48 protein-coding genes (2 of these 48 running past the window's edge) are annotated in these 57,414 nt (G+C 73.9%); 21 read left to right on the top strand and 27 right to left on the bottom strand.

Annotated features, from left to right (window positions below):
- Positions 1-263 carry the final stretch of a GNAT family N-acetyltransferase gene (locus JK356_RS12650; protein WP_201867777.1) on the top strand. The gene continues 382 nt to the left of window position 1, outside the view, so the window shows 263 of its 645 coding nt (coding positions 383-645); its start codon lies beyond the left edge, outside the window; it ends in the stop codon at positions 261-263.
- A gap of 74 nt (positions 264-337) precedes the next feature.
- Here the strand turns inward: JK356_RS12650 and serC are convergent, their stop codons facing one another.
- The 6 genes from serC to JK356_RS12620 form a co-directional block, all read right to left on the bottom strand.
- On the bottom strand, positions 338-1,456 hold the full coding sequence (gene serC / locus JK356_RS12645; protein WP_201867776.1) for a phosphoserine transaminase: 1,119 nt from the start codon (positions 1,454-1,456) through the stop codon (positions 338-340).
- A gap of 37 nt (positions 1,457-1,493) precedes the next feature.
- A complete protein-coding gene (locus JK356_RS12640; protein ID WP_307815549.1) occupies positions 1,494-2,687 on the bottom strand; it encodes a cytochrome P450 in 1,194 nt (397 codons plus the stop codon).
- A 117-nt stretch (positions 2,688-2,804) separates the two neighbouring features.
- Positions 2,805-3,410, bottom strand: a complete 606-nt coding sequence (locus JK356_RS12635) for an ATP/GTP-binding protein (protein ID WP_201867775.1) — start codon at positions 3,408-3,410, stop codon at positions 2,805-2,807.
- On the bottom strand, positions 3,391-3,747 hold the full coding sequence (locus JK356_RS12630; protein ID WP_201867774.1) for a DUF742 domain-containing protein: 357 nt from the start codon (positions 3,745-3,747) through the stop codon (positions 3,391-3,393). The genes JK356_RS12635 and JK356_RS12630 overlap by 20 nt, the downstream gene beginning before the upstream one ends.
- Positions 3,744-4,202, bottom strand: a complete 459-nt coding sequence (locus JK356_RS12625) for a roadblock/LC7 domain-containing protein (protein WP_201867773.1) — start codon at positions 4,200-4,202, stop codon at positions 3,744-3,746. The genes JK356_RS12630 and JK356_RS12625 overlap by 4 nt, the downstream gene beginning before the upstream one ends.
- Positions 4,199-5,755, bottom strand: a complete 1,557-nt coding sequence (locus JK356_RS12620; RefSeq protein WP_201867772.1) for an ATP-binding protein — start codon at positions 5,753-5,755, stop codon at positions 4,199-4,201. Before JK356_RS12620 ends, JK356_RS12625 begins: the two co-directional genes overlap by 4 nt.
- Positions 5,756-5,981: 226 nt before the next feature.
- Between JK356_RS12620 and JK356_RS12615 the strand changes: the two genes are divergently transcribed.
- From JK356_RS12615 to JK356_RS12605, 3 genes are all read left to right on the top strand, one after another.
- The gene (locus JK356_RS12615; protein WP_201867771.1) at positions 5,982-8,855 is read left to right on the top strand and encodes an FAD-binding and (Fe-S)-binding domain-containing protein; all 2,874 of its coding nucleotides are present in this window, start codon (positions 5,982-5,984) and stop codon (positions 8,853-8,855) included.
- 139 nt (positions 8,856-8,994) lie between these two features.
- Positions 8,995-10,254, top strand: a complete 1,260-nt coding sequence (locus tag JK356_RS12610; RefSeq protein ID WP_201867770.1) for a glucarate dehydratase family protein — start codon at positions 8,995-8,997, stop codon at positions 10,252-10,254.
- 234 nt (positions 10,255-10,488) lie between these two features.
- Positions 10,489-12,036, top strand: a complete 1,548-nt coding sequence (locus JK356_RS12605; protein WP_201867769.1) for a sodium:solute symporter family protein — start codon at positions 10,489-10,491, stop codon at positions 12,034-12,036.
- An 85-nt stretch (positions 12,037-12,121) separates the two neighbouring features.
- Here JK356_RS12605 and JK356_RS12600 read toward each other — a convergent pair whose 3' ends face one another.
- Entirely contained in the window at positions 12,122-12,415 is a 294-nt protein-coding gene (locus tag JK356_RS12600) for a hypothetical protein (RefSeq protein WP_201867768.1), read from the bottom strand.
- Between the two features lie 189 nt (positions 12,416-12,604).
- A complete protein-coding gene (locus tag JK356_RS12595; protein WP_201867767.1) occupies positions 12,605-13,705 on the bottom strand; it encodes a citrate synthase 2 in 1,101 nt (366 codons plus the stop codon).
- A gap of 181 nt (positions 13,706-13,886) precedes the next feature.
- Between JK356_RS12595 and pdxH the strand changes: the two genes are divergently transcribed.
- Positions 13,887-14,537: a pyridoxamine 5'-phosphate oxidase gene (gene pdxH, locus JK356_RS12590; RefSeq protein ID WP_201867879.1), complete on the top strand. Its 651-nt coding sequence runs from the start codon at positions 13,887-13,889 to the stop codon at positions 14,535-14,537.
- Between the two features lie 374 nt (positions 14,538-14,911).
- On the opposite strand, the gene JK356_RS12585 is transcribed toward pdxH, so the two are convergent.
- Positions 14,912-15,634: an SIS domain-containing protein gene (locus JK356_RS12585; protein WP_201867766.1), complete on the bottom strand. Its 723-nt coding sequence runs from the start codon at positions 15,632-15,634 to the stop codon at positions 14,912-14,914.
- Positions 15,635-15,729: 95 nt separating this feature from the next.
- On the opposite strand from JK356_RS12585, the gene JK356_RS12580 reads away from it, so the two are divergent.
- Positions 15,730-16,422, top strand: coding sequence for a metal-dependent transcriptional regulator (locus tag JK356_RS12580; RefSeq protein WP_201867765.1), 693 nt, complete (start codon positions 15,730-15,732; stop codon positions 16,420-16,422).
- A 112-nt stretch (positions 16,423-16,534) separates the two neighbouring features.
- Here JK356_RS12580 and JK356_RS12575 read toward each other — a convergent pair whose 3' ends face one another.
- The 3 genes from JK356_RS12575 to JK356_RS12565 all read right to left on the bottom strand — a co-directional run bounded on the left by JK356_RS12575 (position 16,535) and on the right by JK356_RS12565 (position 19,776).
- Positions 16,535-18,160: a transporter gene (locus JK356_RS12575; protein WP_201867764.1), complete on the bottom strand. Its 1,626-nt coding sequence runs from the start codon at positions 18,158-18,160 to the stop codon at positions 16,535-16,537.
- On the bottom strand, positions 18,157-19,011 hold the full coding sequence (locus JK356_RS12570) for an ABC transporter ATP-binding protein (RefSeq protein ID WP_201867763.1): 855 nt from the start codon (positions 19,009-19,011) through the stop codon (positions 18,157-18,159). Before JK356_RS12570 ends, JK356_RS12575 begins: the two co-directional genes overlap by 4 nt.
- An 81-nt stretch (positions 19,012-19,092) precedes the next feature.
- On the bottom strand, positions 19,093-19,776 hold the full coding sequence (locus JK356_RS12565; protein ID WP_201867762.1) for a bifunctional DNA primase/polymerase: 684 nt from the start codon (positions 19,774-19,776) through the stop codon (positions 19,093-19,095).
- A gap of 165 nt (positions 19,777-19,941) precedes the next feature.
- On the opposite strand from JK356_RS12565, the gene JK356_RS12560 reads away from it, so the two are divergent.
- The 4 genes from JK356_RS12560 to purU all read left to right on the top strand — a co-directional run bounded on the left by JK356_RS12560 (position 19,942) and on the right by purU (position 24,410).
- On the top strand, positions 19,942-21,351 hold the full coding sequence (locus tag JK356_RS12560; RefSeq protein ID WP_201867761.1) for a transcriptional regulator: 1,410 nt from the start codon (positions 19,942-19,944) through the stop codon (positions 21,349-21,351).
- A gap of 393 nt (positions 21,352-21,744) precedes the next feature.
- On the top strand, positions 21,745-22,962 hold the full coding sequence (locus JK356_RS12555) for a hypothetical protein (RefSeq protein ID WP_201867760.1): 1,218 nt from the start codon (positions 21,745-21,747) through the stop codon (positions 22,960-22,962).
- 50 nt (positions 22,963-23,012) lie between these two features.
- Positions 23,013-23,459 (top strand): hypothetical protein, encoded by a 447-nt coding sequence (locus JK356_RS12550; RefSeq protein WP_201867759.1) that lies wholly within the window; start codon positions 23,013-23,015, stop codon positions 23,457-23,459.
- 39 nt (positions 23,460-23,498) lie between these two features.
- Positions 23,499-24,410 carry a formyltetrahydrofolate deformylase gene (gene purU, locus JK356_RS12545; protein ID WP_201867758.1) on the top strand — a complete coding sequence of 304 codons (912 nt, stop codon included), beginning with the start codon at positions 23,499-23,501 and terminating at the stop codon, positions 24,408-24,410.
- Between the two features lie 23 nt (positions 24,411-24,433).
- On the opposite strand, the gene JK356_RS12540 is transcribed toward purU, so the two are convergent.
- Positions 24,434-25,744: a zf-HC2 domain-containing protein gene (locus tag JK356_RS12540; RefSeq protein WP_201867757.1), complete on the bottom strand. Its 1,311-nt coding sequence runs from the start codon at positions 25,742-25,744 to the stop codon at positions 24,434-24,436.
- Positions 25,741-26,391 (bottom strand): sigma factor, encoded by a 651-nt coding sequence (locus JK356_RS12535; RefSeq protein ID WP_201867756.1) that lies wholly within the window; start codon positions 26,389-26,391, stop codon positions 25,741-25,743. The genes JK356_RS12540 and JK356_RS12535 overlap by 4 nt, the downstream gene beginning before the upstream one ends.
- 169 nt (positions 26,392-26,560) lie before the next feature.
- Here JK356_RS12535 and JK356_RS12530 point away from each other — a divergent pair, with 169 nt between their 5' ends.
- Both JK356_RS12530 and JK356_RS12525 read left to right on the top strand, forming a co-directional pair.
- The gene (locus tag JK356_RS12530) at positions 26,561-26,947 is read left to right on the top strand and encodes an STAS domain-containing protein (protein WP_201867755.1); all 387 of its coding nucleotides are present in this window, start codon (positions 26,561-26,563) and stop codon (positions 26,945-26,947) included.
- Between the two features lie 189 nt (positions 26,948-27,136).
- Positions 27,137-27,703, top strand: coding sequence for an ATP-binding protein (locus JK356_RS12525; protein ID WP_201867754.1), 567 nt, complete (start codon positions 27,137-27,139; stop codon positions 27,701-27,703).
- 104 nt (positions 27,704-27,807) lie between these two features.
- On the opposite strand, the gene JK356_RS12520 is transcribed toward JK356_RS12525, so the two are convergent.
- Together JK356_RS12520 and JK356_RS12515 are read right to left on the bottom strand one after the other, a co-directional pair.
- A complete protein-coding gene (locus JK356_RS12520) occupies positions 27,808-29,022 on the bottom strand; it encodes an NAD(P)/FAD-dependent oxidoreductase (protein ID WP_201867753.1) in 1,215 nt (404 codons plus the stop codon).
- A gap of 160 nt (positions 29,023-29,182) precedes the next feature.
- Complete coding sequence (locus JK356_RS12515; protein WP_201867752.1) at positions 29,183-29,845, bottom strand: TetR family transcriptional regulator; 663 nt, start codon at positions 29,843-29,845, stop codon at positions 29,183-29,185.
- A 252-nt stretch (positions 29,846-30,097) separates the two neighbouring features.
- Between JK356_RS12515 and JK356_RS12510 the strand changes: the two genes are divergently transcribed.
- Positions 30,098-32,755, top strand: a complete 2,658-nt coding sequence (locus JK356_RS12510; RefSeq protein ID WP_201867751.1) for a serine/threonine-protein kinase — start codon at positions 30,098-30,100, stop codon at positions 32,753-32,755.
- A gap of 18 nt (positions 32,756-32,773) precedes the next feature.
- On the opposite strand, the gene JK356_RS12505 is transcribed toward JK356_RS12510, so the two are convergent.
- The 5 genes from JK356_RS12505 to JK356_RS12485 form a co-directional block, all read right to left on the bottom strand.
- Entirely contained in the window at positions 32,774-33,847 is a 1,074-nt protein-coding gene (locus tag JK356_RS12505) for an ABC transporter ATP-binding protein (protein WP_201867750.1), read from the bottom strand.
- Positions 33,847-34,707 carry a carbohydrate ABC transporter permease gene (locus tag JK356_RS12500; protein ID WP_307815548.1) on the bottom strand — a complete coding sequence of 287 codons (861 nt, stop codon included), beginning with the start codon at positions 34,705-34,707 and terminating at the stop codon, positions 33,847-33,849. The genes JK356_RS12505 and JK356_RS12500 overlap by 1 nt, the downstream gene beginning before the upstream one ends.
- On the bottom strand, positions 34,704-35,648 hold the full coding sequence (locus tag JK356_RS12495; protein ID WP_201867749.1) for a carbohydrate ABC transporter permease: 945 nt from the start codon (positions 35,646-35,648) through the stop codon (positions 34,704-34,706). The genes JK356_RS12500 and JK356_RS12495 overlap by 4 nt, the downstream gene beginning before the upstream one ends.
- Positions 35,626-37,026, bottom strand: a complete 1,401-nt coding sequence (locus tag JK356_RS12490; protein ID WP_201867748.1) for an extracellular solute-binding protein — start codon at positions 37,024-37,026, stop codon at positions 35,626-35,628. Before JK356_RS12490 ends, JK356_RS12495 begins: the two co-directional genes overlap by 23 nt.
- Before the next feature lie 123 nt (positions 37,027-37,149).
- Positions 37,150-37,743: a hypothetical protein gene (locus JK356_RS12485; protein WP_201867747.1), complete on the bottom strand. Its 594-nt coding sequence runs from the start codon at positions 37,741-37,743 to the stop codon at positions 37,150-37,152.
- A 148-nt stretch (positions 37,744-37,891) separates the two neighbouring features.
- Here JK356_RS12485 and JK356_RS12480 point away from each other — a divergent pair, with 148 nt between their 5' ends.
- The 6 genes from JK356_RS12480 to JK356_RS12455 all read left to right on the top strand — a co-directional run bounded on the left by JK356_RS12480 (position 37,892) and on the right by JK356_RS12455 (position 44,370).
- Positions 37,892-39,688, top strand: a complete 1,797-nt coding sequence (locus JK356_RS12480; protein ID WP_201867746.1) for an endonuclease/exonuclease/phosphatase family protein — start codon at positions 37,892-37,894, stop codon at positions 39,686-39,688.
- Positions 39,689-39,793: 105 nt separating this feature from the next.
- Positions 39,794-39,997, top strand: a complete 204-nt coding sequence (locus JK356_RS12475; RefSeq protein ID WP_201867892.1) for a hypothetical protein — start codon at positions 39,794-39,796, stop codon at positions 39,995-39,997.
- Positions 39,998-40,138: 141 nt separating this feature from the next.
- Positions 40,139-40,876 carry a hypothetical protein gene (locus tag JK356_RS12470; protein ID WP_201867745.1) on the top strand — a complete coding sequence of 246 codons (738 nt, stop codon included), beginning with the start codon at positions 40,139-40,141 and terminating at the stop codon, positions 40,874-40,876.
- Positions 40,873-41,796: a hypothetical protein gene (locus JK356_RS12465; RefSeq protein ID WP_374100645.1), complete on the top strand. Its 924-nt coding sequence runs from the start codon at positions 40,873-40,875 to the stop codon at positions 41,794-41,796. Before JK356_RS12470 ends, JK356_RS12465 begins: the two co-directional genes overlap by 4 nt.
- The gene (locus tag JK356_RS12460; protein WP_307815547.1) at positions 41,793-42,839 is read left to right on the top strand and encodes a serine hydrolase domain-containing protein; all 1,047 of its coding nucleotides are present in this window, start codon (positions 41,793-41,795) and stop codon (positions 42,837-42,839) included. The genes JK356_RS12465 and JK356_RS12460 overlap by 4 nt, the downstream gene beginning before the upstream one ends.
- Before the next feature lie 340 nt (positions 42,840-43,179).
- Entirely contained in the window at positions 43,180-44,370 is a 1,191-nt protein-coding gene (locus tag JK356_RS12455) for an MFS transporter (protein ID WP_201867744.1), read from the top strand.
- A 527-nt stretch (positions 44,371-44,897) separates the two neighbouring features.
- On the opposite strand, the gene JK356_RS22215 is transcribed toward JK356_RS12455, so the two are convergent.
- From JK356_RS22215 to JK356_RS12435, 5 genes are all read right to left on the bottom strand, one after another.
- Complete coding sequence (locus JK356_RS22215; RefSeq protein WP_307815546.1) at positions 44,898-46,880, bottom strand: NB-ARC domain-containing protein; 1,983 nt, start codon at positions 46,878-46,880, stop codon at positions 44,898-44,900.
- Positions 46,768-47,343, bottom strand: coding sequence for a winged helix-turn-helix domain-containing protein (locus JK356_RS21845; protein ID WP_236671216.1), 576 nt, complete (start codon positions 47,341-47,343; stop codon positions 46,768-46,770). Before JK356_RS21845 ends, JK356_RS22215 begins: the two co-directional genes overlap by 113 nt.
- A gap of 768 nt (positions 47,344-48,111) precedes the next feature.
- On the bottom strand, positions 48,112-48,321 hold the full coding sequence (locus tag JK356_RS12445) for a hypothetical protein (RefSeq protein WP_201867743.1): 210 nt from the start codon (positions 48,319-48,321) through the stop codon (positions 48,112-48,114).
- A gap of 163 nt (positions 48,322-48,484) precedes the next feature.
- Positions 48,485-51,433, bottom strand: coding sequence for a BTAD domain-containing putative transcriptional regulator (locus JK356_RS12440; RefSeq protein ID WP_201867742.1), 2,949 nt, complete (start codon positions 51,431-51,433; stop codon positions 48,485-48,487).
- Between the two features lie 146 nt (positions 51,434-51,579).
- The gene (locus JK356_RS12435; RefSeq protein ID WP_201867875.1) at positions 51,580-53,103 is read right to left on the bottom strand and encodes a CehA/McbA family metallohydrolase; all 1,524 of its coding nucleotides are present in this window, start codon (positions 53,101-53,103) and stop codon (positions 51,580-51,582) included.
- 196 nt (positions 53,104-53,299) lie between these two features.
- On the opposite strand from JK356_RS12435, the gene JK356_RS12430 reads away from it, so the two are divergent.
- Positions 53,300-55,927 carry a bifunctional FO biosynthesis protein CofGH gene (locus JK356_RS12430; RefSeq protein ID WP_201867741.1) on the top strand — a complete coding sequence of 876 codons (2,628 nt, stop codon included), beginning with the start codon at positions 53,300-53,302 and terminating at the stop codon, positions 55,925-55,927.
- A complete protein-coding gene (locus JK356_RS12425; protein WP_201867740.1) occupies positions 55,924-57,042 on the top strand; it encodes an ADP-ribosylglycohydrolase family protein in 1,119 nt (372 codons plus the stop codon). Before JK356_RS12430 ends, JK356_RS12425 begins: the two co-directional genes overlap by 4 nt.
- A 41-nt stretch (positions 57,043-57,083) precedes the next feature.
- Here JK356_RS12425 and JK356_RS12420 read toward each other — a convergent pair whose 3' ends face one another.
- A protein-coding gene (locus JK356_RS12420) for a UvrD-helicase domain-containing protein (RefSeq protein WP_201867739.1) crosses the window boundary here: on the bottom strand, positions 57,084-57,414 show its 3' portion. 2,792 nt of this gene lie beyond the right edge of the window; 331 of the gene's 3,123 nt are visible here — the last part of the coding sequence; its start codon lies beyond the right edge, outside the window; its stop codon occupies positions 57,084-57,086.

Below are 57,414 nucleotides of genomic sequence, written 5' to 3'. Positions count from 1 at the left end.
TGCCGCACTGGTACCTGGCGCAGACCGTCGTCGTGCCCGAGTGGCGGGGCCGCGGCTACGGCGGCGCGCTGCTGCGCCACCAGCTCGCCCGCGCCGACGAGGAGAGCGCCGCCGCCTACCTGGAGGCCAGCAGCCCGCGCAACCAGGCGCTGTACGAGCGGCACGGCTTCCGTCCCCTCGGCGAGCCGGTCCGCGTCCCCGGCGGCGGCCTGACCGTGCAGCCGATGTGGCGCCAGGGCCGCTCGCCCCACGCGCTGCCCTGACCGGGCCGCCGCCGCAACGGCACGGAGCCGCACCCAGGCCGGGTGCGGCTCCGTACGCGCGGGCGGTGACGGCGTCAGAGGCGCTCGATCACGTAGTCCACGCAGGCGGTGAGGGCCTCGACGTCGTCGGGGTCGATGGAGGGGAACATCGCGACCCGCAGCTGGTTGCGGCCCAGTTTGCGGTACGGCTCGGTGTCGACGATGCCGTTGGCGCGCAGCGCCGCCGCGATGGCCTTGGCGTCCGTGCCCTCGGCGAAGTCGATCGTGCCGACGACCTGCGAGCGCTGCTCGGGGTCGGAGACGAACGGCGTGGCCAGCTCGTGCTTGTCCGCCCAGCCGTAGAGGCGGGACGCCGAGTCGGCGGTGCGCTTGACGGCCCACGACAGGCCGCCGTTGCCGTTGATCCAGTCCAGCTGCTCGGCCAGCAGGAAGAGCGTGGCCACGGCCGGGGTGTTGTACGTCTGGTTCTTCCGCGAGTTGTCGATCGCGGTCGGCAGTGAGAAGAACTCCGGGATGTGGCGGCCGGAGGAGGCGATCCGCTGGGCGCGCTCGATGGCGGCGGGGGAGAAGATGGCGATCCACAGCCCGCCGTCGGACGCGAAAGACTTCTGCGGCGCGAAGTAGTACACGTCGGTCTCGGTGATCTCCACCGGCAGCCCGCCCGCGCCGGAGGTGGCGTCCACCAGCACGAGCGAGCCCTCGTCGGCGCCGGTGATGCGGCGCAGCGGCATCGCCACGCCGGTCGAGGTTTCGTTGTGCGTGAGCGCGTAGGTGTCGGCGCCGTGCTGCGGGCGCGGCAGCGGGTGGGAGCCCGGCGGGGAGGCGATGACGGTGGGCTCGTCCAGCCACGGGGCCTTGGAGGCGGCCTTCGCGAACTTCGAGGAGAACTCCCCGAACGACAGGTGCTGCGACTTCGCCTCGATCAGCCCGTGCGTGGCGACGTCCCAGAAGGCGGTGGTGCCGCCGTTGCCGAGCACCACCTCGTAGTCCTCGGGCAGCGAGAACAGGTCACGCACGCCCTGACGGACCCTGCCGACCAGGTTCTTGACCGGGGCCTGGCGGTGGGAGGTGCCCATCAGGGAGCCGCCCGTGTCCGCCAGCGCCGCGAGCGCCTCGGTACGCACCTTGGAGGGGCCCGATCCGAACCGGCCGTCGGCGGGCTTGATGTCAGCGGGAATCTGGATATCGGCCACGAGCCGGAGCGTAGTCCTTCCGGGCCCTGTCGCGAAATCACCGGGGCGGGGAAAACGGCGGCGCCCCCGGGCCCGCCGCCGGACTTGGCGCGAACCGCACCGGCAGCGTAAGCAGCCCGCGCAGCCAGAGGGAGGGACGCCAGGTCAGGGCGGTGAGGGGAACGGCCGGCTCCGCGTCGGGCAGCCGGTCCAGCAGCACCTCCACGCCCGCCCGCGTGACCGTCTCGGCCAGCTCCTGCGCCGGGTAGGGGCAGCGGTGCTCGCCGTGCCCGAAGGCGAACGTGGCGCGGCTGCCGGCGGTGGGCACCGCGCCGTGGCGGCGCACCTGCGGGTCGTGGTGGGCGGCGCCGAGCGACAGCAGCACCATGTCGCCCGCCGGGATCGTGCGGCCGCCCAGGCGGGCGTCGCGCACGGCGAACCGCACCGGCCAGTTCTGCACCGGCCCGTCGTCCCACAGCACCTCGCCCATCGCCTCCGCCACGCCCTGGCGGGCCCCGGTGTGGCCAGCGCGCCAGGCGGGGGAGGCGGGCGAGGCGGCGAAACGGTCGTCGCTGAGCATCAGCCGCAGCGTGCCCGCGATCCAGTCGGCGAGGGGCTGGCAGCCGGTGAGGACGGCCGCCACCAGGTCGTTGCGGACCCGGCGCGGGGCGGGCCGGGAGGGGTGGGCCAGCATCGCGGCGGCCAGGCTGCCGGGCGGCGGCCCCGGCGGGGCGGTGACCAGGCGTTCCACGGCGGCCAGGACGCTTAAGGCGGCGTGGGCGGCGGAGCCCGCCGGGCCGGCCGGGCCGGCTGAGCCGGGCGGGGCGTCGAGCGTGAAGGAGGTGTACCGGGGAACGTCGCGCAGCAGCCCGGGCAGCTCCGCCTCGGTGAAGCCGCACAGCCCGGCGAGCAGCGCCACGGATAACGGGGCGGCGTACTCGGTGACGAGGTCCGCTTCGCCCCGGGCGCAGAAGAAGTCGATGAGCCGGTCGGCGAGCGCCTCGGCCCGGCGGCGGACGGCGAAGAGGTCGGCGGACTCCAGCGCCGCGCTGAGCACCTCGGCGCGCTGCTCGTGGGCGGCGCCGGCGGCGTGGAGCAGCGAGCCCTGGCCGTGGGCGATGGCCGCCAGCGGCGGCCAGCCGTCCGGCAGCGACTCGCGCAGCCGCCACAGCCGCCAGTCGCGGGTGAACAGCCCGGGGCTGCTGGTGACGCGGTGCACCTCCCGGTAGCCCAGCGCCAGCCAGGCGGGCACGCCCAGGTCGAGCGTGACGGGGGCGACGGGCCCGTAGCTGCCGCGCAGCCGCCCGTACAGCTGGCGCAGCCCGGCCGGGTCGCGCGCCAGCAGCGCGCCTCCCAGCCGGACGGGCGGTCACGCCCCGGCGCCCCGGACCAGTGACTGGAGGTGCTCGACGAGCCGGATGAGCACCTGTTTGCTCGACTCGCGGGAGCGGGCGTCGCAGTCGACCAGCGGCACGTCCTCGCCGATGTCGAGCGCCTCGCGGATGTCCTCGTGGGAGTGGCGGGGCCCGCCGAAGTCGTTGCGGGCCACGACGAAGGGCGTGCCGTGGTGCTCCAGCCGGTCGATGGCGTACCAGGAGTCGGCCAGGCGGCGGGTGTCGACGAGTACCACGGCGCCGAGCGTGCCCGAGAACAGCCGGTCCCACAGGAACCAGAAACGTTCCTGCCCCGGGGCGCCGAAGAGGTACAGCACCGTCTCGTCGTTGAGGCTGATGCGCCCGAAGTCGAACGCGACGGTGGTGGAGGTCTTGCCCTCCACGGCGGCCAGGTCGTCGATGCCCTGGCCGGCCTTGGTCATGACCTCTTCGGTGTTCAGCGGGCGGATGTCGCTGACGGAGCGGACCATGGTGGTCTTGCCGACGCCGAATCCGCCGACGATCACGATCTTCAGGCCGTTGCTGGCGCGGCCGCTCAGCGGCTGGCGCACGGCGGGCCGGTCAGAGGTTGCGGAGTCCAACGAGCACCTGTTCGAGGAGTTGGGGGTCGGGGAGCCGGGCCGCGTTGGCGGCGGTCTGCGGGTGGCGCGCGGTGATCATCCCCATGTCGAGGAGGTCGCTCAGCAGGATCTTCGTGATGCTCACGGGGAGTCCCAGCTCGGCGGCGATCTCGACGACAGCCGTGGGGTACCGGCACATCCGCAGGATCTTGACGTGCTCCGACTGCATGCCGGGGGACGGCTCGCTCTCGCTCACCACGAGAGTGACCAGGTCGAACGCGTTGGAGCCCGGGCGGCTGCGCCCTCCGGTGAGGGTGTACAGCCGGTCGGGACCGTCGTCAGGGTCGGGGTAGGTCATGCCCCACCGCCGTCCTCAGGCTGATGACGGGGCGGCGTGCTCAGGTGCTCGCCGAGCTGCTCGACAAGCTCGTTCATGTTGTGGCCGATGAGGCCGACGTCCGCGTCCTCGGACGCCACGATCGCCAGGTGGGCGCCGTCCCCGGCCTCCACGATGAAGAGGATGCCGCCGTAGAACTCGGTCATCGACTGGCGCACGCCGCCCGAGCCGTCGCCGAACTCCACGGACGCGCCGTGGGAGAGCGACTGGATGCCCGCTGAGATGGCCGCGAGCTGGTCGGCCTGGTCCTCCGACAGCTCCGGGCTGCGGCACAGCTTCAGGCCGTCCCGGGAGAGCACCAGGGCGTGACGGGCCCCCGGGGTGCGCTTGAGCAGGCTCTCCAGCAGCCAGCCGAGCTTGTCGTCCGCCCCACGGTCGGCGGCGTGTGGGTGTGCCCCCATGGATGGTGCGGTCATGCGGTGTCGTCCTCCGAATGGGAAGCCGAGGTGGCGGGTGTGTCAGGGCGTGAGGACGCCCTCGGGGTGTGCTCGGGGGTCTCGGCGGGCCCCTCGGCCGTGCCGGGCTTGCCGCGTACCGCCTGGCGGAACGCGCGCAGCCGCGACGCCGATTCCTCCGACGAACGGGAGGCCCGGGGCTTGGCCGGGGCGGGAACACCGCCCGGGTGTGCGTTCGCCAGGGTGCGTCCCCGGCGCCGCTTGGGCAGCCCGCTCGGCCCGTACTCCATGACTTCCCCCGTGTCGTCCCCCGTGGTCGCCGCGGCGAGCCCGCCGGTGCGGGTCGCCGCCGTGTCGCTGGCCGGAGCGTGCTCCGGCGTGGCCACCGGCCCCGCGCCGCCGGACGGCTCGGTCCCGCGGACCGCCCGGGTGCGGGCGGGGCGGGGCGCGAGATCGTCCGCGGGCTTGGGCCGGGTGATCAGTTCGTGCGGGATCATCATCAGCGCGCCCGTGCCGCCCCTGGCCGAGGGGCGGAAGGACACCTTCAGCCCGTGCTTGCGCGCGAGCTGGCCGACGACGGCGAGCCCCAGGCGCGTGCCGGACAGCGACGCCAGGTCCAGCGGCTCGTCGGTGGAGACGAGCCGCTCGGCGCGGCGCAGCGCCACCTCGCCCATGACCAGGCCGCTGTCCTCGACGGTGATGACGACGCCCGCGGGCACCTCCTCGACGTAGACGTGGACCTCGCTGGTCGGCGGCGAGAAGTTGGCGGCGTTGTCGAGGAGCTCGGCCAGGGCGTGCATGACGCCCTCGGCGGCGTGCCCGGCGACCGCGACGTTCACCGCGGAGTGGAGGCGGACCCGCTGGTAGCCGCCGATGCGGCCCATGGCGCCGCGGAGGATGGACTCCATCACGATCGGCTTGCCCCAGCGCCGCCCGGAGCGGGCGCCGGTGAGCACGGCGATGCTGTCGGCGAGGCGGCCGGCCTGGGCGGTGCGGTGGTCGAGGTGCAGCAGGTCGGCGAGCACGGTCTCGTCGGCGTGACGGTGCTCCATCTCGCGCAGGTCGGCGAGCATGCTGGTCGCCAGTGCCTGCATGCGGCCCGCGGCGTTGGCGCAGGCGGCCATGGCGGCGGCCTTGCCGCTCTCGCTGCGGCTGATCTCTTCGGCCAGCGTCGTCAGCACGCGCTTGCTGGCGGCGGTCTCGGGCCCGTCCTCGGGAGCGGGTGCGGCGGCGAGCGCCGCCGGGGCGCTGTCGCCCTGGCGCAGCCGGCTGACGACGGCGGGCACGATTTCGTTGGCGAGCCGCTCGTGCCGCCGCGTCATGTCGGCCATGCGCTCCCGCTCGCGGCGGCTCCGGCTGACGGCCGCGGTCGCGGTGACGACCGCGGCGCAGAGTGCGACGGCGGCGGCACCGGCCCCCCAGGCGGCCTCGGTCTCAAACGATTCAGGTGCGGCGTACACCGCGCCCAGCCAGCCGACGCCGGTGACGGCTAGGGAGACAAGGAGAGCGAGCAGCGACGGCCGGAGCGCGGAACGCTCCGCACGCCGGCGCTCTGGCGAAGTCTGCGCTGTCATGGGCTCGGTGACCTCGTAGACGGTGGGGGCCGATGAGTTGAAAGGGACACAGCTGGTCGCATGCTCAATTCGGGACCAACTATAGGCGAGTTGAGGGAGGGTAAGTTCCAGGCCGGACTCGCTGGTTTGGGGGATTGGTGGGTGGTGTGAGGGGAGCGTCTGGCTGATGTGACGCTTCTGTGCGTGGTGTGGCGACCGCGGCGTCCGGGTTGGGCAGGCTGGGGGCATGAACCAGGCAGAGCGCGGCGAGCGGGAACGGGCGGAACTGGCGGCGGCACTGCGGGGCGCGGTGCGCGGCGAGGTCGGGGCGGGCGCGGCCGACCGCGCGCTCGTCACGATGGACGCCTCCAACTACCGGCGGATTCCGGACGCGGTGGTCGCCCCGCGCGACGCGGAGGACGTGGCCGCCGCGCTGGCGGTGTGCCGGGAGCGCGGCGTGCCGGTGGTGGCGCGCGGCGGCGGCACCAGCATCGGCGGGCAGGCCACGGGCACCGGCGTGGTGCTGGACTTCACCCGCCACATGAACCGCGTGCTGGCCATCGACCCGGCGGCGGGCACGGCGGTCGTCGAGCCGGGCGTCGTCTGCGACCAGCTGCGCGCGGCCGCCGCGCCCCACGGGCTGACGTTCGGCCCCGATCCGTCCACGCACGGCCGCTGCACGCTCGGCGGCATGATCGGCAACAACTCCTGCGGCTCGCACTCCGTGGCCTGGGGCACCACCGCCGACAACGTCGAGGCGCTGACCGTCCTGACGTACGGCGGCGAGCGGGCCCGCCTGGCGCCCGGCGGGGAGGGCGTGCCGCGTGCGCTGCGCGAGGCCGGGCACGCGCTGGCGGACGGGCACCTCGCGCTGCTGCGGACCGGGTTCCCCGCGCTGCCGCGCCGCATCTCCGGCTACGCGCTGGACGCGCTGCTGCCGGAGCGCGGCCGCGACTGGGCCCGGGCGTTCACCGGCAGCGAGGGCACGCTCGGCGTCGTCACCGAGGCGACGGTGCGGCTGGTGCCGGTCCCGGCGGCGCGGGCGCTGGCCGTGCTCGGCTACGCGGACGAGAACGCGGCGGCTGAGGCGGCGGCCGGGCTGCTGCCGCACCGGCCGCTGACGGTCGAGGGCATGGCGGCGGACCTGGTGGCGGCTCCGGCGGCGCGGGCGGCGCTGCCGCGCGGCGGGGCCTGGCTGTTCGTGGAGACGGGCGGCGAGTCGCCGGCGGCGGCGCGGGCGGCGGCCGAGGCGCTGTGCCGGGCGGCGGAGGGCACGACGGGACACGCGGTGGTGGCGGACGCGGCCGGGCAGCGCGCGCTGTGGCGGATCAGGGAGGACGCCGCGGGCACGGCGACGCGGCTGCCGGACGGCGGCGAGGCGTGGCCCGGCTGGGAGGACTGCGCGGTGCCGCCCGCGCGGCTGGGTTCGTACCTGCGGGAGTTCCGGGCGCTGCTGCGGCAGCACGGCCTGCGGGGCGTGCCGTACGGGCACTTCGGCGACGGCTGCATTCACGTGCGGATCGACTTCGACCTGCTGTCGTCCGGCGGGGTGCGGCGGTTCAGGGAGTTCTCGGTGGCGCTGGCCGATCTGGTGGTGGCGCACGGCGGTTCGCTGTCGGGGGAGCACGGGGACGGGCTGGCGCGCTCGGAGCTGCTGCCGCGGCTGTACGGGGAGGAACTGACGGGCCTGTTCGGCGCATTCAAGGCGGCCTGGGATCCGGACGGCCGGCTCAATCCGGGCGTCATCGCGCCGCGCCCGGCGCCGCTCGACGCGGACCTGCGGTTCGCGGGGCTGCCGCGCGGCGGGGTGCCGGTGGTGTTCGGTTATCCGGACGACGGCGGGGACTTCACGGCGGCCGTGCGGCGGTGCGTGGGCGTCGCGAAGTGCCGTGAGACCGGCGAACGCGGGCCCGGCAAGGGCAAGTCGGTGATGTGCCCCTCGTACCGGGCGACGCGTCAGGAGCGGCACAGCACCCGGGGCCGGGCGCGGCTGCTGCACGAGATGCTCACGGGCGAGGTCATCACCGGCGGCTGGCGGTCGCCCGAGGTGGCCGAGGCGCTCGACCTGTGCCTGTCGTGCAAGGGCTGCCGCTCGGACTGCCCGGTCGGGGTCGACATGGCCACCTACAAGGCGGAGTTCCTGCACCACCGGTACGCGCGGCGGCTTCGCCCCGCCTCGCACTACGCGCTGGGGTGGCTGCCCCAGTGGCTGCGGCTGGCGGCGGCGCTGCGGCTGGTGCCGCTGGTGAACGCGGCGTCGCGGCTGGGGCCGCTGGCGGCGCTCGGCAAGCGGCTGGCGGGCGTGGACCCGCGGCGGCCGCTGCCGCGCCTGCCGCGGGTGCCGTTGCGGCGGCTGCTGGCGGACCTGCCGCTGCTGCCCACACACCCGGACCGCGCGGGGGAGACGGGGCCGGTGGTGCTCTTCCCCGACACGTTCACCTCCTACCTGTCGCCGGAGGCGGGCGTCGCCGCGGCGCGCGTGCTCCGGGCGGCGGGCCTGTCACCGGTGCTGCCGCGCGGGCAGGTGTGCTGCGGGCTGACCTATGTCTCGACCGGCCAGCTCGACCGGGCGCGTGCGGTGCTGCGCCGCACCGTGGCGCGGCTGGCGCCCGCGGTGGCCGCGGGCGCGACGGTGACGGTGCTGGAGCCGCCCTGCGCCGCCGCGCTCCGCACCGACCTGCCGGAGCTGCTGCCGGACCACCCAGGAGCCCGCGAACTGGCGCGCGCGGTGCGGACGTTCGCCGAGACGCTGCGGGAGCGGGCGCCGTCGTGGCAGCCGCCGCGGCTGGAGCGGCCGGTGGCGGGGCAGACACACTGCCACCAGCACGCGGTGCTCGGCGAGGACGCCGACCGGTGGCTGCGTGCCCGTGCGGGACTGACCGGTGAGCTGTCGGGCGGCTGCTGCGGGCTGGCGGGCAACTTTGGTTTCGAGAAGGGGCATTACGAGGTGTCCGTGGCCTGCGCGGAGGACGAGCTGCTGCCGTCGGTGCGCTCCGCCCCGCCGGGCGCGGTGCTGCTGGCGGACGGCTACTCGTGCCGCACCCAGCTCGGGCAGCTGGGCGGCCACCGGGCGCGGCACCTGGCGGAAGTGCTGGCCGACGCGCTGCCACCGGCCTCCTGACGGGGTAGGCATTCATACATCTGAACGACGTTCGAACCCTTGACGGCCTACTAGGCCACTTCTACAGTTGCGACAGCCGTTCATGGGAATGTCCGGCGTTTAGATATGTGAATGCTAGCGATTGCGCGGGTGGCAGCGGATGCACATACGCGAGATACACCTCACCCCCGTCGCCTTCCGTGACCCGCCCCTGCTCAACGCCACCGGCGTGCACGAGCCGTGGGCGCTGCGGACCATCGTCGAGGTGGTCAGCGACGAAGGCATCAGCGGGCTCGGCGAGACCTACGGCGACGCCTCCCATCTCCGGTTGCTGCAGGACGCGGCCCGCGAGGTCACCGGCGTCAGCGTCTACGCCCTCAACGAGCTGTACGCCAGGGTCGCGGCAAGCGTCGGCACCGGAGTCTTCACCGACCAGCACGGCCTGACCGGCGCGGGCACCAACCAGAAGACCGTCGACGCCGTCTTTGCCGCCTTCGAGACCGCCTGCCTCGACATCCGAGGCAAGGCCGAGGGCGTCCGCGTCGCCGACCTGCTCGGCGGGCCGGTGCGCGAGGCCGTCCCCTACAGCGCCTACCTCTTCTACAAGTGGGAGGCGCACCCGGACGGGGAGCCCGACCGCTTCGGCGCCGCCCTCGACCCCGAGGGCATCGTCGCCCAGGCCCGGCTCTTCGCCGACGAATACGGCTTCCAGTCACTGAAGCTCAAGGGCGGCGTGCTGCCCCCCGACGAGGAGGCCGAGGCCGTGCGCGCGCTGCGCGAGGCGTTCCCCTCGCTGCCGCTGCGCATCGACCCCAACGCCGCCTGGACGCCCGCCACATCCGTCCGCATCGGCAACGACCTCGCCGGCGACCTGGAGTACCTGGAGGACCCCACTCCCGGCATCGAGGGCATGGCCGAGGTCGCCGCCAAGGTCCCCATGCCGCTGGCGACCAACATGTGCGTCGTCACCCACGAGCACCTGCCTCCCGCCATCGAACAGCGGGCCATCGGCGTACTGCTGACGGACCATCACTACTGGGGCGGGCTGGTGCGCTCGACGCAGGTCGCCGCGCTGTGCGACACGTTCGGCCTCGAGCTGTCCATGCACTCCAACTCCCACCTGGGCATCAGCCTGGCCGCCATGACCCACCTGGCCGCCTCGCTGCCGAACCTCGCGCACTCCTGCGACACCCACACCCCGTGGCAGGACGGCCAGGACGTGGTCGCCCCCGGCGCGCTGCGCTTCACCGAGGGAGCCGTGCCGCTGCCGGACGGGCCCGGCCTCGGCGTGGAACTCGACCGCGACGCGCTGGCGGTCATGCACGAGCAGTACGAGAAGTGCGGCATCAGGCGCCGCGACGACACCGCGTACATGCGCCGCTTCGAGCCCGGCTTCCAGCCCAAGCACGGCCACTGGTAACCCCCCCGGCCCCCAACTCCTTCCGCCCCCGTCCCCCTCCCCGCCCCTCCCCGCCCTTCTCCGCTCTTCCGCCCGCTCCTCCGCTCTCCGCTCCCTCTTCCCCCTCCTTGCTCCTCCTCCCCCTCCCCTCCCCCTTCTCCCTCTCCTCCCTCTCCTTCCCCTCCCGCCCTCCCGACCCGTCGTGTCCCCGCCCCGTCCCGTCCCCTGTCCCGTTCCTCGCGTTAAGGAGCCGCGATGTCCGCGCTGGACTGGATCGTGGTCGCTGCCTACTTCCTCGTGGTGGTAGCCATCGGCTGGTGGTCGAAGAACCGCATCCACACCGTCTCCGACTTCTTCACCGCACGAGGCCGTATCCCCTGGTGGCTGTCGGGCATCTCGCACCACATGTCCGGGTACAGCGCGGTGATGTTCGTCGCCTTCGCCGCCGTGGCGTACGACACCGGCTTCACCGTCTACGTCTGGTGGGCACTGACCATCGGTCTGGGCATCGGCATCGGCGCCTTCCTCTTCGCCGCCCGGTGGAACCGGCTGCGCGCCAAGCACGGCGTCGATTCGCCGTTGCAGTACCTGACGCAGCGCTACAACCTGCCCACGCAGCAGGTGCTCGCCTACAGCGGCGCCGCCCTGAAGGTCGTGGACATCGCCGCCAAGTGGGTCGCCATCTCCGTGCTGCTGCAGGGTTTCGCCGACATCCCGCTGGCGTGGGGCATCGCCTTCACCGGCGTCGCCACCATGGCCTACATGACGGTCGGCGGCCTGTGGGCCGATGTCCTCACCGACATGGGCCAGTTCGTCATCCAGGCGGTCGCGGGCATCGCCATGGTCATCGCCGTCGCCGGTGAACTCGGCGTCGGCTTCCCGTTCACCATGTGGGGCGACCTGCCCGACGGGCACGGCGACCCCATCGCCGGCGACGTCACCCTCATGCTGGTGCTGGCGTTCCTGCTGGTGAAGACCTTCGAATACAACGGCGGCATGTGGAACCTGGCGCAGCGGTACATGTCCGCGCCCTCCGGCTCCGAGGCCAAGCGCGCGGCGCTGCTGTCGTCGGTGCTGTGGCTGGTCTGGCCGATGGTGCTGTTCATGCCGATGTTCGCGGCCCCGCTGATCGTTCCCGGCCTGGACAACGGCGAGGAGTCCTACATCGAGATGGCCAAGGAGCTGCTGCCCGCCGGGCTCATCGGCCTGATGCTCGCCGGGTTCTTCTCCCACACCATGGCGATGGTGGCCTCCGACTCCAACGTCATCACCGCCGTCATCACCCGCGACATCGCGCCCGTCATCGCGCCCCGGGTACGGCGGTTCAGCGACGCGGCGCAGCTGATGTTCGCCCGCATCACGACCGTCAGCTTCGTCTCCCTCAGCATGATCATCGCCATCACCACGGGAGGCGAGGGCTTCGTCCTCGAGGTCGTGGTCGATCTCGTGGCGGCCACCATGGGGCCGATATCCATCCCGCTGATGCTCGGCATGCTGCCGTGGTTCAAGCGGAACGGACCCACCGCCGCCATCGTCTCGTGGGCCGGCGGCCTGGCGGTCTGGTACGTGGTCCAGTACATCGTGGAGGACGCCAGCCAGGCGCAGACCGTGGGCCTGCCGCTGGCCACCTCGCTGGTGCTGTACGTGCTCGTCGGCTTCCTCAGGCCCGAGGGCACCCCCGAGCGCGCGGCCCTGGTCGACTCCCTGCGCACCGATCCCGCGGACGCCGCGGCGGCGGCCGGCGGCGCAGGCGAGCGCGGCGACCGGCCGGACGCGCCGGAGAAGCAGCTCAGCGCGGGCTGACCCCACGGGCGCGGGCACGGGCGCCGGGAGCGGCGCGCGTGCCCGCGCCGCCGTTGCCTGCCAGGGACGCCCCGGCGGGGCGGCGTCAGGTCGCCACCCGCGTGCACATGCCGCAGGAGTTGCACCACCACAGCGCCCCGTTGGCGTTCACGTCACCGCTGCCGCAGCCTAAGCACTCCGGGCCCGCCACACAGGCCGTCACGTAACGTGGCGACGCGGCCGCCTGCCGCTCCGCCGCCTGCCGCTCCGCCGCGAAGCACACCAGGCACAGCGGCTGCGCCAGGCCCGGTAGTTTCACGGGCCGGACCCGGCAGGCCAGGCAGGGGTCCACCCCTACCGTCACGGGATCGAGCCGATGCTGCGCGGATCTGGCCGTCATGCGCGTTCGCCCCCTTGCGTCGTCCCCCTCGGCGGGGATGGCCACACGCGGTAGGGGGATCGTAACGGAGGAGACAGGTGTGCCAGCGCGGAATGGCGGGCTTCAGGCGGGAAAAGCCCCAATGCGCCAGGGAGCACGCCCGGCGCGCGCCGCGCCCGCTCCGATCCGCGGCGGCAGGTGCGCGAGCGGTCAGCCCACGGCCCGCGCCGGCCGCGGTGCCGGGCCGGTGTAGCGGGCGGTGGGGCGCACCAGGCGTCCGGTCCGCTTCTGCTCCAGGATGTGGGCGGACCAGCCCGCCGTGCGGGCGCACGTGAACATCGCCGCGAACATCTCGCCCGGCACCTCGGCGAAGTCCAGCAGCACCGCCGCCCAGAACTCCAGGTTCGTCGCCAGCACCCGGTCCGGCCGCCGCTCGCGCAGCGCCGCCAGCGCCGCCCGCTCCAGCGCCGCGGCGGCCCCGAAGCGCGGCGCGCCCAGCTCCCGCGCAGTGCGCCGCAGCACCCGCGCCCGCGGGTCCTCGGCGCGGTAGACGCGGTGGCCGAAGCCCATCAGGCGCTGCCCCGCGTCCAGCGCGCGCCGCACGTACGCCTCGGCGTCACCGGTGCGTTCGACCTCCTCGAGCATGCCCAGCACCCGCGAGGGCGCCCCGCCGTGCAGCGGGCCGGACATCGCGCCGACCGCGCCCGACAGGGCCGCCGCCACGTCTGCGCCCGTGGAGGCGATGACGCGGGCGGTGAACGTCGAGGCATTCATGCCGTGTTCAGCGGCGGCCGTCCAGTAGGCGTCGATGGCCGCCACGTGACGCGGATCGGGCTCACCGCGCCAGCGGCGCAGGAAGCGCTCGGCGAAGCCGTCCGCCTTGTCGATCTCCCGCTGCGGCACGACCGGCAGACCGCTGCCCCGCGCCGACTGCGCCACGTAGCTGAGCGCCATCACGGCGGCGCGCGCGAGGTCGTCCCTGGCCTGCCGCTCGTCGATGTCCAGCAGCGGCCGCAGCCCCCAGGCGGGCGCCAGCATCGCCAGCGCCGCCTGCACGTCCACCCGCACGTCCCCGGACCGCACCGGCAGCGGGAACGGCTCGGCCGGCGGCAGGCCCGGCTCGAAGGAGCCGTCCACCAGCAGGCCCCACACCTTCTCGAACGGCACCCGGCCCGCCAGCTCCTCGATGTCGACGCCCCGGTAGCGCAGGGCGCCGCCCTCCCGGTCCGGCTCGGCGATCTCGGTCTCGCACGCGACGACTCCCTCGAGTCCGGGGACGAACCGGGGCGTGACGGGCGGATGCGGCTCCATGGCGCCACTGTAACCACCGTGGGCCACCGGGGGTTCGCGGGACGGATTCCGGCACGAGCGGCCGATGTCAGTCGCGTGTTGCAAGATATGCCCCGTGTCCCACGCCGACAGCAGCACAGACCGCACCACCGACTCCGTTTCCGCCTCTCCGCAGGCCTCCCCGCAGCTCGACCCCGCCGCCATGCGCGCCCGGTACCGCGCGGCCGGGCTCGACGAGAAGGACCTCGCCGCCGACCCGGTGACACAGTTCGGCCGCTGGTTCCGCGAAGCCGCCGGCAGCGGGCTGCACGAGCCGAACGCCATGGTCCTCGCCACGGCCGACGCCTCAGGCGTGCCCAGCTCGCGCACGGTCCTGCTCAAGAGCTTCGACGAGCGCGGCTTCGTCTTCTTCACCAACTACGGCTCCCGCAAGGGCCGCGAGATCGAGGCCAACCCGCACGTCTCGCTGCTCTTCCCCTGGCACGGCGTCGCCCGCCAAGTGATCATCTCCGGCCGCGCCGAGCGCACCGGCCGGGACGAGACGGTGGCCTACTTCCGCACCCGGCCGCACGGCTCGCAGCTGGGCGCCTGGGCCAGCGAGCAGTCCTCGCGCGTGGCCTCCCGGGCGGAGCTGGACCGGCTGTACGCGGAGCTCGCCGAACGGTACCCGGAGGGGGAGGACGTGCCCGCGCCGCCGCAGTGGGGCGGCTACCGCGTGGTGCCGTCGGCGGTGGAGTTCTGGCAGGGCCGGGAGAACCGCCTGCACGACCGGCTGCGGTACGTGCGCCGGGAGGACGCCGGGGGCGAGCGGGGCGGGGCGGCGGCCTGGACCGTCGAGCGCCTGTGCCCGTAGCCCGTGCCGTGCCCGGCGGCGGGCACCAGCAGACAGGCACCAGCAGACGGGCACAAAAAACGACCCGCGGGCCTGGTCCCCTCCGGCGCTGGGCGCCGGCGGGGAGCCGGCCGGACGTTACCGGCGGCCCGCGGATCGGGTGACTGCTTGGGATTGGCCGGCTGCGCCGGCACCACGTGGTGTGGGACGGCGGCTAGGCCGCAGCCACCTCACGCGTCCGGTCATCACTCATCTGCCGGATCACCTCCCTTCTCGTGTGCCCTCCACGCTAGGGGCGGGAAGCAACGGCAGCAACGCATTTATTGTCCGGCGCTGTTCTCCCCGGTTTTCCGGGCCATGTTCCGGTGCGGGGCCGCGGCCCCGCACCGGCGCGGTCAGGCCCGCCGCCACAGAATCCGGTCGGCGTGCTGGGCCAGCAGGCGGTCGTTCCACTCGCGCCCGCCGTCCACGTTCGCCGAGCGCAGCACCGGCGGCGTGATGCCGCGCGCGGCCAGCAGCCCGGCCGCCTCGGCCATCACCGCCTGCGCGAGCGCCGCGCCCACCACCGTGGAGACCGGGCCGAACGGCGCCCCCACGCCCTCGGCCGTGAGCGCGGCGTCCCCGACGGGGACCTTCGTGTCGAGCACCACATCGCAGTGGTCCGCCAGCCGGCCGCCGTACGCGGCGGCGGACGTGAGCCCGATCACGCGCAGCCCCCGCTGCCGTGCGTGCGAGGCGAGTTCGACGGGCAGCGCGTTCTTGCCCGACAGCGAGACGACGAGCAGCAGATCTCCCGCGCGGGCCGGGCTGGTGTCGAGCGCGGCGGCCGCGAGCCCGCTCAGCCGCTCCAGCGCGGTGCCGAGCGTGGCGGGGACCGTGGCGACCCCGGTAGCGCCCGGTATCGCAAGGAGGTTGACCAGGGCGAGGCCTCCCGCGCGGTAGACGAGGTCCTGTGCGATGAGCGCGCTGTGCCCGGCTCCGCTGGCGAAGACCGTGCCGCCCTCGGTTACGGTGGCAGCAACCATTCCCGCGGCACGGCCGACGGCTTCGACCTCCTCCTCCCTTACTCTGCGCAGCAGTTCGGTCACGGAATCGAAGTAGCGGCTGGCGAGTTCCATGGGGGCGGCCCCTCTCTCCGCAGTGCGGGAACGGTTGTCACAGCCATACGTCAGAATTGGACCAGGGCCACCGCACGAGACATCGAGGGGCTTTCATGTCCGGACTCATCGACACCACCGAGATGTACCTCCGCACCATCCTGGAGCTGGAGGAAGAAGGGGTGGTCCCGATGCGCGCGCGCATCGCCGAGCGGCTGGAACAGAGCGGTCCGACGGTCAGCCAGACGGTTGCCCGCATGGAACGCGACGGCCTGCTCAAGATCGCGGGGGATCGCCACCTGGAGCTGACCGACCAGGGCAGGCGGCTGGCCGAGCGGGTCATGCGCAAGCACCGTCTCGCCGAGTGCCTGCTCGTGGACGTCATCGGCCTGGAGTGGGAGCAGGTGCACGCCGAGGCGTGCCGCTGGGAGCACGTGATGAGCGATGCCGTCGAACGACGGGTGCTCGAACTGCTGGACCACCCGACCGAGTCGCCGTACGGCAACCCCATCCCGGCCCTGGCCGAGCTGGGGGAGAAGGGCGAGCCCGACCCGTTCCTGGGCGAGGGCATGGTCGCGCTGTCCGAGCTGGCGACGGAAGACGGCAAGACGGTGATCGTCCGCCGCATCGGCGAGCCAGTGCAGACCGACCCGCAGGTGATGCAGACCCTGCGGCGGGCGGGGGTGCAGCCCGGTGCCTCGGTGAGCGTGACGGCGGGTACGTCCGGGGGCGTACAGGTCGGCAGCGGCGGTGAGTACGCCGAGCTGGCGCCGACGGTCGCGATGCACGTCTTCGTCGCCACCGCGTGACGCTCGTTCCGCGCCGCGCGCGGGGGACCACCGGCCAGGCCGGGCAGGCTGACGCCGCCACGCCCGGCCGGCCGTGCCACCGGCGGACGGTTGCCGCGGCGGGCGCGGGCGGTCAGGCCCGGCTGACCGCCTGGAGGATCTCCGGCAGCCGGGCGTAGGCCGTGCGCGCCGCGAGCCGCAGGCCCAGCCAGGCCGTGACCGCGCCATACACCGCGCCCACCGGCAGCACCAGCCACACCAGGTCCTCGGCCGTGCGGTACAGCAGCACGTCGAGCGCGATCACCGGGGCGCACAGCAGCGCGCCGGCCGCGATCCCGCCGATGATGCCCGTGTACGCCAGCGCGCCCTGCCCCGCGGCCACGTTCCGCATCGGGTTGTCCTCGGGGATGGAGTACGGGTAGCGCGCCGAGGTGAGGGCACCCGCCCCGACGAGCGCGCCGAGCAGCGCCCAGGCCAGGCCCAGCGCGTCGCTGAACGTCCCCCACTGCCCGAACAGCGCGGCGCCGCAGCACACCACCAGCGCCGTGTACGGCGTGGCGATCAGCAGGATCGCCAGGGCCCGGCCGCGCAGTTCGAGGTAGGCGTCGCGCGGGCTGGTGATGGTCTGCGCCACCAGCCAGAAGGCGCTGTAGTCCTGCCCGAACTGGTTGAACATCGTCAGCGCCAGCATCCCGGCGGCCCAGCAGGAGTGGTACAGGCTCTCGGTCCCCTGCACCGCGAAGACCACGGGCAGCAGCAGCCCCATGCCCAGCGCGGCGGCCCAGCCCATCTTCGTCTTCGGGTCGCGCCAGGCGTACCGCAGCGAGCGTTCCATCACGGTCCCGGTACGGCCCCCGGGCAGCCACCTGGCGAGGCCGGTGCCCGCCCGGCGCCGCTGGCGGGCCTGGCCGGCGGGCGGGGCGAGCGTGGAGGCGTCGGGCGCGGTCATCAGCCGCGTCAGCGTCCGGCTCCACCACCACAGCAGAAGCAGCAGCAGCGCTGCCGTGCCGAGCAGCCCGTACGCGACCGTGCCGTGCTCCCCCTCACCGGCCGCCCGCACCGCGTCCACGGCCGAGACCGGCGGAATCCAGCGCACGATGCCGGCCGTGGTCTCAAGCGGGCCGTAGTCCTCGGCCTCGGCGACGCGCGTGTAGACCACGTTCATGCCCTGGAGGCCGAAGGCGACCAGCAGGCCGGAGAAGATCGCCAGGTCACGGCCCTTCCGGCTGCCCAGCATCCGGGCGTTGGCGGTGGCCAGGGCCCGCGCCAGCGCCGCGCACACCAGCAGCACCAGCGGCACCGCCACCACCGCCGTGGCCGCGCCCGCCGCGCCGTGCGCGAGGGCCGCCGCCGCGCCGGCCGTGATGAGCACCGTGAACAGCGGGCCGAGGCCCAGCACCGAGGCGGTGAGCTGGGCGGCCAGCAGCGGCCGGGGCCGCAGCGGCAGCATCGCCAGCCGCACCGGGTCCAGCGTCTCGTCCACGGCGCTGACGAACAGCGGCGCGAACGCCCAGCCCAGGACCAGGGGGGTGAGGAGCGACAGCGTCACGTCGGCGGCGTGCTCGTGCCCGCGCAGCGCCAGCATGCCGAGCGCGGACAGCCCGCCGATGCCCACGACGAAAACGGCCGTGGTCAGGAACACCGCCGTGCGCCCGGTGGTCTGCCGCACGCCGTTGCGGATCAGCGACAGCTTCAGGCGCGCGAACGTCGCGACGACGGTGCGGGTGTCCGCCGCGCCCGCGGTGACCGCCGCGCTCATCTGCCACCGCCGAGCCAGTCCAGGTCGTGCCCCTGCGGGTTGCCCCGCGAGGCGCCGACCAGCGCCAGGAACGCGTCCTGGAGCGACGGGGCGTCGCCGCGCACCTCGGCCAGCGGCCCCTGGGCCCGGATCCGCCCGGCGGAGATCACGGCCACCCAGTCGCACAGCGACTCGACCAGCTCCATGACGTGGCTGGAGAAGACGACCGTGGCGCCCGAGTCCGTGAAGCGCTCCAGCACCCCGCGGATCGTCTGCGCCGACACCGGGTCCACGCCCTCGAACGGCTCGTCGAGGAACAGCACCTCGGGGTTGTGCAGCAGCGCCGCGGCCAGGCCGATCTTCTTCCGCATGCCGGTCGAGTAGTCGACGACCAGCTTGGACTGGGAGCCGGACAAATCCAGCAGGTCGAGCAGCTGGTCCGCGCGGCGTTCCACCTCCGGTCCGGGCAGCCCGCGCAGCCGGCCGAGATAGGTCAGCAGCTCGCGCCCGGAGAGCCGCTCGAACAGCCGCAGGCCCTCCGGCAGCACGCCGATCCGGGACTTCACGGCGACGGGATCGCGCCACACGTCGTGCCCGGCGATCTCCACCGTGCCCTCATCGGGCCGCAGCAGGCCGGTGATCATCGACAGCGTGGTGGTCTTGCCCGCGCCGTTGGGGCCCACGAGGCCGATGAACCGGCCGGCCGGGAGATCGAGGTCGATCCCGGCCACGGCCGGCTGCTCCCCGAAGGTCTTCCACAGCCCGCGCACCCGCACGGCGGGCGTGCCCGGCTCACCGGATATGCCCGCGATGCCGTCCGCCGTGCGGTCCGTTTCGCCGCTTCTTCTGCCGTTCTCCCCCTGGTCAGCCATGCGTCACACCCTACGGTGCGCCGTACGGACCGGTAACGCGGCCCGGCGCCGGGCACGCCCGCACGCGCCGGACCGCCCGGGTCAGTGCGGCTCGCGGGCGCAGGCGTAGGCGAGCACCGGCAGCAGCTCCGCCGCGTCGGGCAGCCAGCGGTTGGCCGTCGTCGGCTCGCGCACCCACAGCACGCCGCCCCGCGTCCCCATGCGCGTCGGCGGGGCGGGCACCAGCTCGCCCTCGCCCCGTGGCCTGATGTCGATGGCCCCCGGCGTGTACCCCGCCTGCCGCAGCGCCTCCTGCGACGCCTTGGCCGCGCCGCCCGGCAGCACGAAGTACATCATCCGGCCGTACGGCGTCGAGCTGACCGGCCCCAGCGCCACCCCCATCCGTTCCATCCGCGCCAGCGCCAGGCAGCCCGCGGTCTCCGGCACGTCCAGCACGTCGAACGTCCGCCCCGTCGGCAGCAGGATCGACGCCCGGGGGCACTCGGTCCACGCCCGCCGGACGGCGGCGCCGTTGCTCGTCGCCCGCGTGGGCCAGCTCGCGTCCATGGGGTGCGCCCCCGGCGCATCGCAGCCCAGCAGGCCGCACGAGCATTCCGGCACGCCCCGTTTGGCCACGGTCAGCCAGGTGCCCGGCAGTACGTCCCAGTGCCGCTCCGTCGCGTACCACAGGGCGTGGTCCCGCAGCGGGGCGTCACGGTGCGGGGGGCTCCCCGGCGGGGCTTCCGGGGAGAACGTGACTCCGGTGGTCTCTGCACGCTCGTTCACGTCGAACACAACTCCGCTCGCCCGGATGGGTTACGGTCCGCCTGAAGGTTGTCTCCCCGCCATGGTCCGCATCCGGGGCGCATCGGTGCATCAGCGGGGGCGTACGGGATGGTACGGCCCCGTAACGGGCAGTCATGTGCCGGGTGCCCGGAGGGAGCGCAGCTGATGACGTCAAGACCACTGATCGCCCGGCAGCCGAACGAGCGCCTGCTGGCCCTCATCAAAGAGGCCGGCTGCTCCAACGCCGGACTGGCGCGCCGGGTCAACATGTGCGCCGCCGAACGCGGCCTCGACTTCCGTTACGACAAGACCTCGGTGGCCCGCTGGATCAGGGGGCAGCAGCCACGCGGCCGCGCGCCGGACATCATCGCCGAGGCGCTGGGCCGCAAGCTCGGCCGGGCGGTCACCGTCGACGAGATCGGCATGGGCACCACCCGGCAGCTCGGCTCGTCCGTGGGCCTGCACTTCGCGGCCGGGCTGAGCGAGTCGCTGGAGCACGCCACCGAACTGTGGCGCACCGACGTCGCCCGCCGGGAGAACGGCGAGGGGAGCCGGACCGCCCCGCAGGGCTCCGGCGCGGCCCACGTGGCGCCCGCCGCGCTGGTCGAGCCCAGCCGCGACTGGCTCATCACGCCGCCCGACGCGGAGGTGGCGCGGACGTCCGGGCCGCGGGTGGGCGAGGCCGACGTCGAGGCGGTCCGCGCCACCACGGCCGCGCTCATCGACCTCGACCGCCGCTGGGGCGCCGGGCACGTGCGGCCCGTCGTCGTCCACTACCTCAACAGCGTCGTCGCCGGGCTGCTGACCGGCTCCTACCGCGAGCAGACCGGGCGCAGCCTGTTCGCCGCGGCCGCCCGGCTGACGGAACTCGCCGGCTACATGGCCGTCGACAGCGGCCTGCCCGGCCTCGCGCAGCGCTACTACATCCAGGCGCTGCGGCTGGCGCAGGCGGCCGGTGACCGCGGCTTCGGCGGCTACGTGCTGGCGGCCGGCATGAGCCACCTCGCGGCCCAGCTCAGCAACCCGCGCGAGGTCATCCAGCTGGCGCGCGCCGCGCAGGAGGGCGCGCGCGGCCGGACCACGCCGCGCGCTGAGGCCCTGTTCCTGGCGGCCGAGGCGCGCGGGCACGCCCAGCTCGGCGACGCCGAGGGCTGCCGCCGGGCGGCCTCCGCCTCGCTGGCCGCCATGGACCGGGCCGGGGACACCGCGTCGGACGCCGAGCCGCCGTGGATCCGCCACTTCGACGCCGCCTACCTCGCCGACGAACTCGCCCACTGCCACCGGGATCTGGGCCAGGGCCGCGCCGCCCAGCGCCGTGCTGCCGAGGCTCTGGCCGGCCACCCGGCCGGGCGGGCGCGGCGGCGGGCCATAGGGATGCTGGTGATGGCGACGGGGCAGCTCCAGGAGGGTGAGCTGGAACACGCCTGCCGCACGGCGGAGGAGGCGGGGACGCTGCTGACGGGCCTGCGTTCGGGGCGCGGCACGGAGTACATGACGGATTTCACCTCGCGCCTCGTCCCGCACCGGCGCGAGCCGGTGGTGCGGGAGTTCGCGGCCCGGTGGGGCACGAGCTGAGCTGTTCGACTCCCCTTCAGGGAAGCCGGTAGCGTGAGGCGCGTGACGAGCCAGCCACGACGGGACGACGAGCCCCGCGAGGGGATAGTGCTGCCCAAAGACGGCGAGCCGCGGGACCCGAGCACGCAGTCGAACGCCGGCCCTGGTGCGGGCGGCACCCTGCCGTCCACGGGCCAGCCGTGGGGCCAGCCGTGGGGGCCGGGCGCCACGCCGCCGGCCTCGCCCGCGCCTGCTCCGCAGGCCCCGCCAGCCCCGCAGGCTCCCGCGGCACCGCCGGTGCCGCCCGCCGCTGGCGGGCCGCCGGGACAGCCTGTCATGCCCCCGGCACCGCCGGCCTCACAGGTTCCGCCCGCGCCGCAGGTTCCCCCGGCTTCGCAGGCGCCAGTGCCTCCGGTGCCCGGCACCGCACCGGGCGCGGCACCCGTGCACCCGCCTGCCAGCACGGCCAGCGGCCCGGCTGAGCCCGCCGCGGGGCGGCCCGAACTGCCCAGCCGCGCCACGCCGGAACGGCCGCAGACGCCGCCGACCGTGAACGACGAGGCGGCCACCGAACTCATCCCGCCGGTCCGGGACGTGGAGTCCACGACCCGGATCCGCCCGGTGTCCCCGTCGGGCCCGGCCCCGGTCGACTCCGAGGGCGCCACCGAGCTGATCCCGCCGGTGACCGACGCTCCCGCTCCGGGCTCGCCCGAGGACACCACCCGGCTGCGCCCGGTGCGCCCCCGGCGCCGGCACGCCGCGGCCCCGCCGTCTGCACCGTCGTCCACACCGTCCATGCCGGCCGCCGGCGGCAGCGGCGGCACCGGTGACAGCGGCGTCGCCGCCACCCAGGCGCTGCCGAAGATCCCGGCGGACGACGAGGGAGAGTTCGACGGCCTGTTCCGCTCCGCCGCCCAGCGGCAGCAGCGGCCGGGACCCGGGACCCCGGCTCCGCGCCGGCGGATGCCGGTGCCGCTGGTCGCCGCCGTCGTCGTCGGCTGCGCGGTGATCGGCTTCGCGGCCGGGGCGCTGTTCAGCGGTGGTGGCGGCAGCAGCGACGACGGCGGTGAGCAGAGCACCACCGAGACCACCGAGCAGGAGAACGGCGGCGCCGACAGCGACGGCAGTGACGCCGAGAACGGCGGCGCCGGTGACGAGGAGGACGAGGAGGAGGCCCGCCGCCAGGCCGAGGCCCTCTCCTCGCTGCTGGAGGACAGCAACGCCAGCCGCGACGCCGTGATCAGCGCCGTGGACAGCATCCGCAACTGCCGGCGCCTGGACGCGGCCGCCACCGACCTGCGCGACGCCGCCGCGCAGCGCGAGAGCCTGGTGGAGCGGCTGGCGGAGCTGGAGCTGGACGCGCTGCCTGAGGGAGAGGAGCTGGCGGCCGCGCTGCGGGAGGCGTGGGAGGCGTCCGCCGAGGCCGACGCGCACTACGCGGACTGGGCGGACGACGTGCGGGACGACCGCAGGCGGCTGTGCCGCGGCGGCCAGGCCCGGCACACCGGCAGCGCCAACGACGGCGACACCGCCAGCGGCGAGGCCACCGCCGCCAAGGAGCGCGCCGCCGAGCTGTGGAACCCGGTGGCCGAGCGCTACGGGCTCCCGGAGAGGTCGGCGAGCCAGCTGTGAGCAGGGGGTCACCAGCAAGGGCTTCCGGACCGGGCCGCCGTTCCACCACCATGGTGCGCATGCCGCTCAACGACATGCCCTGGTGGCGCTGGCGCGCCCACGTGCGCTCGGCGCTGCACATGCTTTCCGATCCCGTGTTCCACCAGGAGTGCTGGGTCGCCGGCGTCCCCGGCTACGGTGACGTCACCGACGCGGTGTACCGCCTCGTCGAGGACACCTGGCTCGACAACTGGTCGGCCGAGAAGTACGTGGGCACGATCTTCCGCGATGCCCAGGAGGCCGCGCTCGTCGACGCGGCCGTGCTGCGGGTGCTGCGGATCCTGCACCAGGTCGGTGCCGACGCCCCGGTCGCGTCGTACTTGCAGCACCCGTCCTGGCCCGATGCCGTGCAGGCCGCCCGCGAGGCGCACGTGCTGCTCGCCGTCAACGACGGGGACGACCCGGACACCAGGCCGGGGACGCTCCAGGAGCTGGCGGCGACCGTGCACGCGGTCTGAGGCACACGGTCCGCCTGGGATGTGCCACGCTAGGGAACCATGACCGCCCAGTCCCCCGCACCGGCTCCGGCGCCGGACGAGCCCGCCCCGGCCGCCCGGCCCTCGCAGTACATCCTCACGCTGTCCTGCCCGGACAAACCGGGCATCGTGCACGCCGTCTCCAGCTACCTGTTCATGACCGGCTGCAACATCGAGGACAGCCAGCAGTTCGGCGACCGCGACACCGGGCTGTTCTTCATGCGGGTGCACTTCTCGGCCGTCGAGCCCGCGCTCACGCTGGCCAAGCTGCGCGCCAGCTTCGCCGCCGTCGGCGACTCGTTCCAGATGGACTGGCAGCTGCACCCGGCGGGGGAGAAGATGCGGGTGCTGCTGATGGTCAGCAAGTTCGGGCACTGCCTGAACGACCTGCTCTTCCGCGCCCGCACCGGCGCCCTGCCGATCGAGATCGCGGCCGTCGTCTCCAATCACACCGACTTCGCCGAGCTGTCGGCCTCCTACGGCGTGCCGTTCCACCACATCCCGGTCACGCCCGACACCAAGCCGGAGGCCGAGGCCCGGCTGCTGCGGATCGTCGAGGAGGAGAACGTCGAGCTGGTGGTGCTCGCCCGGTACATGCAGGTCATCTCGGACGACCTGTGCAAGCGGCTGGAGGGGCGCATCATCAACATCCACCACTCCTTCCTGCCGAGCTTCAAGGGCGCGAAGCCGTACCACCAGGCGCACGCCAGGGGCGTGAAGCTGATCGGCGCGACCGCCCACTACGTGACGGCCGAACTGGACGAGGGTCCGATCATCGAGCAGGAGGTCGAGCGCGTGGGGCACGAGCAGACCCCCCAGCAGCTCGCGGCCGTCGGCCGGGACGTGGAGTGCCAGGCGCTGGCGCGCGCGGTGAAGTGGCACAGCGAGCGCCGGGTGCTGCTCAACGGCCGCCGGACCGTCGTCTTCGCCTGACCCGCCTGAAGGCGCCGGCCGGCTCACAGCCGGGACAGATCCGCCGCCGCGAACAGCACGTCGTGCACGGCGTGGGGATCGCCGTCGGCGCCCGAGGCGGCCTCATCCGGCGCGATCCGGCCGGCGGCGAGCTGGCACAGCACCACGTCGTCCAGGGCGACGTGCGCCACGGCGCGGCGGGCGGCGGCGCGCGAGACCGTGGCGGCGGGCGAGTCCAGCGGGATGTACCAGTCGCCGCCGCCCGCGCCCTCCACCTCCAGGTGCACCGTCCGGCCCGGCCGCCCCGCCGTGGTCAGCCGGGCGGGGAGCGTGCCGAGCCCGGCGCGCCTGCGGTCCGCGAGGGAGGCGGGCAGCCGCCGCGCGGTGAAACCGACCAGCAGCCGCAGGTGCGGCCCGAGCGGCCGGCCGTACGGGTAGCTGACGGCCTCGGCGATGTCAGCGCCGTGCACCCAGCAGGCGAACGCGCGGTCCAGGTAGGCGTCGGACAGGGCCAGGGCGCCACCGGCGTCCGCGCCCGGGCCCGGGAACGGCCCGGCGGCGCCGCCGTACGCGCCGGGCCGCACCATCCGCTCGCCGGCGCGTCCTGAGGTGCGTGCGGCCGCCCGTACCAGCGCACGGGACTGCTCGCGCCACGGCCGCCACGCCCGGCCGGGCCCGTGGCCGGGCGTGCCGTCGCTGGAGCCGCCGCCGTCGGTCCCGCCGTCACGGGCGTCCCGCTCGCTTCCGCCGCTCTCCCAGCGCGCCCGGGTGCGCGCGGCCGGGTCGCGGGAGGCCCCCTCACCGAGCGGGTCGGGCAGGCCGACGGCCCGGGCGAGCAGCCCGTCCACGGCCATCAGGTGGTCCAGGACCCCGGCGACCGTGGTCCCGTGCTCCTCCCAGGTCTTGCCCGCGAACCAGCGCAGCCGGACCGGGGCCCGCCACTCGTCGGCGGTGATGTCGGTCAGCAGCGCGTCGAGCCGGGCGGCCTCCGCGTCGTACGGCGCGGCCCAGGCGGGCACGGGGTGTGACGCGGGGCGGCGCGCCAGGCAGCTGTCCAGGACGCGCGGGCGCAGGCGCGGGTCGAGGTCGAGGCGGCGGCGCGGGGTCAGCCGCGCGGCGGCGTCGCGCAGCCGGAGCGCCTCGTCGGCGCAGGGCGCGCAGTCGCTGAGATGCGCCTCCAGACAGCGCGCCTCCTCGGGCGGGCAGGCGCTCAGCGCCCAGGCACCGAGGAGGGACATCAGCTCCTGGTGGGTGGGGCGGCACGGGCCGTGCGGCGGCACGTCAGGCGGGCCGCCGCCGCTGCCGGCGGTCCCGCCGTCCCCCCGGGCCGAGGCCGCGGGGGGAGCCGGGCTCACCGTTCGCCCCCGGCCGCCGCCCCCGTGCCCGCCGGATACTCGGCGGCCGTGGCCAGCAGCTGGAGCGCCAGCCGGAGCCGGCGGCGGGCCTCGGCGCCGGAGATGCCGAGGCGCTGGGCCGCGAGGCGGTAGTCGTGGCACTCGAAGTGGGTCAGCTCCAGCGCCCGGAGCAGCGGCTCGGGCATGGCGGAGACGATGTAGTCGGCGCGGGCGGCGGTGGCCGCGGCGCGCACCCGCTCATCCGGCAGCGGCGGGGCGGCGCCGTCCGGGGCCGTTGTCTGAGGCCGTTCCGCCGGCCGTTCCCCGGGCGGCTGCTCCGGCTGCGGCTTGGGAAGTGCTGCCCGCAGTCTCTCCCGCAGCAGGTCCACGGCCCGGCGGTGCGCCTCGGCGGCGATCCACGAACGCAGCGGGCCCCTGGCCGGGTCGTACGCCTCCGGGTGCTGCCACAGGTGACCGAGCACGTCCCCGGTGACCTGCGACGCGGCCTCGTCGGCCGGGCCGGCGGGGGCGCCGTCGAACGCCCGCTGGGCGATGCCGAAGGCCAGAGGGGCGAAGCGGTCATAGACCTCCGCGAGGGCGGCGGCCTCGCCGCTCAGGAGCCGGTCCCGTATGCTCCGGTCCCAGTGCGGTGGCGTCTCGTGTCCCATGCAGGCCCCCACCCTCCTCTGGTTCCCGCGGCAACCCCGGGCCCCGTGCGTACGTCAAATGTAGTGCGAGGGACTGTTCCGGCGCGCCCCGCACGTGGCTCGCGCCCGTACGCGCGCGGGGCGGACGGCGGTGCGGAACAGGGCCCGGCAGCGATCGAGGTGAGAGCACGTGACGTTGACAGTGCGAGCGGAGCAGCGCTCCGAGTGGTCCGTGCTGCGTGTGGCCGGTGAGCTGGACATGGCCACCTCGCCCACGGTCCGCCAGCACGTCCACGACGCCGTGGCCGAGGGACGCCGGTTCCTGGTGCTCGACCTCTCCGAGGTGTGGTTCTGCGACTCCAGCGGGATCGGTGAGCTGGTCGCCGCGCGCCGCCTGATGCGGTCGTGCTCCGGGCAGCTGCGGCTGATCCTGCCGGCGCACGGGGCGGAGGAGGGGTCGCACGTCAACCGCGTGCTCGCGGCGCTGGGCGTGCGGCGGCTCTTCGACTGCTTCGCGGACCTGGAGTCCGCCGCCGACGCCGAGGCGAAGCCGCTCGCCCCCACGTCCCTTACGTAGCGCACACGGTTCACTACCCTCTGTTCGATAGCGTCGCTGAACGCTCGTACAGTTCGCAGGGGTCGTACTCCTTTGCGCCGGAATATGCCTGATTCGCTTGTTGTCCGGCTCGCCTGTCAACCATGCTGTCCTGCACCTGGGTTGCCGGGGTATGTGGCGATGTGTCCGCCGGTTCGGATGGTGTGAACGGTGCAGGTGCTGGTGAAGCAGCTTGAGGTCGGACCCGACCCCGCCGAGGTGGGGCGCGCGCGGAGGTGGGTGCGGGCCCAGTTCGGCAGAGGGCAGCCCTGCCCCGTCCGTCCTGGCCCCGCGGAGACCGACACCCTGGTGCTGCTCGTCTCCGAGCTGGTGACCAACGCGGTGGTGCACACCGGCCGGCCGGCCGTGCTGCGGCTGTGCGTGGGGCGGGACGACGGGGCCGGAAGCGGGGCCGGGACCGGCGAAGGCGGCGACGAGGGCGACGAGGGCGACGAGGGCGACGGGTGTAGCGACGAGAGGGGCGTGCCGGTGCGTCTGGAGGTGACCGACGGCAGCAGCCGCGCCCCCCGGCCGCGGCGCGCGGCGGGAGAGGACACCGGTGGCCGGGGCCTTGAGCTGGTAGAACTCCTCGCCGACCGCTGGGGCTGGCAGCGCGAAGGAGACGGCAAGCGCGTGTGGTGTGAGGTGGACTGCCGCGCGAAGCGCGATGCGCCCCCCGGCAGGGGCGCAAGGTTCCCGCTGGCTATTGACGGGATGTGCCGCTCTGCTCACTCTTAGGAATGGCCGGGACCCGGTCCTTCGGAGGCGGGCCGGGTCACGGGGGAGACGCGTGGCGAGGGGACGCCGAGGACACGTTCCGCCGGTTCCTCGGCGAGTGCGCGTCACCCAGCCCGGCCCCTGGCCCGCTGTGAGGACAGGGGCCGGGATGATCCGAGCCGCCTGGCGACCGCGTTGGCGATCTTCACGGCATCCCGGGAGAGTTCGCGCAGCATGCCGCTGATGGGGTTGGCGTAGCCGGTGAAGTACAGCCCCGGCGCCGCCGGGTGCGTCTGCGCCCCGTGCACCAGCGGCAGCCCCCGGCCGTCGAGCAGTCCGAGGTGGCCGACCAGCGGTTCCAGGCCGCGCCGGTAGCCGGTCGCGGCGATCACCGCGTCCGGCCGCAGCCGCGCCCCGTCCGCCAGCACGACCTCGTCGCCGTCGAAGGAGGCCACCGCGGCGACCGGCTCGACCAGCCCGCGCTTCACGGCGCGTACCAGCCCGGTTCTGCCGGTGTCGAGGACGGGGATGGCGCCCTGGCGCACCCGCGTGTACAGGCCGGTCTCCGGGCGCGGCAGCCCCTTGTCGCTCAGGTCCGGCAGCAGCCGCTCGAGCGGGCGGGCGGCGCGGTCGACGAGCCCGGTCGGCAGACGGCGGCAGAGGATGGCGCCGGCCTGGGCGGGCCAGCCGAGGGTGGAGCGGCGCAGGATGTGCGGCACGGAGCGCACGGCCAGCCGCACCCGCCCGGCGCCGCCGAACGCGAGGTCGGCGGCTATCTCGGCGCCGGTGTTGCCCGCGCCGACGACGAGCACGTCCCGCCCGGCGAAGCGGCTGGGCTCGCGGTAGTGCCGGGCGTGGAGCAGCTCGCCCGTGAAGTCTTCGGCGCCCGGCCAGTCGGGCATGCGGGGGGTGTGGTTGTAGCCGGTGGCGACGACGACGGCGCTGGCGCGCAGCACCCGGCCGCCGTTGGCGCGCAGCAGCCAGCCGCGGTCCGGGTCGTGCGGGCCTGCGGCGCCGTCCGGGTCGCGGTCGATGCGGCCGACCTCGACGCCGGTCGCCAGGTCGATCCGGTGGTGCCGTGCGTAGTCCTCCAGGTACGCCACGAAGTCGTCCCGCCGGACCCAGCGGCCCGCGGCGCGGGGGATGGGCAGGCCGGGCAGGGACGACCAGCGGCGCGTGGTGTGCAGGCGCAGCCGGTCGTAGTGGGCGCGCCAGGAGGCGCCGACGGCGTCGGACTTCTCGACGACGACGGCCCTGATGCCGTGCGCGCCGAGCGCGGCGGCCGCTGCCAGGCCACCCGGGCCGGCGCCCAGCACGTGAACGGGGTGGCGAGGTCGCATCCTCAACGGGCTCCTGTCGGACACGCGTACGAGCGAGGGGAGCCACAGAGGATACGCGCCGGCGGCGCGTGTGACCCAGAGGGGTGTCAGCGGTTCTCACGAGGCGGGACGTGCGACGTCCCGGCGGACAGGGACCGGGTCGGTGTGCCCCGCCCAGCCGCTACTTCTTCTTCGGTGGCGTGGGCTTGCGGCCCGTCACGCCCAGGTGCACCAGCTGGGTGAGCGCGGGCTTCAGCTCCGTCTGCTTGGCCCCCGACGACTGGAGGCTCTTGGGCTGCTGGGCGACGGCCGCGAGCATGGTCGTCAGCGAGCCGGCGACCGCGGCGGCGCTCGGCTCCTTGTCCTTGGCGCGGCTGCGGGCGCGCTGTCCCTCGATCGCCTCGGCCAGCGGCTTGGCGACGGCGCCGTGCACCCGGGTGCGGATGCGGACGAACCGGCGGTCGCCCTCCGCGGCGCCGAGGTCGATTACCCGGAGGATCGCGTCGTGCTTGCGCCAGAACGTGAGGAAGCCGTCGACCAGCTCCTCGGCGCTCTGGCGCCCCGCCTGGCCGGTCCACGAGCGGCCGGTGACGAGGTCGCTGAGGGCCGCGCTCTCCTTGACCGTGCCCTCGGCGATCTCCAGGACGGCCGCCTCCACGTCCGGGAAGTACTGGTAGAAGGTCGCGGGCGAGGTGCCCGCTTTGCGGGCGACGTCGATCACGCGGACGTCGCGGTAAGGGGAGGAGCTCAGCATCTTGCCGAGGCAGTCGAGCAGCTTCTGCCGTGTTGCCTGACCACGACGGCCCGCGATGCGTCCGTCAACGGTCGTTACCTGTCCTGTCATGCCGTCAGCTTATCGATGCGTGATCAAATCGCTATCTGACTGCGTCCAAACGGGGTGCGTACGTGTGGATACCGCCTCCAACCCCGCATCCGCTCCAATCCTGCCCCGGGTGCTCGGCTGTCCGACCTGGGGGGAAGAATCGGTCACGAGCCCCCGATGATGTTCACGCGGTAATGAGATGCTGCAATGGAAGGCTGCACATGCGCGGGGCGCGAGACGACATAGCGGCCCTCACGGGGAGGTGTCAGGCACATGGTGGAGCAGCTGACGCAGCACGATCCGCGGCGGATCGGGCCGTTCGAGGTGCTCGGCCGCCTCGGCTCCGGTGGCATGGGGCTCGTGTACCTCGCCAGGTCGGCCTCGGGGCGCCGGGTGGCCATCAAGACGGTCCGCAGCGAGCTCGCCGAGGACCAGCTGTTCCGCGTGCGCTTTACCCGTGAGGTGGAGGCGGCCCGCGCCGTCAGCGGCTTCTACACGGCGGCCGTCGTCGCCGCCGACCCGCACGCGCCGGTGCCCTGGCTGGCCACCGCCTACGTGCCCGCGCCCTCCCTCGAGGACATCGTCAACGAGTGCGGACCGCTGCCGGTCCAGGCCGTGCGCTGGCTGGCCGCCGGGGTCGCCGAGGCGTTGCAGTCGATTCACGGCGCCGGGCTGGTGCACCGCGATCTGAAGCCGTCCAACGTGCTGGTGGTCGAGGACGGGCCGCGCGTGATCGACTTCGGGATAGCGTCGGGCGTCTCCAATACGCGCCTGACCATGACCAACGTCGCGGTGGGCACGCCCGCCTACATGTCGCCCGAACAGGCGCGGGACTCGCGCGGCGTGACCGGCGCGAGCGACGTGTTCTCCCTGGCGTCCACGCTCGTCTTCGCCGCCACCGGCCACCCGCCCTACCACGGGATCAACCCGGTCGAAACCGTCTTCATGCTGCTGCGTGAGCCGCCGGACCTGGAGGGGCTGCCGGACGAGCTGCGGCCGATGATCGAGTCACTCATGGCCGCCAAGCCCGAGGACCGGCCGACGCCCGCCGACCTCCAGGCCGAGCTGGCGCCCCACCTCTTCTCGGCCACCGACGACAGCGGCAGCGCCTCCGCCTGGCTGCCGCCGGGCGCCGTGGCGCTGATCGAGCGGCGCCGGGGCCGGGGCCACGCCGCCGCCTCGCAGCCGCCCGCCGCGCCCTCGCCGCCCCCGTCCTCGGCGCCGCCGTCTTCGGCTCCGGCGGCCCCGGCGCCGCCCTCGCCGCCGCCGGCCCCGCCGGCCCCGTCGGCGTCCCCGGTCGCACCGGCTCCGTCAGCCCCGCCCGCGGCGCCGTCGTTCCCGGCGCCGTCGTCCGGCGGATCCGCCGCGGCGGTGCCGCCGCCCCCGCCCGCGCCGCCGTCGCCGCCCCCGCCGTTCCCCTCGGCCGTGCCCGCGGCGCCGCCGTCCCCGCCGCCGGCCCCGGCGCCTTCCGAGCCCGCGGCGGCCTCCGCTTCCGCCCCGGCGGCCCCGCCCGCGGCGCCGCCGTCCCCGCCGCCGGCCCCGGCGCCTTCCGAGCCCGCGGCGGCCTCCGCTTCCGCCCCGGCGGCCCCGCCCGCGGCGCCGGCGACGGGCGGTGAGGAGCAGGTACGGCTGCCCGGCTCCCAGGTGCCGATAGGGCCGGGGCCGCACCGCGGCGAGCCCGGCCCGGGCCGCGCCTCCCAGACCAGCGAGTGGGCGCGCCCGCCCGGCCCCTCGTCCCCCGCCGTGCCCAGCCCCTCGACGGCGAACGGCGGCTCCGAGGGCGCCCGGCAGCCGGCGCCGGCCGCCCCGCAGCAGGGCTGGCGCCCCTGGCGGTTCCGGATGAACAACGACCTGTGGGGCTCCCCGCTCGTCCTGGGCGGCCTGGTGTACGTCACCTCCTTTGAGGTCCACGCCCTGGACGTGGCCACCGGGCGGCGGCAGTTCAAGACCCGCGACGTCGCCTGGTCGATGACGGTCACCGGCGGCCGGCTCCTGGCCTCCGACGGGCCGAACCTCTTCGCCCTCGACGCGGGCGACGGCACGGAGCGCTGGCGCGCCGCCACCGGCTCCTGGGTGTACGCGCTCACCGCCGAGCGCGGCACCGTCGTCACCGCCACCCGGGGCGGCGGCGTCCAGGCGTGGGAGTCCGGCACGGGCGAGGAGCTGTGGGAGCTCACCGGCGCCCAGATCGACTTCGAGACCCAGGACACCGGCCCCGTGGTCGGCGGCGGCATCGTCTACGTCTGGGGCGAGGGCCTGCTGTACGCCCTGGAGGCGCGCTCCGGCTCCGAGCTGTGGCGCTACCCGGTCGGCGACACCACCGTGACCGGCGGCGTCCCGGTGCGGGTGCTGCCCACCGACGACGGCGTGGCCTACGTGTGCGCCGGGTCCCGGGTGCTGGCGCTTGACACCGCGACCGGCGCCGAGCGCTGGCGCTTCGACGCACCCGCCGCGATCCTCTGCCCGCCGGCGTACGAGCCGGAGCGCAGCAGTGCCGCGGGCGTGTACTTCGCCGACTACCTCGGCACGGTCTACGCCCTCGACGTGGCCACCGGCGACGACCGCTGGCGCATCGCCACCGAGGCCCGGCAGGCCACCGACCCGGTCGTCGTCGCCGACGGCCTGGTGCACCTGGGCAGCGGCACCGCCATGTACACCCTCGACGCCGTCAGCGGCACGCCGCGGTGGCGCTTCGCCGCCAGCGACACCATCGTCGGCCGGCCCGTCGTCGCCGACGGCCGCGTCCACTTCGGCTCCGAGGACCACTGCCTGTACACGGTGGACGCCTCCAGCGGCCGGCTCAGCTGGAAGCTGGAGACCGGCGGCGCCATCACGGGCAGCCCGGTCGCGGCCAGCGGCATGGTCTTCGCGTGCAGCAAGGACCGCTGCGTCTACGCCCTCGACGCCAGGCGCGGCACCCGCCAGGCCTGACCGCCCGCACCGGCGCCGTCATTCCAGCAGCACCCCGTCGCGGTACAGCAGCGTGCGGTCGGGCCGCGGCACCACGTGCGCGGTGTCGCCCGGCGCCAGCGGCGCGTCCTCGTCGGCCACCGCCTGGAACGCCCCCGCCGGGCCGGTGACGGTCACCAGCAGCGCGCTGCCGAGATGCTCCACGACCGTCACCTCGCCCGACAGCGCGCCCTCGGCCGGCCCCGGCGCCCACCGCGTGTACTCGGGCCGCACCCCGTACACCACGGGCTCCCCGGCCGTCAGCGGCGTGGCCAGTCCGGCGGGGACCGGCAGCAGCGCGCCGCCGACGACGACGTGGCGGCCGGACGGCGCGACGGCCCCGGACAGCAGGTTCATGGGCGTGGCGCCGATGAACGAGGCGACGAACGTGCTGGCCGGCCGCTGGAACACCTCGCGCGGGCTGCCGATCTGCCGCACCCGCCCGTTCTCCATGACGGCCACCCGGTCCGCCAGCGCCAGCGCCTCGGCCTGATCGTGCGTCACGAACACGGTCGTCACCCGCAGTTCGCGCTGAAGCCGCTTCAGGAACGTCCGTGCCGACAGCCGCATCCGGGCGTCCAGGTTCGACAGCGGCTCGTCCAGCAGGAACGCCCGCGGCCGGCACGCCATGGCGCGCGCGAGCGCCACCCGCTGCTGCTGCCCGCCCGACAGCTGCCCCGGGCGGCGGTCCAGCAGCTCGGAAAGCTCCAGCTCCGCGGCCACGGCCCGCGCCGTCTCGCGCCGCCTGGCCGCCGGGACCTTCCGCACCCGCAGCGGGTAGGCGATGTTGTCGGTGACCGTCATGTGCGGGAAGAGCGCGTAGTCCTGGAAGACCATGGCGACCTCACGCCGCCCCGGCGGCACCGACGTCACGTCCCGCCCGCCGAGCGCGATGGTGCCGGACGTCGCCGTCTCCAGCCCGGCCAGCGTGCGCAGCAACGTCGTCTTGCCGCACCCGGACGGGCCGAGCAGCGCGAAGAACTCCCCGTCCTCGATGGCCAGGTCGACACCGTCGAGCGCGGTGGTGCCGCCGGGGTACACCTTCGTCAGACCCGACACGGTGATCGCGGACATCAGCTCTTGATCCCTCCGTGGAACCTGAAGCCGTACCGGGAGCTGACGAAGAGGAACATCGCCACCACCGGCACCGCGTACAGCAGGGAGAACGCGGAGATGAGCGCGAGGTCGGGCTGACCGCCCTCGGTGTAGAACGTGTACATCACCACCGCCGCGGGTGACTTCTCCGGCGAGCGCAGCAGCAGGAACGGGATGAGGAAGTTGCCCCAGACCTGCGCGACCGCCCACACCGCGATCGCCGCCAGCCCCGGCCGCGCCAGCGGCACCGCGACGTGCCGCACGATCATCAGCGGCGTCGCGCCGAAGACCCGCGCCGACTCCTCGTAGCCGCGCGGCGTCGCGTCGAAGAAGTCCTTGAGGATGAACACGGCGCTGGGCAGCAGCCCGCCGGTCAGCACCAGCACCACGCCCAGCTGGGAGTCGATCAGGTGCAGCTCGTAGGCGAGGTTGAACAGCGGCACCATCGCGGCCGTCCCGGTGACGATCGCCGACAGCAGCAGCAGCGCGTACAGCAGCGCGTCGCGGCCCGGCAGCCGCACCCGGCTGAGCGCGTAGGCGGCGAGCGCGGCGCTCACCACGGTCAGCGCGCCCGCGCCCGCCGCCAGCACCACGGAGTTGCGCAGCGAGTCCACCGCGTACGGGTTGTCCCACAGCGCACGGAAGTTGGCGAGCGTGAACTCGGGCAGTGAAACCGCCGTGCCCGGCGTCCGGTCGAACGGCGCCGACGCCAGCCACAGCAGCGGCAGCGAGAAGAACGCCAGCACCAGGCAGCACGCCGTGTACCGGCCCAGCACGCGCACCGCGCGCCGCGCCGCCACCGCACCGCCGTGCCGCTCCCGGCGGGTGCCCCGGCTCACGGCGCCTCCTTCCGCTGCCGCAGCAGCCGCACGTAGCACAGCGCGATGACCAGGTTGATCAGCAGCATCAGCACCGACAGGGCGGCCCCGTAGCCCAGTTCGCCGTCGAACAGCGCGGTGTTGTAGAGGAAGACCGGCAGGATCTCGGTGCGGTCCTCCGGGCCGCCGCCGGTCAGCAGGAACGGCGTGAAGTCGTTGAACGTCCACAGGCTGATCAGCAGCAGGTTCGTCAGTACATGCCCCCGGATGCGGGGGAAGACGACGTCCCGCAGCTGCTGCCAGCCCGAGGCGCCGGCGAGCCGGGCCGTCTCCAGCTGCGACGGCGGCACGTTCCCCAGCGCGGCGGCGTACAGCATCATCGAGAACGCCGTGCCGCGCCAGATGTTGAAGACGATGAGCGACGCCATCGGGTACTCCAGCAGCCAGGCCGTGCCGGGCGTGCCGAGCAGCGCGTTGAGCGTGCCGTCGTCACGGTCGAGCAGCGCCAGCCACAGGAACGCCACGACGGACGACGGCAGCACCCACGCCAGCAGCACCAGCGCCTCGACCAGCCGCCGCAGCAGGCCGCGCCGCTCGCGCAGCAGCCAGGCGATGAGGAAGCCGAGCACGGCCTGCCCGAGCACCGCCGAGCCGAGGACGAACTGGAGGGTCAGGCCCAGCGCGTGCAGGGAGTCCTCCTCCGCCACGGCGCGGGAGAAGTTCTCCAGCCCGGTGAACTGGGGATCGGCGGCGGCCAGGCCGGTCAGCCGGTAGTCGGTCAGGCCGAGGTAGACCGTCCACAGGGCGGGGAAGAGCAGGAACCCCGCGACCAGCAGCAGCGCGGGCGCGGTGAGCGCCGCGGCCCGCGCCCGGCCCAGGCCCGCCGCGTCGGTGGCCAGGGCGGCGGCCCGGCGGCGCCGCCGGGCGTGAGGCGGCGCCTCAGCCGGTGACGTGGTCCGCACCGACCACCTCCGCGAGCCCTTCCTCGTAGGCGGCCGCCGCGTCGGCCGGGTCGTCGCCGCTGACCACGGCCGCCGTGGCCTCCTGGAGCAGCACCGACACCTGCGGGTAGGCGGCTACGCCGGGCCGGTAGGACGTCAGCGGCAGCACTTCCTCGGCGACGAACGACAGCATCGGGTCGTTGGCCAGCACCCGCTCGTTGACGTCGGTGCGCGGGGTGATCACCGTGCGCTCTTCGGCGAAGGCGGTGAGCGCCTCCTCGGAGTGCATGAACGCCAGCAGCTCCCAGGCCAGGTCCGGGTGGCTGGTGGCCTGGTTGAGCACGCGGGCGCTGCCGCCGGACATGCTGACGAAGTCCTGGCCGTTGAGCCCGCGTCCGGGCGCTGCCGCCGGGATCAGGGCGTAGCCCACGTCCTCGTCGCGGTCGGCCATCGGCGTCAGACCGGTCTGCGGGGCGATCACGTCGCGCCAGAAGTAGTCGCTCTCGGCCAGGATGCCGATCGTTCCTTCGGCGAAGCGCTCGAAGGACTTGTCCCGGCCCTGCGCCTCCTGTTGCAGCAGCGGGTCGCCGAGGCCGCCGCCGTAGACGTCCTGGTAGAGCCGGAGCGTTTCGGTCAGTCCCGGGCTGGCGCCGGTCCACTGGCCGTCGGTGTAGATCTCCTCGCCGGTCCCGGCGAGCAGCGGCAGCACGCCCTGCATGGTCGTGGCCTCGCCCATGGCGGTGCCGGCGTTGAGCTGGAGCGGGGTGACGCCGTCGAGTCCGGCGAGCGCTTCGGCCGCCGACAGCACCTCGTCCCAGCTCGCCGGCTGCCAGTCCACGGGCAGCCCGGCCTGCTCGAACAGGCGCTTGTTGTAGTAGAGGACGCGGCCGTCGGTGCCGGCCGGCACGCCGTACCGTTCGCCCTCGTACGAGGCGAGCGACTGCACGGCCTCTGGTATCTGCTCCCAGCCGTCCCAGTCACCGGCGGCGGGCGCCACCTCGTTCAGCGGGGCGATGTACCCGGCCTCGGCGAACTCGCCGATCCAGATGCCGTCCAGCGTCAGCACGTCGGGCCCGGAGCCGGACTGGAGGTCGAGGGCCAGCCGCGTCTTGTACTGCTCGTCGTCGACGCCGCTGGGCTCGAAGGTGACGTTCACCTCGGTGCCCTCGGCCCGCTGCGCCTGTTCGAAGCGCGGGATGACCCAGTTCTCGATCCAGTCGGCTTCTTCGGCGTTCTTGCCGCCCGCGATGGCGTTGGCGGCGATGGTCAGCTCGACCGCACCGCCCGAGCCGCCGGATCCGGCGCCGCAGGCGGTGAGGGAGGCGACGAGCCCCACTAACACGCCCAGGACTCCCGCCGTGACGGGAGCCGCGGGCGTTCGGCCGGTCCGCACCGTCATGGTCTCTTCTCCTCAGCGAAAAGATCCCGTGTGTCCCGTTTTCCTCGTGGGGTTGCTGTCATTCCCCTGACAATTGCTACCCACGGGAAACGGCGACGGTGCGCCAACTGGCGTGATTGTTCGTCAGGCGGCGTCGCGGCCGCGTCCGAACCGCCGCTTGCGGTGCGGCTCTTCGGTGCCCCACGGCCCCTCGACGACGTCTCCCTCCTGCGAGCCCTCCCGGCGGCCCTCGTAACGCTCGCGCGGCGGCGCGGGGCCGGCGGTGCGTTCGACGGTGTCCCTGCGGTGGCGTGCCTTGGTGCGGCCGAACGTCGCGGCGGCGGCGAGGAGTCCGAGCACGCCGGAGACCAGTCCCAGGCCCACGCCCTCACCGAGTCCGTTCTCGCCGATGGTCAGGGCGTCGTTGTCCTGGTACTGCCGGATCATCCACAGGATGGTGAAGCCGAGGATGAGCACGCCGGCCAGCCCCATCAGGGTCGCCGAACGGAGCGGTATGGCGATGATGGCGATGATCGCGGCGGCCAGCATCGGCAGGAACAGGCCGGTGAACAGGTTGGCCGACTCGCCCGTGATGCCGTCGCCCGTGAACAGCTGCCACCACTTGTAGTCGCGTCCGTTGCGGTCGCCGTACCAGTCGAGGAACGGGCTGGCCAGGGCCGTCACCGCGGTGGCGATGGCGAGGATGGCCCCGAGGGTGGTTGCCAGTGCGTTGCGCATGCCGACGTCCTCCTCACGTCGTGAGTCCTGCGCCCCCCTGCGTGGTTCTCCGTGTTGTTCGTGACGTCCTTCTCGACGCTACGCGCCGCTCGCGGGGCCCGCACCCCGGCGGCGGAGGGGGCGCCGGACGGCGCTAGTCTCGGCCGCCATGACCCCCATGACCTTGCCCGTCGCGGTGATCACGCTGGTCGCGTTCGAACTCCTGCGCGTCACCGGGGTCGTCATGGACCTGTCGGCGTTCGGCGTGACGGTGACGCTGGCCGGCCTGGCCGCCGCCGCGCTGACGGGACCGCTGATGTGGTGGCTCGGCCCGCGCCGCGCGCTGCCCGCGGCGATGGGGGCGCTGGCGGCGGGCCGGCTGCTCGTGCAGTTCCCCTGGGCGCGGGTGATGCCGGTTGCCGTGCTGGCGGCGGCCGTGGCGTTCGCGGCGCTGCTGCTGGCGGCGCGGCGGCGCGACGAGCCGGGAGCGGTGGCCCGCGCGGTCGCGCTGGCGGCCGGGGCCGACGTGGCGCTGCGGCTGCCGCTGGACCTGTGGGATCCGGTGTGGCGCGGCGGCGTGCTGGGCTGGGGGGTGGCGCTGGTGCTGGCGGCCGCGCTGGCGGGCCTCGCCGTGCGCGCCGCCCGCGCGCCCGCGCCCGCTCCGGTGCGGGTCGGCGACGTGCGGCTCGCGTTGCTCGGTCCCGCGCTGGCCCTGTACACGGCGCTGCTGGCCTCGCCCGGCTTCGTCGCCTCGCAGGGCGGGGTGACGGTGACGGCGGCCGGGCTGTGGATCGCGGCCGGCACGATCCTGGGGGTGCGGCTGCTGTCGGACCCGCTGCCGCCGGCCGTGCCGCCGGTGGCGCTGGCGGCGGCCGTGTTCGTGTTCCTGTTCCTGCCGCAGCCGGGGCTGCCGCTGGCGCCGCTGGCCGCGCTGGTGGGCGTGGCGGTGCTCCCATCCGTGCTGGCCCGGGCCCTGACCGGCGCGCTGGCCACGGGCCGCGGCCCGCTGGCCGACCTGGCGCTCGCGGGCGGCGCGGCCGGGCTGGCGTACGGCCTGATGGTCGTGCCCGATCACCTGCACTACGCGCCGGAGGCGTTCCCGCTGGCGGGCGCGCTGCTGCTGGCGGTCGCGGCCTGGCGGTCGCGCGCGGCGGTGGTGCGGCGGCCGTTCGCACCGCTGCTGGCGGCGTGCCTGCTGCTGGCGGCGCCGCCGCTGCTGAACGCCGCGCGCCCCGCGCCGGACCCGCTGCCCGTGGACACGGCGGGCGGCGTGTACCGGATGATGACGTGGAACATCCACCACGCGGTGAGCGCGGACGGCGAGCTGTCCCCCGAGGACGTGCTGGCGACCATCCGCGGCTCCGGCGCACACGTCGTGCTGCTCCAGGAGGTGCCGCGCGGCTGGCTGGCCGCGGGCGGCCTGGACCTGGTGACGTGGCTGGAACGCCGCCTGGACGCGCAGGCGGTCTTCGCACCCGCCGAGGACCGCCAGTCCGGCAACCTCATCCTCACCAGCCTGCCCGTCACCGCCTCACAGACCGGCAGGCTGCCGGAGGGCGAGGGCGCAACGGACCGCTCCTACGCCTCCGTCACCGTGCGGCTGACGGACGGTGAGACGGCGCGGATCACCACCGCGCACCTGGAGGGCGACGACCGCGGGACCCGGGCGCGTCAGCTCGCCGAGGTGGTCCGGACCGTGGGGGACGACCCGCACGGCGTCCTGGCCGGTGACCTCAACGCCCGCCCCGGATCGCCGGAGCTGAACGCCGCCCTGGAGGCGGGGCTGCACAGCGCCCAGGACGAGGCCGGGGACCCGGAGCAGCCCACGCAGCGGGAGCCGCGCCGCCGGGTGGACTGGATCCTGGGCGGCGAGAACGTGGCTTTCGCGTCCTTTGAGCTCTCCGATGTGCCCGCCAGCCACGTCTCCGATCACGCGCCGCTGGCGGTCACGGTCTGGCTGGACTGACGGCGGCGGCCGCCGGCAGTCACTCGTCTTGCCGATTTGTCCGATTTGTCTGACTCGTTCTAGCCTGGAGTCCGGACACATCCGCAGGACAGAAAGGCCAAGCCGATGAAGAGTGAGCTGTCCCGTCCCACGACGACTCCCCTCGCCGACCCGGCCATGCGTGACGCCGTCGCCGACCTCGTGACGCACCGCCAGGCACCGGTGAGCGACGCGCCGCTGTACGCGCCCGAGGCGACCGGCGCGCTGCTGCTCGGCCTGCTGCTGACGCCGAAGGAACCCAAGGAGCCGAAGACTCCCCGCAAGGTGTGAGTCCCGGCCAGAGGACCGCGCGTGCGGCGACGCCGGACCCCGCCACCAGGGCCGGGGGGCGGCGGGCCGCTCGCGCGCTCCTGTCCGTGACGGATGTGCCCGGAGCCGGGAAGCCGAGGAGAGGCCGAGGAGAGAGGGCGGATGGGCAGCAGCACCGAAAGCGTGCGGCAGGACGTCGCGGCGGCGGTCACGGCGCTGGCCGGACGGGTGACGGAAGCACTGGCCGACGTAAGGGGCACGGCGCATGTGGTGGCGCCCTTTGTGGAGATTTCTGAGGACAAGGTCGCGGCGCTGGGCGCTGTTCGCGTTCTGGGCGCTGATGCGCTGGCTCCTGCGCTCCTGGCGGGAACGCCGCCGGCGGCAGCGGACACCGACGTGATGGCGGAGGCGGCACGCTGCTTCCCCCTCGCCGGGAACGGCGAGGTGCTCGCCTGGCACGACTGGGCCACCGCCGAGGCGGTCGCCCGCCAGCAGCACCCCCCGGGCCGCGCGCCCCGCCCCGAGTGGACCGTGCCCGAACCCGCGTCAGACCCCGACCAGCCCGGCGGACCCGACTGGCGCGAGTGGTCCGTCGCCCTCTCCCAGCTCGCCGCCCTGGCCCTGCCCGGCCTCGACGGCCCGGTCCACCAGGCCGCCCGCCGCCACGCCATGGTCCTGGCGCGCGGCGCCTGCTGGGCGGCGATGCGCCGCGACTACCCGCTCGCCGCCCGGCTGGCCCGCTGGCTGGCGTTCCTCCGCGCCGGGGGACTGCCGCCCGGCGAGGCGCCACTGGACCCCGCGCCGCTGCTGGACCACCTGCTGCTCGTCGGCGGCGTCGAGGCCCGCACCGTGCTCGACGCCCGCATCGGCAAGCGGCTGCTGGCGGGTGACCGCCCGTGAGCCGCACCGACACCATCGCCGCGATCGGCCACGACATGGCGCGCTCCGCCCTGGCGTGGCTCGCCGAGAACCGCACCTACGGCGGCCTCCCCGACACCTGGTCCCCGCAGGACGCCGAGCCCGACTCCGCCTACAAACCGCTGGGCGAGACCGCGCTCGCCGCCTCGCTCGCCCTGCGCGAGGGCGTCGCGGGCCCGCGCGAGGCCGAGGCCGCGCGCACGCTGCTGGACCACGCCTGGGACGAGTTCCACCAGGGCGACCTCCTCTACGAGCGGCAGCTGCGCCACCCCTTGATGTCGGACCCGCTGGAGACCTACGCCCACTTCGCCCGCGCCGGATACGAACACGCCGGACTGCGCCAGCTCTGCGACCACCTGCACCGGCTGCGCGCCGCCCGGGTTGCCGAAATCGTCCCCAACCGGCGCCTGGCCGTCGCCAACGCCGCCCGGGTTGCCGGGACCGGTCCGCCCGCCGACTGGGAGACGCTGATCGCCGCGACCTGGCTGGGCGCCACGCCCGAGCCGTGGGCCATCGACTGGATGACCGCCTACCACGTCACCCACACCGTCTTCCACGTCACCGACTGGGGCGCCCGCCGCGAGCTGCCCGCGGACCTCGAGGACTACCTGCGCGCCTGGCTGCCGGTCTGGGCCGAGGTGTGGCGCGAGGTCGAGCAGTGGGACCTGCTGGGCGAACTCCTCGCTGTCGACGCCTGTCTGACCCGCCCCGCCTGCGGCCGCGCCCTGTGGCAGGACCTGGCCGCCGCCCAGCTGCCCGACGGCATGCTGCCGCGCGACGGCCAGCCGCTCGCCGACGACCCGCAGGAACTCTTCGACGACCACCACCACCCCACGGTGGTCGCCGCGGCGGCCGGAACCATCGCGCTGTCCCGCGCGCTCGGCGGCGCCGGCGCACCGTGACCGGTCCCGCCGGACCGCCGGCCACCGGAGACCTGGCCCGCCGCCTCGACGGCCTGGCGGCGGCCGCGCCCCGCGCCACCGCCGTCGCCGCGGCGGCCGTCGACGGCAGCGGCCGCGAGGCGGTGGCGGGTCCGGCCCACGCCGTCTTCGAAGCCGGCTCGGTCAGCAAGACGTTCACCGCGCTGCTGCTCGCCGCCGCCGCCGACCGCGGCGAGGCCAGCGCGCACGACCCCGCCGCCCGCTACCTGCCGGCCGGCGTCCGCCCCCGCGGCCCCGGCGCGGCAGCCGTGCGCCTGCTGCACCTGGCCACGCACACCTCCGGCCTGCCGCGCCTGCCGCCGAACCTCTACCCCGTGGCCGCGCCGCACTGGTGGACCACGCCTTACGCCGACTACACCGAGGAACACCTGCTCCGCGCCACCGCCCGCGCCCGCCCCGCCCCCGGGCGGCGCGTGCGGTACTCCAACTTCGGCGTCGGCCTCCTCGGCTACCTGCTGACCAGGGCAGCCGGCCAGAGCCACCCCGAGGGCTACCCCGCCCTGCTGGCCGAGCGGATCAGCAACCCGCTCGGCCTGGCCCGCACCACCGCCGTCCCCACTGCGCCCGCCACCGCCAAGCCACCGCCCGGCCTGGTCACCGGCAGCCGCCGCGGCCGCCCCGTGCCGCCCATGACCCGCCACGGCCTCACCGCCGCGGGCGGCGTCCACACCACCGCCGCCGACCTGCTGCGCTACCTGCGCTGCCACCTCGACCCCGGCGCCGCGCCGCCGCCGCTGGCCCGCGCGCTCCGCGAGACGCTGCGGCCCCGCCTCGCCCGCCGCGGCGGCGACCGGCTCGCCCTGGTCTGGAACATCCGGGACGTCGCCGGGCGCGAGACGTATTTCCACTGCGGCGCCACCCGCGGCCACACCGTCTTCGCCGGGTTCTGCCCGGAAGCGGGCGTCGCGCTCGCCGCCCTGGCCGCGACCACCGCCTCGCCCGGCGACCGTTTCGTGCCCGCCGCCTACCTGCTGCTGCGCGAGCTGGTCAGCGAAGCCGCGTGAGCGAGCTGACCCTCGCCGTCCTTCCCGCCTGCCGGCGCCGGGGGCACCGGCCGCGCCCTGCTGCGCGCCAGCCTCGGCGTCGAGGACGGCAACCACGCCGCGGTCCTGCACACCGAGGCGGGGTCTTCACCACCTCCGGCCGCAACGGCGGCTCGGACACCATGCTGCTGACGCTGTGACCCCGCCGGCGGCCCGGCGGCCGGAAAAAACGGTTGCCCGCGCCCCGCCGGTCCGCTTCCCTGGTGTCAGACACCCGATGGACAGGAGGCCGAGATGAGGACACACGGACGTACTCCGCAGCCCTTCTCCACCTCTCTGACATCGAAGGACGTCACACTTCGTGGGTATATCCACTCTGCCTGGCCAAAAGGCCGCCGAGCGGCCTGACGCCCGCGCTGCCCGCGCCCGCTGGGCCGCTCCCGTACCGTTTCTCATCCTGGGGCTGGTCTTCTCCAGCTACTTCGTCCAGATTCCCTCGCTGAAGAGCGACCTCGGCCTGACCGAAGGGGAGCTGGGCGCGTTCCTGGTGCTGCCGGTGCTCTCCGGCGTCGTCGCCATGCAGTGGGCCGGCCGGCTCGTCGCCCGTCAGGGCAGCGCGACACTCGTCCGCCTGACGATGCTGGGGCTGCCGCTGTCGCTGCTCGGCTTCGCGGTCTGCGGCGACCGGGTCACGTTCGCCGTGGTCCTCGTCGTCTTCGGCGCCGTGGACGGCCTGATGGACATCTCCATCAACGCCCACGCCGTCGCCGTGGAACGAGCCTTGCAGCGGCGGGTGATGAACAGCTGTCACGCCGCCTGGTCCATCGGCGCGGCCCTCGGCTCCGGCCTCGGCGCCGCCGCCCACCATGCGGAACTGTCCCGGGCCGCCCACCTGACGCTCATCGCCGCCGCGCAGATGCCGCTGGCCCTGGCCGCGGGCCGCCACCTCCTGCCCGCCGCCGCCGACCGCGAGGCGGACCAGCGGCCGCGCGCCACCGGCTGGCGGACCGGCTGGACGCCCCGGCTGCTGCTGCTCGGCCTGACCGGCACCGTCGTTCTCATCACCGGCGGCGTGGTCGGCAACTGGGGCGGCATCTACCTCCACGAGGACCTCGGCGCCTCCCTGGCCACGGCCTCGCTGGGCTACCTCGGCTTCAGCGCCTTCGAGGCCGGGGTCCGCCTGGTCGGCGACGGCCTCCAGGAGCGGCTCGGCACCCGCCGCCTCACCGGCGCGTCGGCTGCCGTGGCCGTCACGGGACTGACGGCCGTCGTCCTCAGCCCCAGCCCCGCAGCGGCCATCGCGGGCTTCTCCCTGCTGGGACTGGGCATGGCCGTGCTGGTTCCGATCACCCTCGGTGCCGCCGGACACGGCGAGGGGGAGCACAGCGCGGCCGACGCGCTGGCCAAGGTCGGCACCCTGACCTACACCGGCATGCTGCTCGGACCGGTGTTCATTGGCTGGTGCGCGGGCTCCTTCGGCCTGACCGCCACCCTGGCCGGTCTGCTGGTCCTGCTCTCCGCCACCCTCCTCGTCGGCCTGCGCCGCCTCTGAACAACGCGCAGGCGACCGCTCCCAGGAAAGGAGAACCTGCCGATGCCCCCGCACCGCTACCGCCGCGCCAGCCGGCCCGGCAGCCGCCCTGGCTGAGGCGACCGCGGGCCCGCGCCGCGCCCCCGGCGGTGACCAGACCGCCGGGGGGCGCGCCCTCCGGCCGCGGCCCGCTGCCTTGCTGCCGGGTCTCCCGCAGCAGCGGGTGCCAGACCTGAACAGGGCACCGTCACGCCCGCCCGAGGGCGGGCGGTGACCACGTCAGGATCGCTGACGAACCCGCGCCCAGGCAGCACGAAGCCGGTCCGGACAGCCTCCCCTCCACGCCGTCCGAACCGGCTCATCCCCCCACCGGTCCCCCCGACCGGGCTGGGCCTGCCCGGGACACCCCCGCTGTCACCGGACAGACCCTCTCCACCCCCTTGCACTACCGGCCGCTGCCCCCCAGCCGCGGCCGGTACGAGCAGAAGCCTGGCACCCCGCGCTAAACAGCCAATAAACGGAGTGGTGGGTTCTGGATAGGCGGGTGGTCAGCAGGATTGCCCGGTCTGTGCGTTGGCGAGCAGAGTCCTGATCTCCTCTGCCTCGGCTTCGCTGTGTCCCTCGAACATGACAAGCGCCTGCTGCCAGGAGGCGCGGGCGCGGTCGTGCTCGCCAGTGGCGGCCAAAGCGAGCCCCAGCAGCTTGAGGATCTGCGCCCGGCGCCAGGGACCGGCGACATTGCGCACGTAATCCAGCGCCCGTTCCGCGAGCTCCACGGCTTCCCGAGGATGTTCGAGGGCCATATGTGCCTCCGCGAGCCGAAAGAGGGTCATACCCTCCCACAGGCGCTGACGGTGGGCCCGGAACCGTCCGAGCGTCTCGACGAGCAAGGTCACGGCAGCGCTGTACTGGCCGTCCGCGATGAGGGCACGTGCCAGGGCGTACTGGCCACTGGCGAGGCGCAAAGACGATCCAACCAGCTGCAATATGTCGCAACATTCCTGGGCAAGGCGGACGCCGGCCTTTGTGCGGTGCGTTTCCAGGCTGAGCTGTGAAAGACAGGCGAGGATACTTGCCTCGCCCGAGGCATTGGAGTCGTCTCGGTAAGCGTGCAGTGACCTGGTCAAGTACTCTTCTGCTGTCGCGTGCAATCCCCAGTGAAGGGCCGATAGGCCTGCAAGGTTCGCGCCGTGCGCCGCGATGACCGGGTCGGTGACCGCCCCTGGCAGACACATAGCTTGCTGTGCGTTGGCGTAGCAGGATTCCAGCCGCCCTGCCAAGTAATCCGCCTGAGCCTTAGCGATGCGTATCCGCCCCTGTGCGTACCTGTGATTGACGGTGACGCACCTGTTGAGCAGGGCATTGCATACTTCGGCGAAGGGCGCTGAGTACTCTCCCGACTCCGTGAGGTCTCGGGACAGCATGACGATGTCGGCGGCTAAGGACAGGTGCTGTTCATCGGTCACCGTTCGGAGGGACTGCAATAGTGTGGCACCCTCCGCGAGAAGCCAGTCGACGGCCTCCGAGCGTGCCATGAAGTCGAGCCCCGAAGTCTCCGGCTCATGGACGTGCTCCACGAGTTTGTCTCCTGGGCGCTGTAGCGCGTACACCCTGCGCGTGGTCGCCAGGTAGAAGTCGAGCATGCGCGTCACGCCCGCGTGGCGGGACTCATCGTCCTCTTCTCGTTCGGCGCAGTCGCGGGCGAAGAGGCGGACGAGGTCGTGGAGGCGGTAGCGGTGGGGGGCGGCGGATTCGACGAGTGAGGCGTCGACGAGGGATTCGAGGATGTCTTCGGTGGTGTCGGGGTCTTGGTCGAGGAGGGCGGCTGCGGCGTGGAGGGAGATGTCGGGGCCTTCGGCCAGGCCGAGGAGGCGGAAGGCGCGGGCTTGGGTGGGGGTGAGCTGGCTGTAGCCGAGTTCGAAGGTGGCTTTGACGGCTTGGTCGCCTGCCTGGAGTTCGTCCAGGCGGCGGCGTTCGTCGGAGAGTTTGCGGGCGAGGGTGGAGACGGTCCAGGTGCGGCGGGAGGCCAGGCGTGAGGCGGCGATGCGGATGGCCAGGGGGAGGAAGCCGCAGGCGGCGACGACGTCCATGGCGGCGTCGCTTTCGGCGTGGACGCGTTCTTCGCCGACGATGCGGGTGAAGAGGGTGAGGGCTTCTTCGGGGCTCATCACGTCGAGGTCGACCAGGTGGGCTCCGGCGAGGTCGACCATGCGGTGGCGGCTGGTGATGAGGGTGGCGCAGCCGGAGGTGCCGGGCAGGAGGGGGCGGACCTGGGCGGCGTCGCGGGCGTTGTCCAGGAGGGTGAGGACGCGGCGGCCGTCGAGCAGCGACCGGTACAGCCCCGCCCGTTCTTCGACGCCTTCGGGTATGGCGTCGTCGGGGGTGCCCAGGGCGCGCAGGAAGGAGCCGAGGACGGCTTCAGGGTCGGCCGGGGCCGGGCCGGCGCCCTGGAGATCGACGTAGAGCTGCCCGTCGGGGAAGTGCTCCCGCGCGGCATGCGCCACCTGCACCGCCAGCGTCGTCTTCCCCACACCACCGTTTGCTGGCCAGGCTGCCGCAGAGCTCCGTGGGGGCCGTGCCCGCCAAGGCGGGGCCGTGCCAGAGACCGATCGCCTCCCGGTAGAGGGTGCTTGCCTCTTCTCCGCTCGTCCGCGCGGCCCGCTCCGTTAAGGACCGGAAGCGGTGCAGGTCGACGCGCTGCGGATCGCCGGTGAAGCGGTAGCCGGACGCCGTGGTACGCAGTGTGTCCTGAGCTTCGCGGGGCAGCGCCTTCCGTAACCTTGAGACCGCGACCTGGATGACGTTGCGTGCGGAGCGCGGCGGCTCCCCTGTCCACAGCATGGGGACAAAGCGGTCCATGGACACGTCCTGCCCCGGCTCTAACAGCAGGGCGGCGAGGATTGTGCGCTGCTGTGTCGTGAGCGTCGCGAGCGGTTCGTCTCCCCGCCAGATCCCAACCTGCCCCAGAAGGCGGTACTCGAACTCCGCCGCCATGACACCCTCCCTTGACCCCGGGCGGCAGCCATACCGCCACGACGTCACGTCGCACTCGCGGCATTGACAGCAGTGACATCAGCGGGTGTTAAGCGGTGGCTGCCAGAGTCGTGATCACACCTTGGCCATGACCACGATACGGCGTGCGATCGCCGTGGAAGGGGGGGAGGCGTGCTGCTCGCTCTGTGGGGCAGTGCGGGCGCATGGCCGCCGACATGCGCCAAAGGTCCGGGCTGGCGTTCCACTGGAGGTCGTCTCCGGGGGCGTCAGCTCGGGCCGCGTCCCCTCCGCGCCGCCCGAGCCGGGACCCCCGTCCCTCGGGCCTGTTCGGCGGTTCCCCCGCAACCGCCGAACAGGCCCATCTCCCCTTGGAAGACCGACCGCGCACCCCTGCATCCGGTCGGTACGTTCATGAGCATGGCAGGAGGCCATAAACGAGCGATAAACGCCGGCAGGCACTGGATGCGGGAGGCACCGCGTCAGCGGGCGAGCCGCCGTCCTATGAGGTCACCTGATGGTTGGCATCCTTTGGGTAGTTGTCGAGGGGAGTAGCTGCCGCGGACGCCGTACTCCCGGTTCCTATGAGGAGCGCTGTTGCTGCGGCGCAGAGCGCGACTATGCGTAGTAGACGAGTCATGAGGCCTCCATGGTGTGTGTTCTGCCGTGCGTATCGGGAGCGGCCTGTCTTAACAGTGATGCCCGCAGGGGCGGCAGCAAGAACCGGCTGCGGCGATGGGGCATCGCGCAGCCGGACCTGCTCGCTAGCGCTTACTGGTTGTCACCGACGGGTTCACCCTTGGGATACGAGTCCAGCGGCTTAACTATCGGCTCGTCCTTCGGGTAAGAATCCGAGGGCTTGACGGGCGGCTCGTCCTTGGGATACGAGTCCAGCGGCTTCACGGGCGTGGACTTATCGCCCGGCTGGTTGTCCCCGGTGGCTTCCGAGGTCTTGTTCTCGCAGGTCGTGACTTCACTCAAGGTTAACCCCCATGCGCTTTGAGTTGTGGGCTGGCCGCCGTGGGACACCCCCGTGCTGCGGGCAACCAGTCCTCGGTGCTGTCATGCAGCGACCATGGTGGCTGGAGCCTGTCAGGCGGCGATAAACAAGCGATAAATGTGGCTGGTGCAAGCGGCTGAAGCGTCAGACGATGCTTGACGCCAAGAGGTTCCTGACCTCAGCGGCCTCAGGGCTTCCCTCGTCCTCGAAGAGGGTCAGTGCCTGTTCCCAGCAGGCCCGAGCGCGTCCGCTGTGGCCTATCGCATCCAGACCACGCCCGAGGACAGTGAGGGCACTTGCGCGCCAGATTGGACCGCTGTTCTCACGCAACTGTGCCAGGGCTTGCTCTGCAAGTGTTGCCGCTTCGGTATGTTCGCCCATGGCGAGGTGGGTCTCAGCCAGACGGAAAAGTGTGAGTCCTTCCCAGACGCGTTGCCTATTCGAGCGGAAACTGCGCAGAGCTGACTGGAACTCGTGAACAGCTGCGGTGTACTGCTTATCTTCGGCGAGAGCAATGCCGAGTGTGTATTGACCATTCGCGAGCCGCAGGCGTGACCCCATCCTGCGGAGAATTTCGAGGCTCTGTTGGGCGAGCTGCACGGCTTTCTCTGTTCTGCCCATTTGCAGAGCGACGCGTGACAAGCAGCTCAATGCGCTGGCCTCGCCCGGATGGTCGAAGTCTTCCCTGAAAGCCTCCAGGGCATTCATGAGGTGGGCATTGGCATCTTCATGGCGGTTCTGGTACAGGGCGATGATGCCGCAATTGTTGGCGGCGTGAGCCCGGGCAACAAGATCATCGGCTGCGATGCCAAGGATGATGGCACGCCTGCCGTGCTCGTCAGAGGATTCGAGCCGATCCGCCATGTGCTCGGCTTGGGCTAGCGCGACGCGCACACGACCTTCGGCGTGGGCGTCCTCGGCCTTGTGCGCGACTTCGAGTACCCGTTCACATGCACGCTCATACTGCCGCGAGAAGGCACCAGACTCGGACAGGTCCCTGCTCACCAGCAAGACATCCGCTGACTTTCGGAGTGTCTCCGCATCCGTTGCCTGCTGCACGCAGGACAGCAGACAGTCAGCTTCCGTAAAGAGCCAGTCGACGGCCGAATCTGCATCTTCGAAGGAAAGCCCTTCCTGGAATGTCGGTTCCAGGTGGTCCACCAGTCGGTCTCCTGGGCGCTGCAGCGCGTATACGGAGGCGGCTGTCGCGAGGTAGAAGTCAAGAAGCCGAACTTTCGCGGCTTTGCGCACCTGCGGGGGCTGCTCGTCTCGTTCGGCGCAGTCGCGGGCGAAGAGGCGGACGAGGTCGTGGAGGCGGTAGCGGTGGGGGGCGGCGGATTCGACGAGTGAGGCGTCGACGAGGGATTCGAGGATGTCTTCGGTGGTGTCGGGGTCTTGGTCGAGGAGGGCGGCTGCGGCGTGGAGGGAGATGTCGGGGCCTTCGGCCAGGCCGAGGAGGCGGAAGGCGCGGGCTTGGGTGGGGGTGAGCTGGCTGTAGCCGAGTTCGAAGGTGGCTTTGACGGCTTGGTCGCCTGCCTGGAGTTCGTCCAGGCGGCGGCGTTCGTCGGAGAGTTTGCGGGCGAGGGTGGAGACGGTCCAGGTGCGGCGGGAGGCCAGGCGTGAGGCGGCGATGCGGATGGCCAGGGGGAGGAAGCCGCAGGCGGCGACGACGTCCATGGCGGCGTCGCTTTCGGCGTGGACGCGTTCTTCGCCGACGATGCGGGTGAAGAGGGTGAGGGCTTCTTCGGGGCTCATCACGTCGAGGTCGACCAGGTGGGCTCCGGCGAGGTCGACCATGCGGTGGCGGCTGGTGATGAGGGTGGCGCAGCCGGAGGTGCCGGGCAGGAGGGGGCGGACCTGGGCGGCGTCGCGGGCGTTGTCCAGGAGGGTGAGGACGCGGCGGCCGTCGAGCAGCGACCGGTACAGCCCCGCCCGTTCTTCGACGCCTTCGGGTATGGCGTCGTCGGGGGTGCCCAGGGCGCGCAGGAAGGAGCCGAGGACGGCTTCAGGGTCGGCCGGGGCCGGGCCGGCGCCCTGGAGATCGACGTAGAGCTGCCCGTCGGGGAAGTGCTCCCGCGCGGCATGCGCCACCTGCACCGCCAGCGTCGTCTTCCCCACACCACCGATGCCCGCCACCGCCGAGACAGCCATGACGCGCCCGCCCGCTGAGGCCAGTTCCCTGCCGAGCTCCGCCACGAACGACGCGCGCCCGGTGAAGTCCGCGACCGCGGCCGGGAGCTGGGCCGGGCGGATCTGCGGCGGGGCCTGGGCCGCGCGTGCCGCCGCGCCGGGCACCACGTTCAGCGACGGATCGGCGTTGAGGATCCGCTGCTGAAGCTCGCTCAGCTCCGGGCGCGGCTCGACACCCAGCTCGTCGATCAGGATGCGACGCGCGTCGGCGTACACGGCAAGCGCCTCAGCCTGCCTCCCGCAGCGGTACAGCGCCAGCATCAGCAGCTCCCTCAGTCGTTCCCGCAGCGGGTGAGCCGTCGTCAGGGCGGTGAGCTCCGACACGGAGTCGGCGTGCATGCCGGCCTGCAGCCCGATGTCCAGCCGCTGCTCGAGCAGCGTCAGGCGCATCTCGCCCAGCCGCTCGCGGTGCAGGTCCGCGCCGGGACCCGGGACGCCGGCGAGCGCCTCGTCGCCCTCCCACAAATCGAGCGCTTCGCCGTACAGGTGATGAGCGAGCGTCAGGTCGCCGGCGGCGACGGCGTTCTCGGCGTCGGCTGCCAGGCGCGCGGCCTTCTCGGCGTCGATGTCGTCGTCCTTGTCGAGCCGGAGTGCGTACCCGCCGGCCTCGCCGACGAGTACCTCGCCCCGCCCCGCGGCGCGCAGTTCGCGGCGCAGCCGCGACGCGTACGTGCGCAGGGCCGCGATGGCCTGCTGCGGCGGGTCCTCACCCCACAGCGTGTCGACCAGTTCCTGCGCCGTGGCCATGCGGCCCCGCCGCAGCAACAGGGCTGCGAGCAACGCGCGTTGCTGAGGCGATCCGGACGGCAGCGGATTCCCCCCGCACAGGGTGCGCACGGGACCCAGCACGGCGAAGTACAAGGCTGGCGCACGAATCCCCCTGGTCCCCTCACCAACGTCCATGGCGTCCTCTGTCCGTACCGCTTCCGACGCTTCCTGCCCGCACGGCGGCCGTCGCGCGGGTAACCACGTGACGGGTTCCGGCCAGTGTGCCCCCGCCCAGGGTATGGGGATGAGCCCGTGGGAGCCCGTGGCGAAAGCGTTACAGCCTATCGGCTCGCGTCCCTCCCAAGGAAGACCGGATTGGTCATCGCTGCCATAGCGCCCGGTAGTCCGGACGCGCCGCCGTCCGCCGGCGCGTGCCGGATCTCCGCGCGCACGTAGGAGGCGAGCGAGGCCGTCGTGTCCCACTCAACCTGTGCCGCGCCCCCGCTGGGCACGGGCTCCACGCGCAGTTCACCCTGATCGGTGAGCAGCCGCACCGTACCGTTCTCCGGAGCCCCCGTCACGTGGCAGCGCACCGTCACCCGCGCGCCGGGGTCCGTGTGCAGCCGCTCGCCGATGGTGGCGTGCGCCCCCCGCTCGTCGCTGACGGTCAGTGACACCGCGACAGCCGAGGACTCGGCGAGGTAGCTGCGGCCCGCCGCCAGGCCCGCCAGAATCGCGGGACGGCTGAGGTCGTCCGCCAGCACCACGGTCTGGGGCAGGCCCACGACCTGCGGCTCCCGGTGGGCGTCGCTGTTGCCCATGGCCGGCAGCCACCGCCCCGTGCCGCTGAGCGCGGCGTCCCAGGTGGCCAGCGACAGTTCGTCATCCGCCGTCCACGGGCCGTTCCACAGCTCGACGGCGTCGGCCTCCTCGAAACCCGCCTTCCACTGGCAGCCCACGAACGGGCAGTGCGGATGGGCGGGCACCACCAGGCCGCCCGCGCGGCGGATGCGGCGGGCGTACCGGGCGAACGCGCCGTCGCGGGCGCGGTACCGCCAGTCGATGAACGTCCCCGGGTCGGTGCCCAGCGCCAGGTAGTGGCCGTTGCGGGTGGTGACCTCCTCGCCGCACAGGACCAGCAGGCCGTCGCCCCACAGGCCCTGCCACGCGCCGTGCGCCGACGTGGTGTTGTGGTCCGTGGACGCCAGGAAGTCCAGGCCGGCCGCCCGCGCGGCCGCCGCGACCTCGGCCGGGGTGCACAGCCCGTCGGAGTGCACGGTGTGCAGGTGGCAGTCGCCCCGGTACCAGGCGCGCCCTCTGCCCGCGACGCGCTCGGGCGGGTACACCGGCGCGGGAGTGCGGCCGGGGCGCCCGTAGGTGAGGGTGAGGGTGACCTCGTACTCCATGCCCTGAGGGGCGATCGTGTACGGGCCGAGGACGACGTGCCACGTGCCCGGGTTGACGGGCCCCGGCAGGTATCCGGGCGTGGCCTCCTCGGCGCTGACAAAGAACGAGCTGCGTGCCCCGCCCGACCAGCCCCGGAAGCCGTCCCCCGGCTCGCCGGTGCCGCGCTCGTCGAACAGGCCGATGTCCAGCGCGTTCCCCGGCGTGCCCGCGGGGACGCCGGGCCGGTCGTACGTGTAGGCGACGTCCACGCGCCGCACCCCGCGCGGCACCCGCACCGGGAGGTACAGGTAGTCCGGTGCGCCGGCCTCCAGGCGGCCGCGCACCGTGCGGGTCCGGGTGCGGCCGTCCCCGCCGCCGGGTGCGCCGGCCTCGGCGGCGAACGCGACGGGTGCCAGCGTGACTGCCGTCGCGCCGCTTCCCGCTGCGGTGCCGTGGCGCAGCGCGTCGCGCCTGCTCATGGCCCCTGTCCCCTCTCCGCTCGCCATCGCGGCTCCTTCCCTTGTGTGTCCCCGGCATCGGCGGCTGCGATGTGACCACCGTCACATGGTCGGGTGCCGGGGCGGGGAAAACCGCGCCGAGCGGCCAGTACACGCCGGTCGGCGTGCCCGACTCGTCCCATATCCCGGCGTGAGGGGTCGCTCTTATGCTCGGGGCATGACTTCTGCGACGGACGGTCCGCCAGCCAACGCCATGCGGCGCGCGCTGCGCCGGGCCCGCGACGGGGTCGCCCTGGACGCCGCCGAGGCCGCGGTGCTGCTTCAGGCGCGCGGCGAGGACCTGCGGCAGCTGGCGGCCACGGCGGCGCGGGTGCGCGACGCCGGGCTGGCGGAGGCCGGGCGGCCCGGAGTGATCACGTATTCGAAGAAGGTGTTCATTCCGCTGACCCGCCTCTGCCGGGACCGGTGCCACTACTGCACGTTCGTGACCGTGCCGGGCAAGCTCCGGCGCGATGGCCACGGCATGTTCCTCTCCCCGGACGAGGTGCTCGCCATCGCCCGGCAGGGCGCCGGCATGGGCTGCAAGGAGGCCCTGTTCACCCTCGGTGACAAACCCGAGGACCGCTGGCCCGAGGCCCGCGAGTGGCTGGAAGCCGCCGGTTACGCCTCCACGCTGGACTACGTGCGGGCCATGGCGATCCGGGTCCTGGAGGAGACCGGGCTGCTGCCGCACCTCAACCCCGGCGTGCTGACGTGGACCGACCTCCAGCGGCTCAAGCCGGTCGCGCCGTCCATGGGCATGATGCTGGAGACCACCGCGACCCGCCTGTGGTCCGAGCCCGGCGGGCCGCACCACGGCTCGCCCGACAAGGAGCCCGCCGTCCGCCTGCGCGTGCTGGAGGACGCGGGCCGCTCCAACGTGCCGTTCACCACCGGCATCCTCGTCGGCATCGGCGAGAACTGCACCGAGCGCGCCGAGTCGCTGCTGGCGCTGCGCCGCGTCAGCCGCCTCTACCACGGCATCCAGGAAGTCATCATCCAGAACTTCCGCGCCAAGCCCGGCACGGCCATGCGCGCGGCGCCCGACGCCGGGATGGACGAGCTGGCCGCCACCATCGCGGTCGCCCGGATCATCCTCGGCCCGTCCGCCCGCATCCAGGCCCCGCCGAACCTGCTGGACGACGAACGCGGCGACGTCGCCCGCCTGATCGCCGCCGGCATCGACGACTGGGGCGGCGTATCCCCGCTCACGCCCGACCACGTCAACCCCGAGCGGCCCTGGCCGCACATCGACCGCCTCGCCGCGCACACCGCCGCCGCCGGGTTCACCCTCGCCGAACGGCTCACCATCTACCCGGAGTTCCTGCGGCGCGGCGAGCCGTGGCTCGACCCCCGGCTGCGGCCGCACGTCACGGCGCTCGCGGACCCGGACACCGGCCTGGCGCGCGCCGGCGCCATGCCGCGCGGCCTGCCCTGGCAGGAGCCGGACCAGCCGCTCACCGCCACCGGCGCCGGCACCGGCAGGACCGACCTGCACCGCACTATCGACACCGAGGGCCGCACCGCCGACCGGCGCGACGACTTCGACGAGGTCTACGGCGACTGGGACGCGCTGCGCGAACTGGCCGCCGCGCAGGCCGGTTCCGGCGTGACCCGGCTGGACACCGAGGTCCGTGAGGCGCTGAGCGTCGCCGCCGACGACCCGACGCGGCTGACCGACGACCAGGCGCTGGCCCTGATGACCGCCGACGGGCCCGCGCTCGACGCGCTGTGCCGCATCGCCGACGACCTGCGGCGCGACGTCGTGGGCGACGAGGTCACGTTCATCGTCACGCGGAACATCAACTTCACCAACGTCTGCTACACCGGCTGCCGTTTCTGCGCCTTCGCGCAGCGCCGCACCGATGCCGACGCCTACACCCTCTCGCTGGAGCAGGTCGCCGACCGCGCCGCGCAGGCGTGGCAGGCCGGCGCCGTCGAGGTGTGCATGCAGGGCGGCATCCACCCGGACCTGCCCGGCACCGCCTACTTCGACATCGTCCGCGCCGTCAAGGAGCGGGTCCCCGGGATGCACGTCCACGCGTTCTCCCCGATGGAGATCGTCAACGGCGCCGCGCGCACCGGCATGCCGGTCCGCGAGTGGCTGACCGCCGCGCGCGAGGCCGGTCTCGACACCATTCCCGGCACCGCCGCCGAGATCCTCGACGACGAGGTGCGCTGGATCCTCACCAAGGGCAAGCTGCCGGCCAGCACCTGGGAAGAGGTCATCACCACCGCGCACGAGCTAGGCATCCGCTCCTCGTCGACGATGATGTACGGGCACGTGGACGAGCCCCGCCACTGGGTGGCCCACCTGCGCACGCTCGCCCGCATCCAGCGGGCCAACAAGGAGAAGGGCGTTGCGGGGTTCACCGAGTTCGTCACCCTGCCGTTCGTCCACACCAACGCGCCGGTCTACCTCGCCGGGATCGCCCGGCCGGGACCGAGCCACCGCGACAACCGGGCCGTCACCGCCATGGCCCGCCTCCTGCTCCACCCCCACATCCCCCACATCCAGACGAGCTGGGTCAAGCTCGGCACGGAGGGAGCCGCCGAGATGCTCCGCTCCGGCGCCAACGATCTGGGAGGCACGCTGATGGAGGAGACCATCTCCCGCATGGCCGGCTCCACCTACGGCTCTTACCGTTCCGTCGCCGACCTGCGGGCCATCGCCGACGCCGCGGGCCGCCCCTCGCGGCTGCGGACGACCGACTACGGGCACGTGCCCGAGGAGCGGGAGCGCACCGCCCTGGCCGCCGACGGCCACCTGCCCGGTCTGCTGCCGCTGGCGGAGGTGCGGGGATGACGTCGCCGGTGGGCGGCGCCCTGTGGGGGCGCGCGGAGCAGCAGGACTTCCGGTCCCGGGTGCGCGGCTGCCTGCTCGGCGGCGCCATCGGCGACGCGCTGGGCGCCCCCGTGGAGTTCCAGTCGCTGTCCGAGATACGCGAGCAGCACGGCCCCGAGGGGCTCACCGACTACGCCCCGGCGTACGGCAGGCGCGGCGCCGTCACGGACGACACGCAGATGACGCTGTTCACCGTGGACGGCCTGATACGGGCGCACGTCCGCCGCGACACCGGGGCGTGGCATCCGCCGACCGACGTGCACCAGGCCTACCGCCGCTGGTACACCACTCAGCGCGAGTGGGGTCCTGACGAGCGGCGCGCGGGCGACGGCTGGCTGGCCAGGCAGGAGTGGCTCTACGCGCAGCGCTCTCCCGGCCGCGCCTGCCTGACGGGCCTGGCCGATGCCGTGATGGGCACGGTCGAGCGGCCGAAGAACCCGGACTCCAAGGGCTGCGGCACGGTGATGCGGTCGGCGCCGTTCGGGCTGCTCGTCGGCTGGGAGCCGCAGCTCGTCTTCCAGCTGGGCATCGAGTGTGCCGCCCAGACGCACGGCCACCCCACCGGCATGCTCGCCGCCGGGGCGTTCGCGGCGATCGTGCACGCGCTGGTGCGCGGCGACTCGCTGGACGCGGCCGTGCAGAAGGCGCTGGCGCAGCTGGCGACCCGGCCCGGGCACGAGGAGACGACCGACGCGCTGCGCCGGGCGCTCGGCGCCGTGCGGCAGGGCATGCCGAGCCCGGAGCGGGTCGAGTCGCTGGGCGAGGGCTGGACGGCGGAGGAGGCGCTGGCGATCGGCGTGTACTGCGCGCTCGTCGCCGAGGACATGCGGCACGGGCTGCTGCTGGCCGTCAACCACGGCGGGGACTCCGACTCCACGGGCTCCATCTGCGGCAACCTGCTGGGCGCGCTCCACGGCGAGACGGCGCTGCCGCCCGCCTGGCTGGCCGAGCTGGAGGGCCGCGCCGCCATCCTGGAGCTGGCCGACGACTTCGCGATGGAGATGACGCAGGGCCCCGCGCTGCACGGGCCGGGCGACTCGGCCCGGGTCTGGCTGGAGCGCTACCCGCGCGGCTGACGCCCGCGCCCGCATCGCGCTGTGCGCTGCCGCCGCAGCCGCTACAGCAGCCGCAGCTGCGTGGAGCGGCGCGGCCTGGGGACGCCGGGGGAGACCCGCTGGCAGAGCGTGGCGTCCAGCCCGTCCAGGAACGGCGAGGGCCGGGCGCGCCGCACCGTGCCGTGCACCGCCCGCTCACCGGCGTGCGTGAGGATCAGCCGCCGCTGTGCCCGCGTCATCCCGACGAACAGCAGCCGCCGCTCCTCCGCCTCTGCCTCCGGGTCGGGGTCGGAGCCCGGCCACCGCAGCGGCAGCAGGCCGTCCTCGCAGCCGACGATGAACACCACGGGGAACTCCAGCCCCTTGGAGGCGTGCAGCGTCAGCAGCGACACC

It is taken from the genome of Streptomyces sp. 7-21, assembly GCF_016741785.1.
Lineage (GTDB): Bacteria > Actinomycetota > Actinomycetes > Streptomycetales > Streptomycetaceae > Streptomyces.
Note: the sequence above shows the minus strand (reverse complement) of the source record. Positions and strands in the feature narration are given on the sequence as shown.

Excerpts from the sequence above, each read along its gene's own strand:
- JK356_RS21845 (WP_236671216.1), bottom strand. The coding sequence starts at position 47,343 with ATGGCGGCGGAGTTCGAGTACCGCCTTCTGGGGCAGGTTGGGATCTGG.
- JK356_RS12605 (WP_201867769.1), top strand. The coding sequence starts at position 10,489 with ATGTCCGCGCTGGACTGGATCGTGGTCGCTGCCTACTTCCTCGTGGTG.
- JK356_RS12520 (WP_201867753.1), bottom strand. The coding sequence starts at position 29,022 with ATGCGACCTCGCCACCCCGTTCACGTGCTGGGCGCCGGCCCGGGTGGC.
- JK356_RS12575 (WP_201867764.1), bottom strand. The coding sequence starts at position 18,160 with ATGAGCGCGGCGGTCACCGCGGGCGCGGCGGACACCCGCACCGTCGTC.
- JK356_RS12435 (WP_201867875.1), bottom strand. The coding sequence starts at position 53,103 with ATGAGCAGGCGCGACGCGCTGCGCCACGGCACCGCAGCGGGAAGCGGC.
- JK356_RS12470 (WP_201867745.1), top strand. The coding sequence starts at position 40,139 with ATGGGCAGCAGCACCGAAAGCGTGCGGCAGGACGTCGCGGCGGCGGTC.
- JK356_RS12505 (WP_201867750.1), bottom strand. The coding sequence starts at position 33,847 with ATGTCCGCGATCACCGTGTCGGGTCTGACGAAGGTGTACCCCGGCGGC.
- JK356_RS12425 (WP_201867740.1), top strand. The coding sequence starts at position 55,924 with ATGACGTCGCCGGTGGGCGGCGCCCTGTGGGGGCGCGCGGAGCAGCAG.
- JK356_RS12480 (WP_201867746.1), top strand. The coding sequence starts at position 37,892 with ATGACCCCCATGACCTTGCCCGTCGCGGTGATCACGCTGGTCGCGTTC.
- JK356_RS12570 (WP_201867763.1), bottom strand. The coding sequence starts at position 19,011 with ATGGCTGACCAGGGGGAGAACGGCAGAAGAAGCGGCGAAACGGACCGC.
- JK356_RS12550 (WP_201867759.1), top strand. The coding sequence starts at position 23,013 with ATGGTGCGCATGCCGCTCAACGACATGCCCTGGTGGCGCTGGCGCGCC.
- JK356_RS12510 (WP_201867751.1), top strand. The coding sequence starts at position 30,098 with ATGGTGGAGCAGCTGACGCAGCACGATCCGCGGCGGATCGGGCCGTTC.
- JK356_RS12595 (WP_201867767.1), bottom strand. The coding sequence starts at position 13,705 with ATGGAGCCGCATCCGCCCGTCACGCCCCGGTTCGTCCCCGGACTCGAG.
- JK356_RS12600 (WP_201867768.1), bottom strand. The coding sequence starts at position 12,415 with ATGACGGCCAGATCCGCGCAGCATCGGCTCGATCCCGTGACGGTAGGG.
- JK356_RS12625 (WP_201867773.1), bottom strand. The coding sequence starts at position 4,202 with ATGACCGCACCATCCATGGGGGCACACCCACACGCCGCCGACCGTGGG.
- JK356_RS12535 (WP_201867756.1), bottom strand. The coding sequence starts at position 26,391 with ATGGGACACGAGACGCCACCGCACTGGGACCGGAGCATACGGGACCGG.
- JK356_RS12585 (WP_201867766.1), bottom strand. The coding sequence starts at position 15,634 with ATGGAACTCGCCAGCCGCTACTTCGATTCCGTGACCGAACTGCTGCGC.
- JK356_RS12440 (WP_201867742.1), bottom strand. The coding sequence starts at position 51,433 with ATGGACGTTGGTGAGGGGACCAGGGGGATTCGTGCGCCAGCCTTGTAC.
- JK356_RS12490 (WP_201867748.1), bottom strand. The coding sequence starts at position 37,026 with ATGACGGTGCGGACCGGCCGAACGCCCGCGGCTCCCGTCACGGCGGGA.
- JK356_RS12580 (WP_201867765.1), top strand. The coding sequence starts at position 15,730 with ATGTCCGGACTCATCGACACCACCGAGATGTACCTCCGCACCATCCTG.
- JK356_RS12475 (WP_201867892.1), top strand. The coding sequence starts at position 39,794 with ATGAAGAGTGAGCTGTCCCGTCCCACGACGACTCCCCTCGCCGACCCG.
- JK356_RS12485 (WP_201867747.1), bottom strand. The coding sequence starts at position 37,743 with ATGCGCAACGCACTGGCAACCACCCTCGGGGCCATCCTCGCCATCGCC.
- JK356_RS12560 (WP_201867761.1), top strand. The coding sequence starts at position 19,942 with ATGACGTCAAGACCACTGATCGCCCGGCAGCCGAACGAGCGCCTGCTG.
- JK356_RS12615 (WP_201867771.1), top strand. The coding sequence starts at position 5,982 with ATGAACCAGGCAGAGCGCGGCGAGCGGGAACGGGCGGAACTGGCGGCG.
- JK356_RS12515 (WP_201867752.1), bottom strand. The coding sequence starts at position 29,845 with ATGACAGGACAGGTAACGACCGTTGACGGACGCATCGCGGGCCGTCGT.
- JK356_RS12430 (WP_201867741.1), top strand. The coding sequence starts at position 53,300 with ATGACTTCTGCGACGGACGGTCCGCCAGCCAACGCCATGCGGCGCGCG.
- pdxH (WP_201867879.1), top strand. The coding sequence starts at position 13,887 with ATGCGCGCCCGGTACCGCGCGGCCGGGCTCGACGAGAAGGACCTCGCC.
- purU (WP_201867758.1), top strand. The coding sequence starts at position 23,499 with ATGACCGCCCAGTCCCCCGCACCGGCTCCGGCGCCGGACGAGCCCGCC.
- JK356_RS12610 (WP_201867770.1), top strand. The coding sequence starts at position 8,995 with ATGCACATACGCGAGATACACCTCACCCCCGTCGCCTTCCGTGACCCG.
- JK356_RS12620 (WP_201867772.1), bottom strand. The coding sequence starts at position 5,755 with ATGACAGCGCAGACTTCGCCAGAGCGCCGGCGTGCGGAGCGTTCCGCG.
- JK356_RS12630 (WP_201867774.1), bottom strand. The coding sequence starts at position 3,747 with ATGACCTACCCCGACCCTGACGACGGTCCCGACCGGCTGTACACCCTC.